General features: G+C 69.1%; 33 protein-coding genes and 3 pseudogenes (2 of these 36 cut by a window edge). 26 read left to right on the top strand and 10 right to left on the bottom strand.

Going from position 1 to position 57,671, the window contains the following annotated elements; all coding sequences use genetic code 11:
- Together ABIC28_RS17920 and ABIC28_RS17915 are read left to right on the top strand one after the other, a co-directional pair.
- Positions 1-328: the 3' portion of a DUF6292 family protein gene (locus ABIC28_RS17920; protein ID WP_143548360.1), read on the top strand. 38 nt of this gene lie to the left of the window's left edge; 328 of the gene's 366 nt are visible here — the last part of the coding sequence; the start codon falls outside the window, past its left edge; its stop codon occupies positions 326-328.
- A gap of 36 nt (positions 329-364) precedes the next feature.
- Positions 365-592, top strand: a complete 228-nt coding sequence (locus ABIC28_RS17915; protein WP_097209699.1) for a hypothetical protein — start codon at positions 365-367, stop codon at positions 590-592.
- 21 nt (positions 593-613) lie between these two features.
- Here ABIC28_RS17915 and ABIC28_RS17910 read toward each other — a convergent pair.
- The 3 genes and pseudogenes from ABIC28_RS17910 to ABIC28_RS17900 form a co-directional block, all read right to left on the bottom strand.
- Positions 614-1,257: pseudogene (locus ABIC28_RS17910) on the bottom strand (endonuclease).
- A gap of 59 nt (positions 1,258-1,316) precedes the next feature.
- On the bottom strand, positions 1,317-1,733 hold the full coding sequence (locus ABIC28_RS17905; protein WP_097209698.1) for a Rieske (2Fe-2S) protein: 417 nt from the start codon (positions 1,731-1,733) through the stop codon (positions 1,317-1,319).
- Positions 1,730-2,116 carry a hypothetical protein gene (locus ABIC28_RS17900; protein WP_179800401.1) on the bottom strand — a complete coding sequence of 129 codons (387 nt, stop codon included), beginning with the start codon at positions 2,114-2,116 and terminating at the stop codon, positions 1,730-1,732. The genes ABIC28_RS17905 and ABIC28_RS17900 overlap by 4 nt, the downstream gene beginning before the upstream one ends.
- Positions 2,117-2,219: 103 nt before the next feature.
- Between ABIC28_RS17900 and ABIC28_RS17895 the strand changes: the two genes are divergently transcribed.
- The 10 genes from ABIC28_RS17895 to ABIC28_RS17850 all read left to right on the top strand — a co-directional run bounded on the left by ABIC28_RS17895 (position 2,220) and on the right by ABIC28_RS17850 (position 9,232).
- Complete coding sequence (locus ABIC28_RS17895; protein ID WP_097209697.1) at positions 2,220-2,549, top strand: ArsR/SmtB family transcription factor; 330 nt, start codon at positions 2,220-2,222, stop codon at positions 2,547-2,549.
- Positions 2,549-3,265 (top strand): cation diffusion facilitator family transporter, encoded by a 717-nt coding sequence (locus ABIC28_RS17890; RefSeq protein ID WP_097209950.1) that lies wholly within the window; start codon positions 2,549-2,551, stop codon positions 3,263-3,265. Before ABIC28_RS17895 ends, ABIC28_RS17890 begins: the two co-directional genes overlap by 1 nt.
- Positions 3,266-3,289: 24 nt before the next feature.
- A complete protein-coding gene (locus ABIC28_RS17885; RefSeq protein WP_097209696.1) occupies positions 3,290-3,640 on the top strand; it encodes a DUF3703 domain-containing protein in 351 nt (116 codons plus the stop codon).
- A gap of 35 nt (positions 3,641-3,675) precedes the next feature.
- Positions 3,676-4,299 carry an OB-fold domain-containing protein gene (locus ABIC28_RS17880; protein ID WP_108168795.1) on the top strand — a complete coding sequence of 208 codons (624 nt, stop codon included), beginning with the start codon at positions 3,676-3,678 and terminating at the stop codon, positions 4,297-4,299.
- Positions 4,296-4,568 (top strand): hypothetical protein, encoded by a 273-nt coding sequence (locus ABIC28_RS17875; RefSeq protein ID WP_143548359.1) that lies wholly within the window; start codon positions 4,296-4,298, stop codon positions 4,566-4,568. The genes ABIC28_RS17880 and ABIC28_RS17875 overlap by 4 nt, the downstream gene beginning before the upstream one ends.
- A 98-nt stretch (positions 4,569-4,666) precedes the next feature.
- On the top strand, positions 4,667-5,113 hold the full coding sequence (locus tag ABIC28_RS17870) for a helix-turn-helix transcriptional regulator (RefSeq protein WP_097209693.1): 447 nt from the start codon (positions 4,667-4,669) through the stop codon (positions 5,111-5,113).
- A gap of 5 nt (positions 5,114-5,118) precedes the next feature.
- Entirely contained in the window at positions 5,119-5,529 is a 411-nt protein-coding gene (locus ABIC28_RS17865) for a VOC family protein (RefSeq protein WP_179800399.1), read from the top strand.
- A 19-nt stretch (positions 5,530-5,548) separates the two neighbouring features.
- Entirely contained in the window at positions 5,549-6,166 is a 618-nt protein-coding gene (locus tag ABIC28_RS17860; RefSeq protein WP_097209949.1) for a VOC family protein, read from the top strand.
- Between the two features lie 54 nt (positions 6,167-6,220).
- Positions 6,221-8,611 (top strand): ATP-binding cassette domain-containing protein, encoded by a 2,391-nt coding sequence (locus ABIC28_RS17855; RefSeq protein WP_097209691.1) that lies wholly within the window; start codon positions 6,221-6,223, stop codon positions 8,609-8,611.
- Positions 8,612-8,896: 285 nt separating this feature from the next.
- Complete coding sequence (locus tag ABIC28_RS17850) at positions 8,897-9,232, top strand: nitroreductase/quinone reductase family protein (RefSeq protein WP_354580130.1); 336 nt, start codon at positions 8,897-8,899, stop codon at positions 9,230-9,232.
- A 73-nt stretch (positions 9,233-9,305) separates the two neighbouring features.
- Here the strand turns inward: ABIC28_RS17850 and ABIC28_RS17845 are convergent, their stop codons facing one another.
- A complete protein-coding gene (locus ABIC28_RS17845) occupies positions 9,306-10,133 on the bottom strand; it encodes an alpha/beta fold hydrolase (RefSeq protein ID WP_097209690.1) in 828 nt (275 codons plus the stop codon).
- Between the two features lie 125 nt (positions 10,134-10,258).
- Here ABIC28_RS17845 and ABIC28_RS17840 point away from each other — a divergent pair, with 125 nt between their 5' ends.
- Positions 10,259-10,780, top strand: coding sequence for a hypothetical protein (locus ABIC28_RS17840; RefSeq protein WP_097209689.1), 522 nt, complete (start codon positions 10,259-10,261; stop codon positions 10,778-10,780).
- On the opposite strand, the gene ABIC28_RS17835 is transcribed toward ABIC28_RS17840, so the two are convergent.
- The gene (locus tag ABIC28_RS17835; protein ID WP_097209688.1) at positions 10,777-12,897 is read right to left on the bottom strand and encodes a catalase; all 2,121 of its coding nucleotides are present in this window, start codon (positions 12,895-12,897) and stop codon (positions 10,777-10,779) included. The genes ABIC28_RS17840 and ABIC28_RS17835 overlap by 4 nt on opposite strands.
- A gap of 259 nt (positions 12,898-13,156) precedes the next feature.
- Between ABIC28_RS17835 and ABIC28_RS17830 the strand changes: the two genes are divergently transcribed.
- From ABIC28_RS17830 to ABIC28_RS17790, 9 genes and pseudogenes are all read left to right on the top strand, one after another.
- Positions 13,157-40,045, top strand: coding sequence for a non-ribosomal peptide synthase/polyketide synthase (locus ABIC28_RS17830; protein WP_354580127.1), 26,889 nt, complete (start codon positions 13,157-13,159; stop codon positions 40,043-40,045).
- Positions 40,046-40,195: 150 nt separating this feature from the next.
- The gene (locus ABIC28_RS17825; protein WP_097209687.1) at positions 40,196-41,086 is read left to right on the top strand and encodes a universal stress protein; all 891 of its coding nucleotides are present in this window, start codon (positions 40,196-40,198) and stop codon (positions 41,084-41,086) included.
- Between the two features lie 131 nt (positions 41,087-41,217).
- Positions 41,218-41,772: a flavodoxin domain-containing protein gene (locus tag ABIC28_RS17820; RefSeq protein WP_097209686.1), complete on the top strand. Its 555-nt coding sequence runs from the start codon at positions 41,218-41,220 to the stop codon at positions 41,770-41,772.
- Positions 41,773-41,881: 109 nt separating this feature from the next.
- On the top strand, positions 41,882-43,060 hold the full coding sequence (locus ABIC28_RS17815) for a 4Fe-4S dicluster domain-containing protein (protein WP_502945038.1): 1,179 nt from the start codon (positions 41,882-41,884) through the stop codon (positions 43,058-43,060).
- Entirely contained in the window at positions 43,057-43,545 is a 489-nt protein-coding gene (locus ABIC28_RS17810; RefSeq protein WP_097209685.1) for a Crp/Fnr family transcriptional regulator, read from the top strand. Before ABIC28_RS17815 ends, ABIC28_RS17810 begins: the two co-directional genes overlap by 4 nt.
- 4 nt (positions 43,546-43,549) lie before the next feature.
- The gene (locus ABIC28_RS17805; RefSeq protein ID WP_354580124.1) at positions 43,550-44,380 is read left to right on the top strand and encodes an FAD/NAD(P)-binding protein; all 831 of its coding nucleotides are present in this window, start codon (positions 43,550-43,552) and stop codon (positions 44,378-44,380) included.
- Positions 44,380-45,171, top strand: a complete 792-nt coding sequence (locus ABIC28_RS17800; protein WP_097209683.1) for an NADH-quinone oxidoreductase subunit B family protein — start codon at positions 44,380-44,382, stop codon at positions 45,169-45,171. Before ABIC28_RS17805 ends, ABIC28_RS17800 begins: the two co-directional genes overlap by 1 nt.
- Entirely contained in the window at positions 45,164-46,456 is a 1,293-nt protein-coding gene (locus ABIC28_RS17795) for a Ni/Fe hydrogenase subunit alpha (protein ID WP_354580122.1), read from the top strand. The genes ABIC28_RS17800 and ABIC28_RS17795 overlap by 8 nt, the downstream gene beginning before the upstream one ends.
- A pseudogene (locus ABIC28_RS17790) lies at positions 46,453-46,821 on the top strand (hydrogenase maturation protease); the annotation flags it as partial. The gene ABIC28_RS17795 and the pseudogene ABIC28_RS17790, both read left to right, overlap by 4 nt.
- A gap of 106 nt (positions 46,822-46,927) precedes the next feature.
- On the opposite strand, the pseudogene ABIC28_RS17785 reads toward ABIC28_RS17790, so the two are convergent.
- Together ABIC28_RS17785 and ABIC28_RS17780 are read right to left on the bottom strand one after the other, a co-directional pair.
- Positions 46,928-48,663 (bottom strand): annotated as a pseudogene (locus tag ABIC28_RS17785) (GAF domain-containing sensor histidine kinase).
- A gap of 49 nt (positions 48,664-48,712) precedes the next feature.
- Positions 48,713-49,351 carry a response regulator gene (locus ABIC28_RS17780; RefSeq protein ID WP_097209679.1) on the bottom strand — a complete coding sequence of 213 codons (639 nt, stop codon included), beginning with the start codon at positions 49,349-49,351 and terminating at the stop codon, positions 48,713-48,715.
- A gap of 214 nt (positions 49,352-49,565) precedes the next feature.
- Here ABIC28_RS17780 and ABIC28_RS17775 point away from each other — a divergent pair, with 214 nt between their 5' ends.
- Positions 49,566-50,024 (top strand): GNAT family N-acetyltransferase, encoded by a 459-nt coding sequence (locus tag ABIC28_RS17775; protein ID WP_181320849.1) that lies wholly within the window; start codon positions 49,566-49,568, stop codon positions 50,022-50,024.
- A gap of 18 nt (positions 50,025-50,042) precedes the next feature.
- On the opposite strand, the gene ABIC28_RS17770 is transcribed toward ABIC28_RS17775, so the two are convergent.
- Positions 50,043-51,023 (bottom strand): Acg family FMN-binding oxidoreductase, encoded by a 981-nt coding sequence (locus ABIC28_RS17770; protein ID WP_354580119.1) that lies wholly within the window; start codon positions 51,021-51,023, stop codon positions 50,043-50,045.
- 238 nt (positions 51,024-51,261) lie between these two features.
- Here ABIC28_RS17770 and ABIC28_RS17765 point away from each other — a divergent pair, with 238 nt between their 5' ends.
- From ABIC28_RS17765 to ABIC28_RS17755, 3 genes are read left to right on the top strand one after another with little or no spacing between them, the layout of a single operon-like run.
- Complete coding sequence (locus ABIC28_RS17765) at positions 51,262-52,137, top strand: universal stress protein (RefSeq protein WP_097209676.1); 876 nt, start codon at positions 51,262-51,264, stop codon at positions 52,135-52,137.
- Positions 52,138-52,179: 42 nt separating this feature from the next.
- On the top strand, positions 52,180-53,085 hold the full coding sequence (locus ABIC28_RS17760) for a universal stress protein (protein WP_097209675.1): 906 nt from the start codon (positions 52,180-52,182) through the stop codon (positions 53,083-53,085).
- A gap of 23 nt (positions 53,086-53,108) precedes the next feature.
- On the top strand, positions 53,109-56,327 hold the full coding sequence (locus tag ABIC28_RS17755; RefSeq protein WP_097209674.1) for a beta-phosphoglucomutase family hydrolase: 3,219 nt from the start codon (positions 53,109-53,111) through the stop codon (positions 56,325-56,327).
- 36 nt (positions 56,328-56,363) lie between these two features.
- Here ABIC28_RS17755 and ABIC28_RS17750 read toward each other — a convergent pair whose 3' ends face one another.
- Both ABIC28_RS17750 and ABIC28_RS17745 read right to left on the bottom strand, forming a co-directional pair.
- Entirely contained in the window at positions 56,364-57,005 is a 642-nt protein-coding gene (locus ABIC28_RS17750) for a hypothetical protein (RefSeq protein ID WP_354580116.1), read from the bottom strand.
- On the bottom strand, positions 57,005-57,671 hold the 3' portion of the coding sequence (locus tag ABIC28_RS17745; RefSeq protein WP_097209672.1) for an inorganic phosphate transporter. 338 nt of this gene lie beyond the right edge of the window; only the last 667 of its 1,005 coding nucleotides appear in the window; its start codon lies beyond the right edge, outside the window — the gene reads right to left on this strand; it ends in the stop codon at positions 57,005-57,007. The genes ABIC28_RS17750 and ABIC28_RS17745 overlap by 1 nt, the downstream gene beginning before the upstream one ends.

The following is a 57,671-nucleotide window of genomic DNA, read 5'->3' as shown; positions in this document are numbered from 1 at the left end:
TTTCGACGTCAGCAACGAACCCGGGTTCCGGCGCTACGTCGAGGCGGTTTCCGCCGCGGTCGGGGCAGATCCCGAGCACGTGCACTGCACGTTCTGCACAGCGGGGCCGGCCTCGGAGGCCTACATCGCGGTGCCGGGCCGGCGGGACGCGTTCCCTGGGCGGGAGGTCGCGTTGCTCTGGGTGCCGTCCGGCGGATGGCAGCTCGCCGTCGAAACCTCCTCGACCGAGGACATGATCATCCTCGGGAGTACGACCGGAAGCCCGGTACCTCAGCCGAGTGCCGTGATGGCGTTGTGCGAGGACTACCTGCACCCGAGTCCGAGATGACCGTCGACGAACCGCCCACGGGCGAGGGGAGTGACCATGAGTAGCAAACCGGAGTTCGTCGCGAACCGGCTCGACGAGATCATTCACGAGTACGAGTCGGACGCCCCGGCAGGTCCCGGCGCCGGGGCACCCGATGGGACGACGGAAGGCCCCCTGGTGATCGCGCAGCGCCGCAGGGCGGAGCTCGATACCGCCACCGACGAGCGCGTCGACGAGATCGCCGCGGAGTATCCCTCCATCGCGGAAGCCTGGTCCGCAACCTGATCCGCCCTGCGTGCGTGGACGTCACGTCCGGCCTGTCTGCGCGCGAAGGTCCTCGTCGAGCGACGCCCGGACGAGCGCTGCGGCCAGTTCGCCGAGCCGGTCGGGCGGGGCGAGTTCGGCGAGCCTGTGCGGATCGGTCGGCAACCGGAGGCCTTCGGCCGATTGCGCGGCTCGCTCGTCGAAGTACGGCCGAACCCAGCTCCACACGTCCTGGACCGCAGGAAGATCGCGGCTCCGACCGGCCCGATCCCGTCGAAGTCGGTGAGAAGCCGGGTCGCCTTCGCGACATCGTGATCGCTCTCGCGGGCGAGCCTCCGTAGGTCGTCGCGGTACAGATCCTCGACGCGGGCGGCTGCGTTCTTGAGACGGGTCGCCGTGCGCTCGTCGTATCGGACATAGTGGCCGCGCCCCAGCGCGGCGATGATGGTGCGGCGCTCTGCCGCGCGCACGGCGCGTGGGCTGCGGAGACGCGCGCGGAACAGCTCTGCCGCGGCAGCGACCGCGATGTCGGCGGAGATCCTGGTGCTGAGCAGCAACGCGAGAATCAACAACTGGAACAGCGGCGCGGGGGTGTCCTTCAACCGGATTCCGGCTTGCGCCGCGTAGGTGTTCCCCGCCTCGTCCAATAGCGCCGAGACGATCGTGCGGTCGGTGTCGCTTCGCATGAACCGAGGGTTGCCCGGAAGTCGGGATCGAAACCGCGCAGGCCGCCCCGACCCGCTCGTCACTCGACGGTGAGCATGTCCCCGGCGCGGGTGACCGCGTAACCGGCGAGCGCCTCCCGCGCCGGTGTGCGGACCACCGAACCGTCGGCGATCGAGAAGCGACTGCCGTGGCAGGCGCAGTTGATGGTGCCGTCGCTCACCTCGGACACGAGGCAGCCCTGGTGGGTGCACACCGCCGCGAACGCCCGGTAGACGCCCGGTTCGGGCTGGGTCAGGACCAGTTGGTGCTCGGCCAGGACGATCCCGCCTCCGACCGGGACCTCGGAAACCGGAACCCGCGCGGGTTCGGTGCTCCGGTCCTTGCCGACGGCCGCCACCCCGGTGCTGCAGCCCGCGACGGCCAGGCAGCCGGTCGCGCAGGAGGCGGCCAGGAAGGCTCGGCGGGGCATCGAGCCCGCCTGATCGACGTCGGTCATGCGGGAACCACCAATCCGGTCAGGTACATCAGCATGATTCCAACGCCGATCCCGCCCAGGACCACCGGGTCCACGGACGTGCGATCGCGGCCGTGCAGGGACGGCGTGATCTGGACGATCACCTGGATGATCGCGCCGACACCGACACCGACACCGACACCGAGCAGCAACGCGGAGACCTCGGCGTTGCTGACGCCCGCCCCGAGGGCGAGCTCACCGACGGCATAGGCGGATCCGTTGGCCAGGCGCCCAGCAGCAGGCCCGCCGAACCCGCCAGCGCCCCTCCGATCAGCAGCTGACGCCGCGACGGCGCGCTCGCCGAGCCGCCCTCGATCGGGGCGACGGGCATGGCGCGCGCAAAATTTCGATTGATCACATCGCAAAGTTTGAAACACCTAACTTAAGTGTTCATGCCATCTTCATCGCCGGAGCCGGCAAGTTCGATGCAGGGTGTTGTTAATACAGATAAATCTGTATTATTGACATATGGACACCCTGGTGAGCAGCGACGCACTATCGCGGTTCGGATACGCGCTGTCGGACTCGACGCGGTCGCAGATCCTCTTGAGCCTGCGCAACGGGCCCGGATACCCGTCCGATCTCGCCGACAAGATCGGCGTCTCACGACAGATCCTGTCCAACCATCTCGCGTGCCTGCGCGGCTGCGGCCTCGTGATCGCGGTTCCGGAAGGCCGCCGTAGCCGGTACGAACTCGCCGATCCGCGGATCGGCAGAGCGCTCGAGGACCTGATCGGCCTCGTCCTCGCGGTCGATCCGTCGTACTGCCCCGACGCCGCGACCGAGGAATGCTGCTGATGGCGTCGAACCTCGGACTGCCCGCAGCGCGTCCACGGCCAGGGGCACCCGCACCCGACGAGGCACGTAAGCGGGTCCTCTCGCGCCGGATCCGGCTGTTCGTCGGCGCCACGATCAGTTACAACATCATCGAGGCAGCGATCGCGCTGACCGAGGGCACCCGGGTCTCGTCGGCGGCGTTGATCGGGTTCGGCCTCGACTCGGTGATCGAGGTGTCCTCCGCGGCGGCGGTTGCCTGGCAGTTCGCGGGCCGCGATCCCGAGGCCCGCGAGAAGGTCGCCCTGCGGATCATTGCCTTCTCCTTCTTCGCCCTGGCCCTCTACGTCAGCATCGACGCGCTCCGGTCCCTGTTCGGTCTCGGCGAGGCCCGCCACTCGACCGTGGGCATCGCGCTCGCCGCCGTCAGCCTGGCCGTCATGCCCGTCCTGTCCTGGGCGCAGCGGCGAGCCGGCCGCGAACTGGGGTCGCTCTCCGCGGTGGCGGACTCCAAGCAGACCCTGCTCTGCACCTACCTGTCGGCGGTGCTGCTGGTCGGGCTCGCCCTCAACAGCCTGTTCGGGTGGTCCTGGGCCGACCCGATCGCGGCCCTCGTCATCGCCGTGATCGCGGTGAGGGAGGGAATCAACGCCTGGCGGGGCGATCCCTGCTGCCCCACTCCGGCGGCCGGACGGCCGAGCGACGACACGGCCGATCCCGACTGCGACTGCTGCGACTGAGCACCGAGACACCGGGAGACCCCGATGCGGGCCATCACCCCACCCGCCCGAGCGCTGTACGACCACGAGATGACCGCTGGCCGGACCGCGCCCACCGCGCAAGAAAGGTGGCGGCACCTCGAGCGCGCCCACATCATTTCGCAGCCACACCCCTGGTTGCACACCCGCAACCATGTCGCGATGCTCGCACTCGCGCTGGCCCAGCGGGATCGGGGAGAGGCGCTCGGCCAGGTCGTCCGGATCATCGTGGCCGCCCCAGGCTCACTGTCCGGGCGCTACCCGGAGGGGAACACCGGGCGCGCATCCGCGGGACTCACGACCCCCATGCGGATCCCTGACGACCTGGCCGAGACCGTCACCTCGTTCGTCGCCTGACACCTGGTCCACACACCCCCGGACCGGCACGTGTGATGCACCTCACACGCAATACAGGCATGTACCCAGGTAGTCCGACCGTTGTCGGGTACCCGCGCCTGCGGGCAATGTGTCGTACACGGGGCGAAGGTTACGAAGGTGAGGTTTCCGCGATGTACCAACACCAACTGCTACACCCGCGCGTGACGTGTCGGGTCGACGAGATCGGCCGGCGAGACGCCCGCGCCGGGAGTGGTGAGGTAACCGAGGAAGCCACGTTCACCGGAGCTCCGTCGTCGGGATCCGGTTCGATCGTGTCGTGGATGGTGGTCGAACCCGCCATGAACGAGATGCACGCGGAACCGCTGCCGACCACGATCGCGATCGTCGATCTCGACAGCGGCGGACGGATCTACGCGTCGATCGAGGGCGAGGTCCTGGTTCGAACGGGCCAGCGAGTGCGCGTGCTGCTGCACCCGGCGATCCGGGGCGCGAGATTCCCCCTCCGCGGCGTGGTCGGCTCGATCGCCTGCGATTGCCGTCGGGAGAAGGCGCCAACACACGAACCGCCACCCCGACAGCACCACACGCACAACGCGGGCGACATCCTGGAGTGGTTCCTGCGCCGGCGAAGCTGGACCACCTGGACGCGTACGACCGAGGTAGAGAGGTCGCGATGATGTGGAGCCCATGCACATACGCGCGGCGTTGGCCCGAGTTGTGGGAGCCGCTGAGCGAAGCGGACCGGTGGGTGCTGTCGCAGACGCTGGCAGACGATCATTCCGAGGACGTGAGCCGCGAGGAGGTCGCGGATCTGGCTCGGTATCTGGCCGGCGACATCACGGCCGACGAATACGAGCTGCGAGCAGCCTGGCGACAGGTCGGCGCGGACACCGTGCAGCTCGATCGCGGTGCGGTCGGCCCGCTCCGCCTCGACACCGTCGCCTGAGCCGTCGCCGACCCGGTGACACCGGGGGAGCCGGACGCAACCGGGGTGGGACGCCTGCGGTGCTAGGCAACCGCGGTGGGACGTGCCACCATCGTGAGGTGACCAGCACACCCGCCGAGCCACAACGCCTTCGTGACCTCGCCCGGCTGCGCGGTGTCCGCGACCGGATGGACCGGGAGTATGCGCAGCCACTGAATGTCGAGGCGCTCGCCCGCGACGCGCACATGTCGGCCGGGCATCTCAGCCGCCAGTTCCGTCTCGCCTACGGCGAGTCGCCGTATTCCTATCTGATGACGCGGCGCATCGAGCGCGCGATGGCATTGCTGCGTCTCGGCGATCTCAGCGTCACCGAGGTCTGCTTCGCGGTGGGCTGCTCGTCGCTGGGCACCTTCAGCACCCGATTCACAGAGTTGGTCGGTATGCCGCCGAGCGCATACCGGGACCAGACGCGCCCCGGGGGGGAGATGCCGTCCTGCGTCGCGAAGCAGGTGACCAGACCGATCAGGAATCGAGAAGCGCAGGCGGTGTCACCCCAATTAGCGTGACTGCCATGGACATCAGAATTCACTCGGCCTTCCTCCCACACAACGACCGCGACGCCGCCCTGACCTTTTACCGCGACACCCTCGGCTTCGAGGTCCGCAAGGAGGTCGGCTACAACGGGATGTACTGGATCACCGTCGGCCACCCGGACCAGCCCGACACCTCGCTCGTCCTGCACCCGCCCGCCGCCGACCCCGGCGTCACCGACGACGAGCGGCGCATGATCACCGAGATGATGGCCAAGGGGACCTACGCGATCCTCACGTTGGCCACCCCCGACCTGGACGACACCTTCGGCAAGCTGGTGGCCAACGGCGCGGACATCGTCCAGGAACCGATCGAGCAGCCGTACGGCATCCGCGACTGCGCTGTGCGGGACCCCGCAGGGAACCTTCTCCGAATCAACGAGGTGCGCTGACATGACTTCCACCAAGCCCATGACCGCCATCAAGTCCGTCGTCCTCGAGGTGCCGGACCCCTCGTCCGCCGAGGCCTTCTACGCCGCATTCGGGGTCGGCGATCATGTCGGCGTACGCGCCGCGGAGGCACCGACCACCGGATTCCGCGGCTACACCCTGTCGCTCGTGGTGTCCCGGCCGAACATCGTCGATGCCTTCGTCGGGGCCGCCCTCGACGGCGGCGCCACCGCCATGAAGCCGGCCAAGAAGGGGTTCTGGGGCTACGGCGGCGTCGTGCAGGCCCCGGACGGCGCGATCTGGAAGATCGCGACGTCCACGAAGAAGAACGACGGACCGGCCACCCGGCAGATCGATGACATCGTGCTGTTGCTCGGCGTCGAGGACGTCAAGGCGACCAAGCAGTTCTACGTCGACCGCGGACTGGAGGTGGGGAAGAGCTACGGCCGCAAGTACGTCGAATTCGCCACCCCGCCGTCGAACGTCAAGCTGGCGCTCTACGGCCGTCGCGCCCTCGCGAAGGACGCGGGCGTGTCCCCGGACGGAACCGGATCGCACCGGATCGTCATCGGCAGCGATGCCGGACCCTTCGTCGACCCGGATGGCTTCGCGTGGGAGACCGTGCCCGGGAGGGCGTGATCGGTGGAATATAGGGACAACGGGTCGCGACGGCGGCCTGACAGAAGGGGAACGATGAGCTCTGCCACGAGGACCGCTACGCAGTCGCCTGAGCTGCACGCCGCCGACAGCCACGATCTGATCCGCGTGACCGGGGCGCGGGAGAACAACCTCAAGGACATCAGCGTCGAGCTCCCGAAGCGGCGGCTGTCGGTGTTCACCGGCGTCTCCGGCTCGGGCAAGAGTTCGCTGGTGTTCAGCACGATCGCCGCGGAGTCGCAGCGGATGATCAACGAGACCTACAGCTCCTTCGTGCAGGGCTTCATGCCGACCCTGGCGCGGCCGGAGGTCGACGTCCTGGAGGGGCTGACGACCGCGATCATCGTCGACCAGGAACGGATGGGGTCGAACCCCCGGTCCACGGTCGGCACCGCCACCGACGCCAACGCGATGCTGCGCATCCTCTTCAGCCGGCTCGGGCAGCCGCACGTCGGCTCGCCCCAGGCGTTCTCCTTCAACGTCGCCTCCGTCAGCGGTGCGGGCGCGATCACCACGGAGAAGGGCGGACGGGAGATCAAGGAGCGTCGCGCCTTCAGCATCACCGGCGGCATGTGTCTGCGCTGTGAGGGTCGCGGCAACGTCTCCGACTTCGACCTGACCGCGCTGTACGACGACAGCAAGTCGCTGAACGAGGGCGCGCTGACGATCCCCGGCTACAGCATGGACGGCTGGTACGGCCGCATCTACCGTGGCTGCGGCTTCTTCGACCCGGACAAGCCGATCTCGAAGTTCACGAAGAAGCAGGTGAACGACCTGCTGTACAAGGAGCCGACGAGGATCAAGGTCGACGGCGTCAACGTGACCTTCGAGGGCCTTATCCCGAAGATCCAGAAGTCGTTCCTGTCCAAGGACCGCGAGGCGATGCAGCCGCACATCCGGGCGTTCGTCGACCGCGCGATCACCTTCCAGACCTGCCCCGAGTGCGACGGCACCCGGCTCAGCGAGGGGGCTCGATCCTCCAAGATCGAGGGCAAGAGCATCGCCGACGCCTGCGCGATGCAGATCAGCGATCTGGCCGACTGGGTCCGGGGTCTCGACGAACCCTCGGTGGCGCCGCTGCTGACCGCGCTGCGGCACCTGCTCGACTCGTTCGCGGACATCGGGCTGGGGTACCTCTCGCTTGACCGACCGGCGGGCACGCTGTCGGGCGGCGAGGCGCAGCGCACCAAGATGATCCGGCACCTCGGCTCGTCGCTCACCGACGTCACCTATGTATTCGACGAGCCGACCATCGGCCTGCACCCGCACGACATCGAGCGGATGAACGCCCTGCTCCTGCAGCTGCGCGACAAGGGCAACACGGTGCTGGTCGTGGAGCACAAGCCGGAGACCATCGTGATCGCCGACCACGTCGTCGACCTCGGCCCCGGCGCAGGCACGGCGGGCGGCACCGTCTGCTTCGAGGGCTCCGTGGAGGGGCTACGGGGGAGTGACACCATGACCGGCCGCCATCTCGACGACCGCGCGGCGGTCAAGGAATCGGTGCGGTCCTCGTCCGGTGCGCTGGAGATCCGCGGCGCGACGTCGCACAACCTGCAGGGTGTGGACGTCGACATCCCGCTCGGGGTGCTCTGCGTGGTCACCGGCGTCGCGGGCTCCGGCAAGAGCTCACTGATCGACGGCTCGGTGTCCCGCAGGGACGGTGTGGTCTCGATCGACCAGGGCGCGATCAAGGGCTCCCGGCGCAGCAACCCGGCGACCTACACCGGGCTGCTCGAGCCGATCCGCAAGGCGTTCGCGAAGGCCAACGGCGTGAAGCCGGCGCTGTTCAGCTCCAATTCCGAGGGCGCGTGCCCCACCTGCAACGGCGCGGGCGTCATCTACACCGACCTGGGGGTCATGGCCACCGTCGAATCCCCCTGCGAGGAGTGCGAGGGGAAGCGGTTCCAGGCGTCGGTGCTCGAGTACACGCTTGGCGGCCGGAACATCGCCGAGGTGCTCGCGATGCCGGTGGCCGAGGCGGAGGAGTTCTTCGGCGCCGGCGAGGCCAAGATTGCCGCCGCACACAAGATCCTGCAACGGCTCGCCGATGTCGGGCTCGGCTACCTCAGCCTCGGCCAGCCGCTCACCACGCTGTCCGGCGGCGAGCGGCAGCGACTCAAGCTCGCCACCGCCATGGCCGAGAAGGGCGACGTCTACATCCTCGACGAGCCGACGACCGGGCTGCACCTCGCCGACGTCGAGAACCTGCTCGGCCTGCTGGACCGCATCGTCGACTCCGGCAAGTCGGTGATCGTGATCGAGCACCACCAGGCGGTGATGGCGCACGGCGACTGGATCATCGACCTCGGCCCCGGCGCGGGCCACGACGGCGGCCGGATCGTCTTCGAGGGCACCCCCGCCGACCTGGTCGCCGCCCGCTCCACCCTCACCGGCGAGCACCTCGCGGCCTACGTCGGCGCCTGACCAAGGTCGAGATCGCCCCCCAGATCAACCCTGTGACGCGTTGATCTGGGGGGACCTGGCACTGGATGAGCGAACGATGGAGTCGAGCGTCGTACTCGCGCCCGGCAGGTGTCAACAATGCCGAGACGCATCAACTGTTGACACCATCGGAACCGTGCGAGTCAACTTGTTCATGGCCGATTCACCGTTTCCCGATATCCGGTGGGCACCGAGAACAGACTTTTGCGGAAACCGGGCCTCGCCTTTCTCTCGACTCGGGCGGGCGCATGGGCGAACCGCAAGCTCGTGCCCATCGATCGGTGGCTGCTGAAGCGGAGCGCCGGTCGGTACACGGTCTTCGGTCCGTTCGCCACGCCGTTGATGCTGCTGACCACCACCGGGCGCAGGAAGGGGGAGCCGAAAACGATCCCTCTGGTGTACTACCGCGAGGGCAGCCAGATCTTCGTGGTCGGCAGCAACTACGGCCAAGCGAACCATCCCGCCTGGTCCGGCAATCTGCTCGCCGACCCGAGCGCGACAGTGGCCACAGGCGGCAAGGCCATCCCTGTCACGGCGACTCTCCTCGCCGAGCCCGAACGGACGCGAATCTTCCAGGCGTTCAAGGACATGTTCTCGACTTAGCATGGGTACGAACACCGCACGACCCGCTCCCTGCGGGTGTTCGCGCTCACCGCCGCATGAAAGCGATCCGCGCTCAGGCTGCCCCGCCCCAGAATTCGACGAGCACCTTCGTGAGCTCCTCGGGCTTCTCCTCGTTCGGCGTGTGAGCGGCCCCCGCGATGATCTCGAGTTTCACGCCGAGGCGCGCCGCGGCGTCGGCCTGGATGTCCACCGGAATGACGTCGTGCTCGCCTGCGACGACGAGGATCGGCACGCCGGTCGCGGACAGCTCCCCGACACGGTCCGGCTCGGTGCCCATGGTAAGGGCGATCCCGGCGATGTTCGCGGTCTTGGTCACCATGATCCGGTTGTGCAGGAACTCCTTGACCGGTGCAGGGAAGATGTCCTCGAAGGTGCCGAACATGGCTTGCCACAAGGCCTCGTTGCCGCCCGCCCACAGCAGCTCCGGGATCGGGCCCATGTCCATGGCGCCGCCCAGGTTCTGACCACTCGGCGGCGAGTCGAGGATCACGTAGTCCAGGAATCGCTTCGGGTCGTTCAGCACAGCCGCCCTGGTGACGAGGCCACCGAAGCTGTGGCCGAGGAGGTGAACCTTCTCGCCTGGCGCAACCTGGTCGAGCACCTCGGCGAGGTCAAGCGCGAACTTGGCGATCGTGTACTCGCCGACCGCCTCGGGGCCGTCCGGTCCGTCCGAGTCGTACTGGCCGAGCTGGGAGTACGAGATCAGCCGGTAGCCCTCGGCGGTGACGAACGGCGCCATCGGGAGGAAGTCCTCCCGGGAGCCGGTGAAGCCGGGAACCATGACGACGGTGCCCTTGACCTCCGAGCCCGCTTCGGGCGTCGCCTCGAAAAGGGACAGCTCGCCGCGCGAGATCGTGATGCGGGACAGACTGACGGTCATGCCTTCTCCTTGATTACCGAGTGATCATTAGGTTACTGGCACCGCGCGGACGAGACGGCCGCCACGCCCCAACGCCGTGTTGACGAATGTCAACACGGCGTTGGACCAGCAGTTACGCTCGCCGGGTGGACCACGAGGAGAACAGCTATCGGTACTCGTTCATCACCCCCCTGTTGCCGGCCTCCGTGGAGAATCGGATCCGCGACGACCTCGGCGCCACGGTGACCGTTCACGGGCACCTCAATGTCGTCACCGTGGTCGGCGCCGCGTACCGACGCGCCGTCGCGGGCATGAATCTCGCCGAGGCCCTTGCCGAGCGCGGTGTCGCCGCGGAACGAACGCAGCCCGACCTCGTGAATCGCCGGATGATCGCCGAGCGGGCCCGCTGCACCAGGCAGGCCGTCGCGCTCTGGGTGACAGGGCAGCGGCACCAACACGATCCGTTCCCGCTGCCGGTCACGCTGGTCCCGGGGGAGACCTGGGCGTGGGCCGAGGTCAATTCCTGGCTGGCGCGCAACGGGTACCCCCACGAGACCGACTGCACCATCCCGGGACTCGAGGACCATGCGCGGCTCGACGCGCACCTGCTGACCCATCGCGATGAATACCGCGAGGCCGCCGCGGCCGCGCGCCGGAATCTCGGCTAGGAAGGACCCCCCGTCTCCGCCGCCACCAGGTCCGACGTGCGGTCCCACGCCCGATGGCAGGCAAGCGCGTCCCCGAAGTCGGTGAACAGCCGGGTGGGCAGCGCATCCGAGGCCGCGGCCGATGTCACCACGCCGGATGCCGTGACCACATCCGATTCCTCGGCGATCGGCTCGCGCACCCCAGCGGCGAGCAGCAGGCGGAGCCCGGACCCGAACCCCGCGAGCGGCTTGGCGTGATCGTAGGCCTCGGCGACGAACCGGACGGCTGCGCGGCTCTCGAGGAGGGCCGCGACGGCCGCGGGGCCACAAGGGACCACGACTCCATCGAAGAGCACGGAGGCCGTGGTCGGGAGGGCGCGGTCGATGATCAGCTCACCGCCGGAGCCGCCCGGCACGACCCCCTCGGCGGGACCGATGATCTCGACGACCGCACCGCGCTCGCTCAGCCACTCGGTCAGGCGCTCGACGCCGGTCACATCCACACCCTCCGCGACCAGGACCGCCACCCTCCTGCTCACGATGCCCGATGGTTCCTGACCGATCTGGGACAGTGCCGGCGATCTGGCCCCGTTGCCAAGAAGGAGATCGTGGGAGGGGCAGGGAAGCCCGAGCTGGGGCGCGACCCGGGCGGCCAGCGGGTGGCAGATGAGATTCAATTGCGACAGCACCCGGTTGCGGACCTCGCCGTTGCGGACCTTGCCGAGCTCGAAGCCGAATGCGGCGACGATGTGCTCCTGCTCGATCGGGGACATGGAATTCCAGAACAGCCGCGGCTGACTGTAGAAGTCGCGGAAGCTGTCGCTGCGGGCACGGATCTTGTGGCCCTCCACCTTCTCGGCCCGATGCCGGAAGGCCCCCTCGTCGGCCAACGCAGGACACCCCGCACCCAGACTGTTCTTCGTGTAGGCGCTGCGACCCTGCGGGATCTGGTGCTGCCCGTAGCCGTCTCGCTGGTTGGTGCGGACCTCGGCGAGCGGCCGGTTCACCGGGAGCTGAGCGAAGTTCGGACCTCCCAACCGGATCAGTTGGGTGTCCAGGTAGCTGAAGTTGCGGGCCTGCAGCAGCGGATCATTGGTGAAGTCGATGCCCGGCACCACGTTGGCGGTGTGGAACGCCACCTGCTCGGTTTCCGCGAAGAAGTTGTCCGGATTGCGGTTGAGCACCATTCGACCGACCGGCCGGACCGGTACCTGCTCCTCGGGGATGATCTTGGTCGCGTCGAGCAGGTCGAAATCGAAGGCGTGCTCGTCCGATTCGGCGACGAGCTGAACTCCGAGTTCCCACTCCGGATACTGACCCGCCTCGATGGCCTCCCACAGATCGCGCCGGTTGAAGTCGGGGTCACGGCCCGCGATGAGCTGGCATTCGTCCCAGACCAGCGAGTGGGTCCCGAGCGCAGGCTTCCAGTGAAACTTGACGAAAGTGCCTCGACCATCGTCGTCGATCAACCGGAAGGTATGCACCCCGAACCCCTGCATCATCCGGTAGCTGCGTGGGAGGGCGCGATCCGACATCAGCCACATCACCGCGTGCAGGGTCTCCGGCTGCAACGAAACGAAATCCCAAAACGTGTCGTGCGCGGACTGAGCCTGCGGGATCTCGTTGTCCGGTTCGGGCTTCACCGCGTGGATCAGATCCGGGAACTTGATGCCGTCCTGGATGAAAAAGACGGGAAAGTTGTTCCCCACGAGGTCATAGTTGCCCTGCCCGGTATAGAACTTGGTGGCGAAACCGCGCACGTCCCGCACCGTGTCCGCGGAGCCGCGCGAGCCGACCACGGTGGAGAACCGCACGAAGACGGGAGTCGCGATCGACGGATCGCGGAGAAACTGCGCTGTCGTGTACTCACCGAGCCAGCCGTCGTATGGTCGGAACTCACCGTAGGCACCCGCCCCGCGCGCGTGCACGACACGTTCGGGAATGCGCTCGTGGTCAAAGTGGGTGACCTTCTCCCGCAGATGGAAGTCCTCCAGGAGCGTTGGGCCCCTCTCACCCACCGTGATCGCATCGTCGGTGTGACCGATGCGCACCCCCTGCTGGGTAGTCAGACGGCCGGACTCCGCGGGCACTCGGGAGGGGTTCAGGTCGTCATACTTCGGATCATCGGGCGGGCACATGGGACTTCCTTTCTGTTCACGGCGGGTACCCGAGGGCCACCATGCGAAAACCCGTTTCGTTTCGAGCGGCAGGGGGAACTTTCGAACGGGTGAACTCCCACCGGGCCGCGGGTCTCGCGGCGAAGGAGCTACGCGCCCTGGCCGCGACACCGGCCGGCCCGAGCACTGCAGACGACAACCGTCACATGCCGTTAGTCTGAACAGAAAGATGGCGACACGCCGACCGCGAAGCGATGCTGCCCTCTACACGAGGTTGATGATGAAAGATCGATCATCGGATCAAGATCAGGGCGTCGAGTGGCCGCAGACCGCCGATCGCAGACCGGACGGTTCGTCTGATGCGTTTCCGCTGTCGGCGGTCCAGCGGAGTGTGTGGTTCGGTCAGCAACTCAACCCGACGGCGCCGATCTTCATTGCGCAGTACGTGGAGCTGCACGGCGACGTCGACCTCGACCTGTTGCGTTCGGCGGCGGTGACTGCGGCCCGTGAATTCCAGTCGCCGTTCCTGCGTCTGGTGGACACCGGCGGGGAACCGCGCCAGATGGTCGACCACTCGATCGACACCTCGATCGCGTCGTTCGACCTCCGGCAGGAGAAGGACCCGCTCGGTGCGGCGCATGCGTGGATCGACCATGACTACGTCACCCCGATCCAACTGACGCGGGACCGGCTGGTGGAGATGACCATTCTCCAGGTCGCCGACAGGGACTACCTGTGGTACTCGCGAATCCACCACGTCGCGCTCGACGGCTACAGCGGTATGACCATGGTGAACCGCATCGCGGCCCTCTACACCGCCGCGTCAAAAGGCGTCGATCCGGAACCGAGCCGGGCTCTCGACCTGCGCACGCTCTACGAGCTGGATCAGAAGTACCGCTCGTCGAGCCGGTTCGAGGTCGACCGCGAATACTGGGCCGAGCACGTGCGGGGGATCGAGGCCGGCTCCACGCTCGCGCACCGGGACGGGCCTGCGGCGGCCCGTTGCCGGCTGGAGAGCGCGCAGTTGACCGACGCGGCGCTCGATCGGCTGAACTCCTCCGACACCCGGGTCGGCGCGACGCCCGCGGCGCAGCTGATCGCGGCGTTCGCCTGCTATCTGTCGAGGATGACGGGGAGCCGCGACGTCCTGGTGAACGTGCCGGTGTCCGCACGCACAACCGCGCCGCTGCAGCATTCCGGTGGCATGCTCGTCAACGTCGCGCCGCTCCGGATCACGGTCGACACCGACGACACCGTCGCCGACCTCGTCCGGCGGGTACAGCTGGAACTGATGGGCGCCCTGCGCCACCAGCGGTGCAGTCTCGAGGACATCCGGCGCGACGCCGGGCTGACCGGTGTGCAGCACGGGCTGGCGGGGCCGATGGTCAACGTGATGCTCTTCCGCCAGGAGATCACCCTCGGGCCGATCGTCGGCGAGTATCACATCGTGACCTCCGGACCCGTGCAGGACCTGCTGGTCAACATCTACCAGAGCGGCACGCCGGCCAGGGCGCTCGTCGACTTCCGCGGCAATCCCAACCGATATGGCGAGGAGGAGTTGCGCACCCACCACCGGCGCTTCGTCGAACTCGTGGAGGCCCTGCTCGCCGCCGAGCCGACCACCGTGCTGGCGGACCTCCATGCCGAGTCGGCACTGATCGGGGAGCGCATGCGGCGCGAGACCGACGAGCTGGCGTTCTGGACGCAGGAGCTGGCCGGGCAGCCGGAATCGGCGGTGTTGCCCCGCGCAGGCCCGGCGACCGGCCGGACCGGTCGGGGCTCGATCTCGTGCTCGCTCGACCGCGACCTGCACGCTGCGGCGACGGTGCTCGCCCGCGACCTCGACGTCGAGACGTTCACCATGCTGCACACCGCGCTGGCCGCCGTGCTGAGCAGGCTCACCGACACCGACGACATCGTCGTCGCCGCTCCGGTGCCGAACCGGTCCGGCGCGAACCGGGACCGGCCCGCCACCGCCCCCACCTGCAACACCGTGGCCCTGCGCACCCCGATCGACCCGTCCGCCGCGTTCACCGACCTGGTGCGTGAGACGGACCAAAGCGAGCACCGCGCCTTCGCGCACCAGGAGACTCCGTTCGAGCGGGTCGTCGCGACGCTGGGCGCGCCCCGTCCGCGGGTGACGTTCAGCGCCCACGCCGCCCCGCCCGCCGTGATCGCTCCGGAGAACACCGAACTCACGGTCGACCTCACCGAGCGTTTCACCACGCGGGGCACGCCCGCCGGTATCGACGCGCGACTGACCTACGACAACGCCGCGCTCGACGAGCAGACCGTGACCTCCCTGATCGATCGGTTCGAGCGGCTGCTCGCCGGGGTCACCGCGGATCCTGGCCGGCCGGTGGGGGACGTGCCCATCTTGACCGCCGCGGAAACCGCGGGGCTGACCCCGGTAGCGGGTCCGGCCGACGTAGCCCCGCGGACACTCGCCCGGATCCTCGCCGACGCGGTGGCCGCCGATCCGGACCACGAGGCAATCGTCGCCGACGGACGCAGGCTTTCCTACCGTGAACTCGACGAACTCGCCGACAGGCTGTCGAGGCGTCTGCTCGATCACGGTCTAGGTCCGGATTCCGTTGTGGCCCTGGCGATCGCGCGTTCAGTCGAGGCGGTGACCGCGGTCTGGGCGGTGGCTCGCATCGGGGCCGCGTTCCTGCCCGTCGACCCGAACTACCCAGTGGACCGGATCGAGCACATGCTCTCCGACTCCGGCGCCGCGCTCGGTCTGACCGTCCGGGCGCACAGCGGGCGGCTGCCCGAGACCATGACGTGGTTGGTCCTCGACGACCCGATCGAGGCGCCTGGCCCCACGGCTTCCGTTGCCGCGGCAACCCGTCCGGTCCGCCTCGACGACGCGGCCTACCTGATCTACACCTCCGGATCGACGGGCCTGCCCAAGGGAGTGGTGGTGACACATCGCGGGCTGGCGAACCTCGCTGCGGAGGAACGCGAACGGTTCGCGATCACCGCGGACTCCCGCACCCTGTCCTTCTCCTCGCCCAGCTTCGACGCGTCCGTGCTCGAACTGCTGATGGCGGTGGGGTCCGGCGCGACGATGGTCGTGGCCCCGCCGGGCGTGTACGGAGGCGTGGAACTGGCGGACGTCCTACGCCGTGAGCGGGTCACGCACGCGTTCGTCACCCCCGCGGCACTGGCGTCCGTCGACCCCGCCGGGCTAGATCATCTCGAGTGCGTGGTCACCGGTGGTGACGTGTGCCCGCCCGCGCTGGTCCGGCAGTGGGCTGCACCGACATCCCAGAGCTCCCGCGGAGCAGCCCGACGGATGTTCAACGCGTACGGCCCCACGGAGGTCACCGTGGTCGCCGGGATCAGCGCCGCATTACGGCCCGGAGCCCCGGTCACGGTCGGCGGACCGTCTCGCGGGTGCGGTGAGATGGTTCTGGACCGGCGGCTGCAGCCGGTGCCGGTGGGCGCGGTCGGTGAGCTGTACGTGACGGGCGACGGGCTGGCCCGTGGCTACCGGCACCGGCCGGGGCAGACCGCGGAACGCTTCGTAGCGGACCCGTACAGCGCGGGCGGCGGACGGATGTACCGGACCGGCGACCTGGTGCGGTGGATTGCTCGAACGCGCGACGGGAGGCCGAGCGCAGCAGCGCTCGAACTCGAGTACCTCGGCCGCAGCGACTTCCAGATCAAGATCCGCGGCTTCCGGATCGAGCTCGGCGAAATCGACAGTGTGCTCGTGGCTCATCCGAGTGTCGCGTTCGCGGCGACCACCGGGCACACCCGTCCCTCCGGCGACGTCGTGCTGGTCGGCTACGTGTTGCCCCAGGCCGACGCCCAGATCGACGAGGCCGAACTCCTCGCTCATGCCGCCGCGTCGCTGCCCGCGCACATGGTGCCCGCGACGATCGTCGTCCTCGACCGCGTGCCGCTGACCCCGGCGGGCAAGCTGGACCGGAAGGCGTTGCCTGAACCTCGCCGGCGCGGGACCACCGCCGAGTACCGGGCGCCGCACACCCCGACGGAGAAGACGGTCGCCGCGGTGTTCGCGGAACTGCTCGGGCAGGCCCGGGTCGGTGCCGACGACAGCTTCTTCGATCTCGGCGGCGACTCCCTGATCGCCACAAGAGTGATCGGACGGGTGAATGCGGCGCTGCCGGTGCGGCTGAGCGTGCGGGACCTGTTCGCGGAACCGACCGTTTCGGGACTGACGCACCACATCGACCGGATTCTCGAGAACGCCGATCCCGGTCGGCCGACGCGAGACCGGCCCGCGCTCGTTGCGCGGAATCGCCCGGACCGGCTCCCACTGTCCCCGGCGCAGCAGCGGATGTGGCTGGTGAACCAGTTCGACATCGCTTCGCCGGCGTACAACATTCCGTTCGCCGTGACGTTCACGGGCGAGCTCGACCGTGCGGCGCTGCAGACCGCGTTGGGTGACGTGATCGACAGGCACGAGGCACTGCGGACGGTGTTCCCGGCCGATGTGCGGGGCCCCTACCAGGTGATCCTGCCGGCGCCGGACGCGGCGGTGGACCTGACACCCGTCGTCGTGGACCCGGAGCGGGTGGAGGAGTCGGTCGCGGCGGCGGCCGCCTCCGGTTTCGATGTCCGCGAGCAGATTCCGCTGAGAATCGCCCTGTTCCAGACCGGGTCGCGTCGACACGTCCTGGCCGTGGTGCTGCACCACATATCGGCGGACGGGCAGTCCGTCGAGCTGCTGGCCCGAGACGTGGCGGCGGCGTACGCCGCGCGGGCGGCCGGGCGCGCGCCCGAGTGGGATCCACTGCCGCTGCACTACGCCGACTATGCCCTGTGGCAGCGCGAACTGCTCGGGGCGGAGGACGATCCGCAGTCGCTCGCCGCCCGGCAACTCGCCTACTGGGGTGACCGGCTGGCCGATCTCCCGGCGGCGATCTCGCTGCCGCACGACCGTCCCCGGTCGCCGCGGACGACCGCCTCCGGCGGCCGGATCGAGTTCGATGTCGAGGACGGGATCCACCGTGGCCTGGTCCGGATCGCTCGCGAGCACGGCTGCACGCTGTTCATGGTCTTACACGCCGCGCTCGCAGTTCTGCTCGCCCGGCTCGGCGCCGGGCCCGACGTCGCCGTGGGCACACCGGTCGCCGGCCGCGGCGAACCCGAACTGGACGACCTCGTCGGCATGTTCGTCAACACCCTCGTCCTGCGCAGCACGGTCCGACCCGAGACCACCTTCTCCGACCTGCTCACGCACGTGCGCGAGACCGACCTCGGAGCGTTCGCCCACGCCGATCTGCCGTTCGAGCGGCTGGTCGACGAGTTCGCCTCGGACCGGTCTCCCATCCACGCGCCGCTGGTGCAGGTGCTGCTCGAGTTCCAGCACGGCGAGCCCACGACGGTGGCCATGCCGGGACTGTCCGCGGAGGCGGCCGAGGTGGACACGGGTGTCGCCAAGTTCGACCTGCAGCTGGGGGTACGGGAACGGTTCGACATCTGGGGTCGCGCCGCCGGCCTGTCCGCGACACTGCGGTTCGCGACCGACCTGTTCGACCGAACCACGGTGGCCGAGATCGGCGACCGCCTGGTGCGGATCCTCGCCGCGGCGGCCGCCGATCCGGCCGCCGTGGTGGGCGACATCGAGATCACCGACGAGCAGGAGAGGTCACTCGTCGCGCGGGAGCGGCCCGGCCGCGCGGTGCCGCCGACCACACTGCCGGAGCTGTTCACGAGCGCCGCGGCGCGCAGCCCGGGCGCGTGCGCGGTCGTCGCGGGCACCGCCCGCATCCGGTATTCGGACCTGGCGGCGCGTGCGAACCGGTTGGCCCGCTTGCTGATCGGCCACGGAGTGGGGCCGGCGTCACTGGTGGCGGTCGCGCTGACGCGTTCGGACGACCTACCGGTCGCTCTTCTCGCGGTCCTCACCGCCGGTGCCGCGTATGTCCCCGTGGACGTCGACTATCCGGAGGACCGCATCGCCTACATGCTCGCCGACGCCGCACCGGTGTGTGTCCTGGTCGACGGCGGCGCGAGCGGTTCGGCTCTGCGTCGCACCGACATTCCGGTCGTCGACATCGGCGATCCAGGGGTGACGACCACGATCGGCAAGCTGTCGCCTGCGCCGGTGACCGATGCCGACCGGACCGCGCCGTTGTACCCGGACTCGCTCGCGTACGTGATCTACACGTCCGGGTCGACCGGTCGGCCCAAGGGAGTGGCGGTCTCGCACCGCAGTGTGACCACGCTGTTCGCCAACGCGGCGGAGTTGTTCCGATTCGGCGGCGACGACGTGTGGACGATGTTCCATTCGCACGCCTTCGATTTCGCCGTGTGGGAGTTGTGGGGTGCGCTCATCCACGGCGGCACGGCGGTGCTGGTCGACCACGCCACGGCCCGCACGCCACACGATCTGCTGCAGCTGTTGCAGGACGAGGCTGTCACGGTCCTGTGCCAGACCCCGAGTGCCTTCCACCAGTTGGCCGACGCCGAGCGGACCCGCGCCGACGCCGGGGACGCCGCGTTGCTGCGCCTGCGGTATGTGATCTTCGGTGGGGAGGCGCTGGATCCCGGGCGGCTCACCGAATGGTTCTCTCGCCGAGGGGACTCGGCACCGCAGTTGGTGAACATGTACGGGATCACCGAGACGTGCGTGCACGTGACCCACGGCCCGTTGTCCGGGGCGCCGGGGGCTCGTCGTCGAGGGTTTATCGGCTACGCGCTGCCCGGGCTGCGGGTGCGCGTGCTCGACGAACGGCTCCACGTGGTCCCGCCGGGTGTGGTGGGCGAGCTGTACGTGTCCGGCGCTCAGCTGGCGCGGGGCTATCCGCGTCTCGCGGGGGAGACCGCGGCGCGATTCGTCGCCGACCCGTCCGGGGCAGGCACCCGGATGTACCGCACCGGCGATCTGGGCCGGTGGCGGGTGGACGGCACGCTCGAGTACGCCGGCCGCAGGGACCATCAGGTGCAGGTGCGCGGCTACCGGGTGGAGCTGGGCGAGGTGGAGGCGGCACTCGCGGCCGTGTCGGGTGTGGCGTCCGCGGTGGTGGTCGCGGACGAGGGACCCGTCGGGATCCGGCTGGTGGGGTACGCGGTGCCGGACGCCGGTGTGGTTCTCGATCCGGACGAGGTGAGAGCGTCCGTCGCCCAGTTCCTTCCGGGCTACATGGTGCCGTCGACCGTGATGATCCTGGACCGAATCCCTGTGACCGCGCACGGCAAACTCGACCGCGCGAGCCTGCCGGTCCCCGGTGCTCCCGAGGGTTCCCACGTCGCGCCTCGGGACCCGGTCGAGGAGATCGTGGCGGGCGTGATCACCGATCTGCTCGGTGTCGACCGGGTGGGTGCGGACGACGGGTTCTTCGTCCTCGGCGGCAATTCGCTGGTGTCGGCGCAGCTGGTGGCCCGGATCAACGACGCGACCGGCGCCTCGCTCGGCATCCGGGACGTCTTCGACGGCCCCACCGTCGCCGAGCTCGCCAGGAGGGTCGGCGGGGAGGGCAGCGGGGTGCGCCGATCGCCGCTGATCCCGCAGCCCCGGCCTGCCCGGATCCCGTTGTCCCCTGCGCAACTGCGGATGTGGTTCGTCAACCAGTACGACCCGCAGTCCCCGGCCTACAACATCTCGTTCTCGCTGCGATTGTCGGGCGACCTCGACGCCCCGGCGCTGCGGGCCGCGCTCGGCGACGTCATCGCCCGACACGAATCCTTGCGCACGGTCTACCCGCTCACCGACGACGGGCCGTGCCAGGAGATCCTGCCCGCCGAGTCGGCCGAGCCCGGACTCGAGGTCATCCAGGTACGTGATGCGGACGACCTGCACGCCCGGATGTGGGCGGCGACGGCACGCGGCTTCGACGTCGCGGAGCAGATTCCGCTGCGGGCGATCCTGTTCCGGGCCGACGAGACCAACCACGTGCTCACCGTGGTGCTGCACCACATTCTCGCGGACGGCTTCTCACTGAACCCGCTGGCACGGGACGTGGCCGCCGCGTATGCCGCGCGGATGTGCCACGGCGCGCCGCAGTGGCCGCCGTTGACCGCGCAGTACGCGGACTACACACTGTGGCAGCTCGAATGGCTGGGCAATGAGGACGACGCATCGTCCCCGCTCGCACGTCAGCTCGACTACTGGACCACCACGCTTTCGGGTCTGGACGAGGTACTGGATCTGCCGAGCGACAGGCCCCGGCCTGCGGTCCGCTCGCAGTCCGGCGGGCGCGTCGCGTTCACAGTCGACGAGGGCCTGCACCGGGGCCTGATCGCGCTCGCCCACAGCCACGATGCGAGCGTGTTCATGGTGGTGCATGCGGCGCTGGCCACCCTGCTGTCCCGGCTTGCCGGCACCGACGACATCGCGATCGGCACCCCGATCGCCGGGCGCGGGGCCGCGGCTCTCGACGACATGGTCGGGATGTTCGTCGGCACCCTCGTGCTGCGGTGCGATGTCGGCGGGGCGTGCTCGTTCGGTGAACTGCTTCGCCGGGTCCGGGAGACCGACCTCGGCGCGTTCACGCACGCGGACATCCCGTTCGAACGGGTTGTGGAGGCGCTGGATCCGCCCCGCTCGCACGCACATACGCCGTTGTTCCAGGTGATGCTCGAGTTCCGGACCATCGCGCGGCCGGATCTCGCGCTGCCGGGCCTGCGGGTGGAGGCGCTCGACTCCGGCGACGTGGCCGCCAACTTCGACCTGCAGCTCACCGTGGCCGAGGAGTTCGACGCCACGGGCGCCGCAGCCGGGATGGCCGCCGGTCTGGTGTTCGCCACCGACATGTTCGACGAGGCCACCGCGCGGACCTTCGCCGACAGATTCGTGCGGATCCTGGAGGCGGTGGCCCAGTCCCCGGGCATGCCGGTCGCGGACATCGACATCCTCGACGGTGCGGAGCGCGCCGCACTCACGGAGGTGCGGGGTGAACCCGGCGCACCACCGCGCACGCTGGCCGCCGTGCTCGCGGCCGGGGCAGCGATCGATCCGCACGCGCCTGCGATCCGGTACGACGGCAACGAGATCTCGTACCTCGACCTCGACCGCGCATCGACCATGCTCGCCCGCAGCCTGATCGACGTGGGTGTCGGACCCGGTTCTGTGGTGGCGCTCGGCATGCCCCGCAGCGTCGAGTACATCATCAGTCTGTGGGCCGTCGCGAAGACCGGGGCCGCCTTCGTCCCGATCGACCCGGCGCACCCGGAGGATCGGATCGCCTTCATGCTCGACGATTCGGGTGCGGTCCTCGGGCTGACCGTCGCCCAGTCCCGGGACGTACTCCCCGATGGGCTGCGGTGGTGGACGCTCGACGCCGCCCGTCTCATGCACGACCACACCGCCGTCTCGCCGGTCCGTGACACCGACCGGACCACCCGACTGCGGCTCGACCAGGCCGCTTACCTGATCTACACCTCCGGCTCGACGGGAATCCCGAAGGGTGTCAAGGTGACTCACCGTGGTCTCGCGGCGTTCGCCGACCACGTGCACAAGCGCTGTCGGACGACGCCCCACTCCCGCGCACTGCACTTCACGTCGCCCAGCTTCGACGCCTCGATCCTCGATTTCATCCTCGCGTTCGGTGCGGGGGGGACCCTCGTGATCGCGCCCCCCACCGTGTACGGCGGTGACGAGCTGAGGGAGCTGCTCCTGGCCGAACGCGTGACCCACTGCTTCCTCACCCCGACGGCGCTCGCCACGATGGACCCCGCCGGACTCGACGACCTGGTGTGCTTGGTGTCGGGCGGCGAGGCCTGCCCGCCCGACGTGGTGGCCCGCTGGGCCCCCGGACGGCGGATGCACAACGGGTACGGCCCGACGGAGGCGACCATCGCGGCGAGCATCAGCTATCCGTTGACCCCGGGCGAGCCCATCACGATTGGAGACCCGGCACCGGGATTCCGCGTGCGAGTGCTCGATCGCAGGCTGCAGCCGGTGCCGGTCGGGGTGCTCGGAGAGCTGTACCTTGCGGGCCCGGCGTTGGCCCGCGGCTATCACCGGCGTCCGGGGCTGACGGCCGGCCGGTTCGTCGCCGAATCCGGCGGGGCTCCCGGCGAGCGGATGTACCGCACGGGGGATCTCGTGCGGTGGACCACAGACGGTCAGTTGGTCTGCCTGGGTCGCGACGATCGGCAGGTCAAGGTGCGCGGCAATCGGATCGAGCTCGGCGAGGTCGAATCGTGCCTGACGGCAGCCGGATCCGTCGGTCAGGCGGTGGCGGACGTGCGCGCCGTCGGGCACCGGGGAGACCTGGTGATCGCGTACGTGGTGGCCGCGGCCGGGGCGGTGGTGGACACGGCGCGTCTGCACGAGGCCCTCGCGGCACGGCTGCCCGGGTACATGGTTCCCGCGCACATCGTGGTGATGTCCGAGATGCCGATGACCGTGCACGGCAAGCTCGACCGGGCGGCACTGCCGACGCCCGATCTCGGGGCGGAGGTGTCGGTGGGCCGGGCGCCGTCCGGCACTGCCGAGGAGAACCTGGGCCTGCTGTTCGCGGAGGTTCTCGGCCTGGACATGGTCGGGATGGACGACTCGTTCTTCGCCCTTGGCGGCGACAGCATCATGTCGATCCAGCTGGTGGCGCGGGCGAAGGCGGCGGGGCTTTCCCTCACGCCGCGTGACGTGTTCGATCACCCGACCGTCGCCGGGCTCGCCGCGGTGGCGGACTCGCGCACCGCAACCCGGCCGGCGACACTCGAAGAGTTGCCCGGCGGCGGTATCGGGCAGATGCCGCTCACCCCGATCCTCGAGTGGGTGCTCCGCCGCAGCGCCGGCCGGATCGACAGGTTCTCCCAGTCGGTGATGCTGACGCTGCCCTATGGAGTCGACCGGATCGCGCTCGAGGTCGCGGTGCAGGCCGTATTGGACGAGCACGACATGCTCAGGGCCCGGCTCGCACCCGACGGCGACAGTGACTGGAGGATGACGGTTTCCGGCATCGGCAGTGTCACCGCCAGGGACGTGCTGACGCGTGTCGAGGTGGATTCGGTGGACGACGCGGCGTTCGACGTCCGCGCCGCCGCCGAGGCGGATGCCGCGGCCGACCGGCTGGATCCGGCCGCAGGCACGATGGTGCAGATCGTGTGGTTCGACGGACCGTCCGGCACCGGACGGCTGCTGCTGGTCGTCCACCACGCCGTCGTCGACGGCGTGTCGTGGCGCGTGCTGGTGCCGGACCTGGCGTCGGCCTGGGCGCAGGCGTCGGAGGGGCGGCTTCCCGAGTTGGCGCCGGTGGGCACGTCGATGCGCCGGTGGGCGCACGCTCTGGAAGATGCTGCCCCGCAGCGGGTCGGCGAACTGCCGATGTGGGAGCGGATCCTGGACGGCGACGACCCGGCCATTGGATCGCGACCGCTGGATTCCGCGCGCGATGTCATTGCCACGAGCGAGGTGCTGACCAGCGAGGCGTCCCCCGAGGTCACCGAGGCCGTGCTCGCCGCGCTGCCTGCGTCGCTCCGTGCCGACGTGCTCGACGGGCTGCTGACGGCCCTCGCGATGGCGGTGGTCCGCTGGCGCGCCGAGCGAGGCGTCGAACGGTCCGACGTCCTGCTCGGCGTCGAGGGGCACGGGCGGGAGGAGGCGGCGGCGTCCGGTGCGGACCTGACCCGCACGGTCGGATGGTTCACGACGCTCTCGCCGGTGCGCCCGGATCTGTCGTCGATCGACCTCGGCGAGGCGTTCGCCGGGGGAGCGGCGGCGGGAGCGGCGGTCAAGCTCGTGAAGGAAGAGCTACGGGCGATCCCGGATCGGGGGATCGGCTACGGGCTGCTCCGTGGGCTTGGCGGGGAGTCGGGGGCGCGGGTCCGCGGGTGGCGCGAGCCCCAGATCGTCTTCAACTACTTGGGCCGGATAGCCGGCACCGCCGGCGTTGGCAGGATCACCGCGGGGGCCGGCGACGATCCGCAGGCGTGGCTGCCCACCCCGCGTCACGGGCTCGGCAACGCCCACGATCCGCAGATGCCCGTGACGGCCGTCGTCGACATCGCGGCGGGGTTCGTGCCGCGGCCGGGAGGCGCTGTCCTGCAGTCGTCCTGGACGTTCCCGACCGGAGTTCTGGATGCCGCAGATGTGCACCGGCTCGCGGACCTGTGGCACCGGGCACTTGGGGCGCTCGCCGCCTACGCCCACACCGAAGGCGCGGGCGGGCTCACCCCATCGGACCTCGATCTCGTCCCGCTCGACCAGGCGGCGATCGACGCCCTCGAGGCACGGCGACCCGGGCTGACGGACGTGTGGCCGCTGACCCCGCTGCAGTCGGGACTGCTGTTCCACGCCCGTCTCGCGGAGCGATCGGTCGACGCGTACATGGTCCAGCTCGTCGTCGAGCTGCACGGCCGGCCGTCGCCGGAGCGGATGCGCCGGGCCGCGCGGACTCTGCTCGATCGCCACCCGAACCTGCGGGTGTGCTTCGTCGAAGACGATGCGGGCGAGGTGAACCAGGTCGTCGAGGGTCGTGTGTCGTTGCCGTGGAGTGAGATCGACCTGTCCGGCCTCGAGGGGTCGGCTGGCCGGGAACGCTGGCGGCAGCTGCTCGCGGAGGAACGTTCGACGCCGTTCGTGATGGACCGCGCACCGCTGCTGCGCTTCACACTGGTCCGGACGGGAGCGGAAGAGCGCCGGCTGCTGCTCACCCACCACCACATCCTGCTGGACGGCTGGTCGACGCCGCTGCTGCTCGAGGAGTTGCTCGCCCTGTACGCCGCCGACCGGGAGCCGACGTCGGCACCGGCGGGCGACTACCACGACTACCTGACGTGGCTGGCCGCGCAGGATCACGTATCCGGTGTCGCGGAGTGGCGTCGGGCCCTCGCCGGCGCCGACGGGCCGACGCTGCTGGTACCCGGGGACGGGTCTGTGCTCGCTCCGCAGGCTCCGCTCGACGGAGTCGTGATTCCGGCCGAACCAGGAGAGGCGACCCTGACCGTACCCGCCGAGGAGACCACGGCGCTGGTGGCGGTGGCCCGGGAGCACGGGGTCACGGTCAACACCGTCGTACAGGTCGCCTGGGCGCTGGTGCTCGGTGCACTGACCGGCCGCACCGATGTGGTGTTCGGTGCGACGGTGTCGGGCCGTCCCCCGCAGGTGCCCGGGATCGAGGCGATGATCGGACTGTTCATCAACACCGTGCCGGTCCGGATCGCGTTCGATCCCCGCGAAAGCGTCGGCGAGCTGCTCAGTCGTGTGCAGTCGGAGCAGGCGGCGATGCTCGACCACCACCACATCGGGCTCGCCGAGATCCAACGGGAGGCGGGTCCGGCGGCGACGTTCGACACACTGACGGTCTTCGAGTCGTACCCCGTCGACCGCTCGGCGCTCGCGCGCGGCACCGACATCGCCGGCCTACGGGTGGTCGGTGTCGAGGGTTTCGACGCCACCCACTACCCACTGACCGTGCTGGCGCGCGTGGACGACCGCCTGCGGCTGCACCTGAAGTACCGGCCGGACCGGCTCGACCCGGCCGAGGTGGACTCGATCGCCGACCGGCTGCGGCGCGCGCTCGCGACCGTCACGCACGACAGGGCGCGCCCCGTCGCCCGGGTCGACCTGCTGTCCGAGCGCGAGGCGGCCGCGCCGATTCGGGGCGGCCCGGCGAACCCGCCACGGCTGCTGCCGGAGATCCTCGTCGCCGGGGCCGCGATCGAGCCCGACGGTGTCGCGGTGGACTCGGAGGACGCTCGGCTGTCGTACCGGGACCTCGACGAGGAGTCGAATCGATTGGCGCGGTACCTGATCGGTGCGGGGGCACGGCCGGGCACGGCGGTGGTGATCGCCCTGCCGCGTTCGGTGCGGTCGGTGACGGCCGTGTGGGCGGTGGCGAAGACCGGTGCGGCGTTCGTACCGGTGGATCCGACCTACCCGCGTGCCCGCGTCCAGCACATGCTCACCGACTCGGACGCCGCCGTGGGACTGGCACTCGCCTCCGATCGCGGCAATCTGCCGGACTCCGTGCATTGGCTCGTACTCGACGATCCGGGATGCGCGGCGGACCTCGCCGCTCTTCCGGCGGACGCCATCGCCGAGGTAGAACGGCCGGGCACCCTGCGCGTCGACGACGCGGCGTACCTGCTCTACACGTCGGGATCGACGGGCCTGCCAAAAGGCGTGAGTGTCACCCACCGCGGCCTGTCGAGCCTGCTCGCCGCGCAGCGGGACCGCTATGTTGTTCCGTCGACGGCGCGCTGCCTGCACGTGTGCTCACCGAGTTTCGACGTCTCGGTCCTCGAACTGCTGCAGGCCGCCACTGCGGGCGCGTGCCTGGTGATCGCGCCGCCGCACGTGTACGGCGGTGCCGATCTGGGCCGACTCCTGCGCCGCGAGCGGATAACCCACGTCTGCATCACACCTGCCGCAATCGCCACAGTCGATACCGAGCGCCTCGACGACCTCGAGGTGCTGGTCGTCGCGGGCGACGCCGTCGGTCCGGAACTGGTGGCCGACTGGGCGCCCGGACGGACGATGCTCAACGGCTACGGGCCGACCGAGTCGACCGTCCTGACGACGATCAGTGCACCCCTGGTGCCCGGGGCGAGGGTGCCGATCGGGGGCCCGGTGCGCGGCACCGACGTGTTCGTCCTCGACGGCTTCCTGCGCCCGGTCCCGGCAGGCGTGCCAGGAGAGCTGTACATCGCGGGAGCGGGGCTGGCCCGCGGATACCATCGCCGGGCCGCGTTGACCGCGGCGCGATTCGTGCCCGCCCCCGGCGGCGCGCCCGGCGACCGGATGTACCGCACCGGTGACGTCGTCCGGTGGTGGCCGGACGGCACGCTCGACTACCTGGGCCGCAGCGACTTCCAGGTGAAGGTGCGGGGACTGCGCATCGAACTCGGGGAGATCGACGCGGTCTACGCCGCACACCCGGCGGTCGGGTTCGCCGTCACGGTCGCGTGGCCACGGGAAGCCGGCGACCCGATGCTGGTGACGTATGTCATGCCGAACTCCGCGGACGGCGTCGATGTCGCCGACCTGACCGACCACGCGCTCCGGCTCCTGCCGGTGCACATGGTGCCGACCACGGTGATGATGCTCGACGCGATACCGCTGACCCCGGTGGGAAAGCTGGACCGCGCCGCGCTGCCCGAACCGGACTTCGACTCGCTGACACCGCGATTCCGGGAACCGCGCAACTCCACCGAGGCCGGTCTGGTCACCGTGTTCGCCGAGGTGACCGGCGTCGACCGGGTGGGAGTCGACGACGACTTCTTCACGCTGGGTGGCAACTCCCTCAGTGCGACGCGGGCCGTGGCCCGCATCAACCGCGCGCGCGGCAGCAGGATCGGGGTGCGTGACCTCTTCGAGTGCCGGACGGCGGCGGCGCTCGCGCCCCGGTGTGTGCGCGTCACCGCGCCGCACGGGGACGAGTTGCGCACGGGCACCCGGCCCACCCGCATCCCGCTGTCATCGGCCCAGGAACGCATGTGGTTCGTCAACCAGTTCGATCCGGCATCGGCGGCGTACAACGTGCCGATGGTGTTGCGGCTCTCGGGCGGCCTCGACGCTCCGGCCCTGCGGCGCGCGCTGGTCGACGTGGTGGAGCGACAGGAATCGCTGCGGACGGTGTTCCCATCGCCGGCCGCCGGCCCGTCCCAGCCTGCTGCCGGCCCCTCCCAGGTGACGGTGCCCGCGCCCGGTGTGGTCGGCGACCTGACGCCGGAACAGGTTGCCGCGGACCGGGTACCCGCCCGCATCGCCGAGATCGTGCACGAGGGATTCGATGTGGCACAGGAGGTTCCGGTGCGGGTGCGGCTGCTGCGGATCGCGGCGGACGACCACCTCCTCGTGCTGGTGGTCCATCACATCGTGGCCGACGGATTCTCGATCGGACCCCTGGCCCGGGACGTAGCGACGGCGTATGCGGCGCGGGTCAGCGGTGGTGCACCGAACTGGGCGCCGCTGCCGGTCCAGTTCGCGGACTTCGCCGTGTGGCAGCACTCGATGCTGGGCTCGCGGGATGACCGGGACTCACGGATCGCCCGCGAACTCGCCTGGTGGGAGGACCGACTGGCGGCGGCGCCGCCGGTGACCGGGTTGCCGCTGGACCGCCCGCGCGAGGTCCGGCGCTCGACGCGCGGTGGGCGGGCGGCACTCTCGGTGGATCCCGGCGTCCACCGCGGGCTCGTCGAACTCGCCCGCAGACACGATTCGACGGTGTTCATGGTGGTGCACGCCGCGCTCGCGGTGCTGCTGTCCCGCGTGGGAGCCGGCCGTGACGTCGTGGTCGGAACCCCGGTCGCCGGGCGCGGCGAGGCCGAGCTGGACGATGTGGTCGGCATGTTCGTGAACACCCTTGTGCTGCGCACCGCGGTCGAACCGGCGGACTCCTTCGCCGCGGTGCTCTCCGGGACGCGGGACGCGGACCTGGACGCCTTCGCACACGCCGACGTGCCGTTCGAGCAGCTCGTGGAGCGGTCGGCGTCGGCGCGATCCACCTCGCACACCCCGCTGTTCCAGGTGATGCTCGAGTTCCGCAACGTCGAGCATCCCCACGTCCGGCTGCCTGGACTGACGGCCGAGGTTCTCGACGTCGAGATGGGCGAGGCGAAGTTCGACCTCCAGTTCGGGATCGGCGAGCGGTTCGAAGCCGGGGCCCCGGCGGGACTGTCGGGCGAGCTGCTGTTCGCATCCGACGTGTTCGACGAGTCCACCGCGACGGCGCTCGCGGACATGTTCGGCCGCGTGCTCGCCGCCGTCGCGGCCGATCCGTCCGTCCTGGTCGGGGACATCGACGTCGCGGGGGCGCTGGCGCGCGAGGAGGCCGCAGAGCGCGCGTCCGGCCCGGTGTCGGCGGACGGGACGCTGTCGGCGGACGGGACGCTGTCGGCGGTGCCGACGTACGAGACCCTGCCGGACCTGTTCGCCGCGACCGTCGCGGCCGATCCCGACACGATCGCCGTGGTCGCCGCGGACTCGCGGATGGCCTACCGCGAACTCGACGCGCGGTCGAACCGGCTGGCGCGCTGGCTGATCGACCGCGGCATCGGTCCGGAGTCGCTGGTCGCCGTGATGATGGAACGATCGGCCGACCTGGTGGCCGCGCTCGTCGGGGTCGCGCGGTCGGGTGCGGCCTACCTGCCGGTGGACCCGTCGTACCCGGCGGCGCGCATCGAGTTCCTGCTGGGCGATGCGGCACCGGCCTGCGTGCTGGTCGACGCGAGCGTGCCGGGGGACCTGGTCGCCGGCGCACCCGTGGTGCGTCTCGACGACCCGGACATGCGCACACAGCTCGACTCCCTGAGGGCCACACCGGTCACCGACGTCGATCGCACGGGCCCGCTGCACGCGGATTCCGTTGCCTACGTGATCTACACGTCGGGTTCGACCGGGAGACCCAAGGGTGTCGCGGTGACGCATCGGAACGCGGTGACGCTGCTGACCGGCGCCCGCGCCGTGCTCGGCTTCGGTGCGGGCGACGTGTGGACTATGTTCCATTCGTTCGCGTTCGACTTCGCGGTGTGGGAACTGTGGGGCGCCTTGGGGTTCGGCGGCCGGTTGGTTGTCGTCGGGCACGACACCGCGCGTTCCCCGGACGAGCTGCGCCGCCTGCTGGTCTCCGAGTCGGTGACGATGCTGAGCCAGACGCCGTCGTCGTTCTACCAGTTCGCACAGGCCGATGCCGCGGCCGACGACGCCACCCTCGCGCTCCGCTGGGTGGTGTTCGGGGGCGAGGCGCTGGACATGGCCCGCCTGGCGGGATGGGTCGAACGGCACGGCGTCACCGCGCCTGCTCTGGTGAACATGTTCGGTATCACCGAGACCTGCGTGCACGTGACGTGGCGGATGATCGACCTCGCGGCGGTCACCGGGCCGCGTTCCACCGGATCGGTGATCGGTCTCGGACTACCGGGTGTGCGGGTGTGGGTGCTCGACGAGCGGCTGCGCCCCGCGCCGCTCGGGGTGGCGGGCGAGCTGTACGTGTCGGGCGCGCAGGTGGCACGGGGATACCGGGGACGGCCCGGGCTGACCGCGGGACGCTTCGTCGCCGACCCGTTCGGTCCCGCGGGGCGGATGTACCGCACAGGGGATCGGGCCCGGTGGACCTCGGACGGCGAGCTCGCGTTCCTGGGACGCAGCGACTCCCAGGTCCAGATCCGGGGCTTCCGGGTGGAGCCGGGGGAGGTCGAGTCGGCGCTGACCGCGGTTCCGGGCGTCGGATCCGCCGTGGTGCTGGCGCGACCCGGGCCGACCGACGGCGCCGCACGCCTGGTGGCCTACGTGGTCCCCGAGTCCGGCGCCGCCCTCGATCCGGCCTCGGTGACCGAGGCCGTCGGCCGTCGGTTGCCCGGATACCTCGTGCCGTCCGTGACGACGGTCCTCGCGGAGTTCCCGATCACCGCACACGGCAAGCTCGATCGCGCCGCACTCCCCGAACCGCGACCGGGGACCGTGAGTGGGAGAGCACCCGGCACCGGGACCGAACGCCTGCTGGCGAGGCTGTTCGCGGAGCTTCTCGGTGTCGAGACGGTCGGTACCGACGAATCGTTCTTCGGGCTCGGCGGCGACTCGATCATGTCCATCCAGCTGGTGTCGCGGGCGAAGGCCGCGGGGCTGACGTTCACGCCGCGCGACGTGTTCGAGCGCCGCACCGTCGCAGGCCTCGCCGAGGTCGCCGACCTCACCGGCACAGACGACGTCGTCGTGCTGCCGGAACTTCCTGGCGGCGGCGTCGGCGACGTGCCACTCACCCCGATCATGCGGTGGCTGGTCGAGCGCTCGGGCACGCGGCGCGGTGGCGACTTCCGCCGCTACTCGCAGTCGGTCCTGCTCGCGGTGCCCGCCGAAATCGACCGCGAATCCCTCACCCGGGCGGTCGGCGCGGTCCTGGACCGGCACGACATGCTGCGGGCCCGGCTGCGCCCGGACGCCCGCTCCGAGTCCGGGTGGCGGCTCGAGGTACGCCCACCGGGGGCGGTGCCCGCCGACACGATCGTGCGAGAGGTCCCGATCGACGGCGTCGCCGGAGCGGACCATGCGACCCAGGGTGCGGTGGAGGCGGCCGCCGACCTGCTGGATCCGGAGTCCGGCATCATGATCCAGTTCGTGCACCTCGTCGGGGGAGACGCGGCCCGGTTGCTCGTCGTCGCCCACCACCTCGTGATCGACGGGGTCTCGTGGCGGATCCTGATCCCCGACCTCGCGCTCGCCTGCGCGCAGGCCGCGGACGGCGCGCAGCCGGACCTACCGCCGATCGGCACCTCGATGCGGACATGGGCGGACGGGCTCGTGCGGGCGGCGCGGGACCGCGCAGGCGAGCTGGACCTGTGGCAGTCGACGGTCTCCCGAGCATCCGTGGGACGCGCTGCGGGAGAACTCGATCCGTCGGTCGACATCGCGGGCACCCTCGAGCGCGTCGAGGTGGAGTTGCCTGCCGACGTGACCCTGGGCCTGACGACCACGGTGCCGCGGGTGTTCCACGGCGTCGTCGAGGACGGACTGCTCGCCGCGCTGGCCCTCGCGCTCGTGCACTGGCGGCGCGGCCGCGGCGTCGACACCGACGACGTCGTGGTGGCGCTCGAGGGACACGGCCGCGAGCCCCAGGTGGTACCGGGCGCCGACCTGTCCCGCACGGTGGGGTGGTTCACCTCGATCTACCCGGTGCGGCTCGATCTGTCCGGCATCGACATCGACCAGGCCCGCGGCGGGGGAGCCGCCGCGGGTGCGGCGGTGAAGTCGGTCAAGGAGCAGTTGCGCGCCGTGCCCGACCACGGGATCGGGTACGGCCTGCTCCGGTACCTCGGCGACGAAACCGGTGCCGAGCTGCGCGGGTTGCCCGAGCCGGAGATCAGCTTCAACTACCTCGGTCGGCTGGACGGCGGCACCGAACCTCGCGGTGACGGAATCTGGCTTCCGGTCACGGAATCCGGGCTGCACGATGCGGTCGCGGCGGACATGCCGGTGGCGTTCGCGATCGACGTCAACGCGGTGACGGTGCCCGGTCCGGACGGCCCGCGGATCAGGGCGACGTGGGCCTTCCCGCGCCGCGTGCTCGATGCCGCGGACGTGGAACGGCTCGCGCAGGGCTGGATCGCTGCCGCGCGCGGGGTGGTCGAGCGGGCGAGCACGCCTGGTGCGGGCGGGCGGACCCCGTCGGATCTGGGTCTGGTGCACCTGGACCAGGCGGCCGTCGAGCGGTTCGAGGCCCGGTTCCCTTCGCTGTCCGATGTGTGGCCGCTGACACCGATCGAGCGCGGCATGTTCTTCCATGCCGAGCTCGCCGGCGCCTCGGTGGACGCGTACCTGGTGCAGCTGATCCTCACGCTGGGCGGCGAGGTGGACTCACTGCGTCTGCATCGGGCGGTCCGGAGCCTGCTCGACCGGCACGCGAATCTGCGCACGGCGTTCGTGCGCACACCGGAAGGGGAGGCCGTACGGATCGTCACCGGCGATGTGGCCGCGCCGTGGACCGAGACCGACCTGCGCGCGCTCACCGAACCGGCGGCATCGGAGCGGTTCGGTGAGATCCTGGCCGAGGACCGCACCCACCCGTTCGACATGGCATCGCCGCCACTGCTGCGGATCGGCCTGGTGCGCATGCCCGATGGCACGAACCGGCTGATCCTGACCAACCACCACATCCTGCTCGACGGGTGGTCGACGCCGCTGCTGCTCGAGGAACTCGTCGTCCTCTATGCGACCGACGGTGACACCTCCGCGCTGCCACGGGTCCGCCCCCACCGCGACTATCTCGAATGGCTCGCGGCGCAGGACCGGCAGGCGGCGCTGCGTGCGTGGGCCGATGCCTTCGTCGGGGCGGACGAGCCCACCCTGCTGGTCCGCGACGGGTCCGCCACGACAGCGCAGTCCGCGCCGTCGCGGGACATGCGGTACGAGTTGGACGGCCCGGCGACCGAGCGACTGCGTGCCCTCGCGCACGAACGCGGACTGACGCTCAACACCGTCGTCTCGGTCGGGTGGGCGATCGTCCTCGGCCTCCTCACCCGTCGCGACGACGTGGTGTTCGGCGCCACCGTGTCCGGGCGACCGCCGCACGTGCCCGGCATCGAATCGATGATCGGACTGTTCATCAACACCGTGCCGGTCCGGGTCCGACTCGATGCCGCGGAAACCCTTGGTGCGTTGCTGGATCGGGTACAGGCGGAGCAGGTGGCGCTGCTCGATCATCACCACGTCGGGCTCACCGATGTCCGGCGCGCCGCGGGACCGGCCGCAGCCTTCGACACGCTCACCGTGTTCGAGTCCTATCCCGTGCGCAGCACGCTATCCGCGGACGCCGACATCGCGGGGCTGCGACTGCAGGGCGTCGAGGTTCGCGACGCCGCTCACTACCCGCTGAGCGTGGTCGCGTCCGCGACCGACCGTCTGCGCCTGACGATGAAGTTCCACCCCGACCTCCTCGACGGGACGGCGGTCGACGCTGCCGCCCGCAGGCTGCTGCACGTCCTGCGCGCGATCGGTGACGATCCCCGGCGACGCCTGGCCGGACTCGGACTGCTGACCGCCGACGAACGCCGGATGCTGGTTCCGGTGCGGGGCGGACCTCGCAGCGCCGCCCGGACGCTCCCGGAGATCCTGGTGGAGGCGGCCGCCCACGATCCGGAGGCGGTCGCGCTGGTCGCCGGCGGACACGAGGTCACCTACGCCGACCTCGACGCCCGGTCCAATCGCCTGGCGCGCGCACTGATCGACCGTGGAGCGGGGCCGGAAACCTCTGTGGCGCTCGGTATACCGCGTTCCGTCGAGTCGGTGCTCGCAATGTGGGCGGTGGCCAAGACCGGGGCCGCGTTCGTCCCGGTGGACCCGGACTATCCCGCGGAGCGGGTCGAGCACATGCTCGCCGACTCCGGTGCAGGCGTCGGGCTGACCGTCGCGGCGCACCGGCACCGGCTGCCCGACACGGTGCCGTGGTTGACGCTCGACGACCCCGGATTCGCCGCGGACTGTGCGTCCCGACCGGCGGAGCCGGTGACCGACGCCGAGCGCACGGCGCCCGTGCGGATCGACCATCCGGCGTACCTGATCTACACATCCGGCTCCACCGGCCTGCCCAAGGCGGTCACCCTGACCCATCGGGGCCTGGGGAACTACGCCGACGAGCAACGGGATCGGTGCGCGGTGACCGCGGACTCCCGAACGCTGCACTTCTCGTCACCCAGTTTCGACGTCTCTGTGCTCGAGTACCTGCTGTGCTTCGCCGCAGGCGCGACCATGGTGATCGTGCCCCGTGGCGTCTACGGCGGCGCGGATCTGGCCGCGTTGCTGAAGAACCAGCGCGTCACGCACGCCTTCATCACGCCTGCCGCCCTCGCCTCGATCGACCCGGCGGGGCTCGACGACCTGCAGTCCGTGATGGTCGGCGGCGAGGCGTGGCCACCGGAACTGATCGCGAACTGGATGCCGCAGCGGCGCATGCTCAACGGGTACGGGCCGACGGAGACCACGATCGTGGTGAACATCGAGGACTGCGTGCCGGAGGTCGTGCCCTTCACCCTGGGCCGGCCGATCCGCGGCGTCGCCGAGATCGTGCTCGACGCGCGACTGCAGCCGGTGCCGGTGGGTGTCGAGGGGGAGATCTACATCGCCGGTCCCGGTCTGGCCCGCGGCTACCACCGGCGGGCAGGCACGACCGCTGGACGATTCGTTGCCGACCCCTTCGGCGCGCCCGGCGAGCGGATGTACCGCTCCGGCGACGTCGGGGCGTGGACCCTGGACGGGAAGCTCGAGTACCGCGGGCGCAGCGACTTCCAGGTGAAGGTTCGGGGCTTCCGCATCGAACTCGGCGAAATCGACGCCGCACTCTCCGCGCATCCAGACGTCCGGTTCGCGGCCACCCTCGGCCGCCCCGGGCCGGGCGGCGACACCGTGTTGGTCTCCTATGTGGCTCCGGTCGCCGGCCGGGACATCGCCGTCGACGACCTCCGAACCCGGTTGTCCGCCCAGGTCCCCGACTTCATGGTGCCGGCATCGATCGTCGTGCTCGACGAGATCCCGCTCGGTCCCACCGGGAAGCTCGATCGCCGCGCACTGCCCGATCCCCAATTCGGCCACACCCCGATGGCGTTCCTGGCGCCGACCAACCCGGTGGAGGAGGCGGTGACCGAGGTGTTCGCGACCACGCTCGGGGTGGACCGCGTGGGGATCGGCGACGACTTCTTCGAACTCGGCGGCAATTCACTGTCCGCAACGCGCGTGGTCGCCCGGCTCCGGGAGACCCTCGGCGTCGAGCTGGGCGTCCGCGCGCTCTTCGCCGCGCCGACCGCGGCGGCACTGGCAGAGCGCATCGAGCATGCGGAAACGGGAGCGTCCGGTCGTCCCGCGCTCGAGGCGCTCGAACGACCGGACGTTATCCCGCTGTCCGCGGCGCAGCAGCGGATGTGGTTCATCAACCAGTTCGACCCGGCGTCGCCCGCCTACAACGTCCCGCTGGTGGTGCGCCTGTCGGGTGCCCTCGACGCCCCGGCCCTCGACGCCGCACTGGCCGACGTGGTCGACCGGCACGAGTCGTTGCGGACCGTCTTCCCGACCGGACGAGACGGCCCGGTGCAGGAGGTTCGCCCGGCGGCCGAGGCGGCGCCCGTCCTGCGGCCGGTGCCGGTCGTCAGGGAGGAGGAGCTCGCCCGGCGGATCCACGCCGAGGTGTCCGCGGGGTTCGACGTCACCGCGCGCGTACCGATCCGCGGCGCGCTGTTCGAGCTCGGTGCCGACGAGCACGTCCTAGTGCTGGTGGCGCACCACATCTCGGTCGACGGGCTGTCGATGGGACCGCTGTCCCGGGACCTGGTCCGCGCATACGCGGCGCGGGCGTCGGGGCGCGCACCCGAGTGGTCACCGCTAGCGGTCCAGTATGTCGACTACACGCTGTGGCAGCACCGGCTGCTCGGCGACGCCGACGACCCGGGGTCGCTGGCCGCGCGGCAGCTCGACCACTGGACGTCGACCCTGGCGGGGGCACCGGATCTGCTTGGCCTGCCGACGGATCGACCGCGCCCGTCGCAGCAGTCGTTCCGCGGCGCGCGCACGGGCTTCGCGATCGATCCGCAGCTGCACCGCAGGCTCGAGGAGTTCGCCCGGCGGCACGGGACGAGCGTGTTCATGACCGTGCACGCCGCGCTCGCGGTGCTGCTGAGCCGCCTCGGCTCCACCGATGACATCGTGATCGGCACGCCGGTCGCGGGCAGGGGAGAACCGGCGCTCGATGACCTGGTCGGCATGTTCGTCGGAACGCTGGCGCTGCGCACCCGGATCGATCCCGCGCAGTCGTTCGCGGATCTGCTGGCCGCCGTGCGGGAGGTGGACCTCGGCGCCTTTGCACATGCCGACCTCCCGTTCGAGCGGGTGGTCGAGGCGCTCGACCCGCCGCGCTCGACGGCGTACTCGCCGATATTCCAGGTGGCATTGGAGTTCCAGAACGACACGCGGGCCCGCCTCGATCTGCCGGGCCTGACCGTCGAGGGCCTCGCCCCGAACTCCGGTGTGGTGAAGGAGGATCTCGAGTTCGTGCTCGCCGAGCAGTTCGACGACTCGGGCGCACCGGCCGGTATCGCCGGGAGCATCGAGTACGCGACGGACCTGTTCGACGCCGTGACGGTGCGCGATGTCGCCGAACGATTCCTCCTGCTCCTCGAATCCGCGCTCGCCGATCCGCACGGCGCTGTCGGCGACATCGGGATCCTGCGCGACGACGAACTCCGCGACCTCACCGCGGCGCACGGCGACCCCGACGCCCAGGAGCTGTTGTTCCCCGAGCTGCTGGCCGAGGCCGGGCACGATCCCGATGCGATCGCGGTCGCCTGCGACGGCGTCGAGGTCTCCTATGGGGAGCTGGATCGGCGGTCGAACCGGCTGGCGCGGATGCTGATCGGCCGCGGTGCCGGTTCGGAGCGCTACGTCGCGCTCGCCTTGTCGCGCTCGCTCGAGTCGGTGCTCGCGGTGTGGGCGGTCGCGAAGACGGGGGCGGCGTTCCTGCCGGTCGACCCGGGCCACCCGGCCGGGCGGATCGCGCACATGCTCGGTGATTCCGGTGCGGCGCTGGGGGTGACCGTCGACGAGACGCGGAATCGCCTGCCTGACGAGGTCGACTGGGTGGTGCTCGACGATCCCGACACCACGGAGGTGGTCGCGGTCATGCCGGACGCGGCGATCGTCGATGCCGAGCGGATCGGCACCGTACGCGTCGACCACCCCGCGTACCTGATCTACACCTCCGGGTCGACCGGCGTCCCGAAGGGCGTCGTGCTCACCCACCGGGGTCTGGCGAACCTCGCCGCCGAGGAGCGCACCCGCCTCGATGTCACTCCGGATGCCCGCACCCTGCACTTCGCGTCCCCGAGCTTCGACGCATCGGTGTTCGAGATCGTGATGGCGCTGAGCGCGGGCGCGACCATGGTGATCGTCCCACCGCACGTGCGCGGGGGCGCGGAGCTGGCCGCGGCCCTCGAGATAGGTCGCGTCACACACGGATTCGTCACCCCGACCGCGCTGGAGTCGGTGGATTCCGGCGGGCTCGACGCGCTCCGGGTCCTCGTCGTCGCCGGTGAACCATGCGCCCAGGAACTGGTGGCGCGGTGGGCTCCGGACCGCACGATGCTCAACGCATACGGCCCCACCGAGACCACGATCATGTCGAACATCAGCGACCCGATGGCCGCAGGTGCCCCGATCACATTCGGTGGACCGATCCGCGGCGTGTCCGAGCTGGTGCTCGACAAGCGCCTGCACCCGGTGGCACCCGGTGTGGTGGGGGAGCTGTACGTCGCGGGGTCGGCCCTCGCCCGCGGCTACCACCGTCGGCCCGCGTTGACCGCCGACCGCTTCGTCGCCGACCCGTTCGGCCGGCCCGGTGAGAGGATCTACCGCACCGGCGACCTGGTCCGTCGACGGACCGACGGCACGCTCGAGTACATCGGCCGCAGCGACTTCCAGATCAAGGTCCGCGGCTTCCGCATCGAACCCGCCGAGATCGACGCCGTGCTCACCGCGCAGCCGGGCGTCGGGTTCGCGGTGACGATCGCGCGCACCGGACCGGCGGGCGACACGCTGCTGTGCTCGTATGTACGCGCGACCGGGGACTCGCATCTCGTGCCCGACGAGCTCCGCCGCGCCGCGGCGCAGCGACTTCCGAGCCACATGGTGCCGGCCTCGGTCATGGTGCTCGACCGGATCCCGTCCACCCCGACGGGCAAACTCGACCGGGACGCGCTGCCGATGCCGACGTTCACCTCGGCCGCGTTCCGAGAACCTGCCGGTCCGGTGGAGTCGGCGGCCGCAGACGCATTCGCGTCGGTACTGGGGGTGGAACGGATCGGCGCCGACGACAGCTTCTTCGACCACGGTGGCAACTCGCTGTTGGCGACCCGCGTGGTCGCCGAGCTCCGTGAGCGGCTCGGACGGGAGGTCTCGTTGCAGATGCTCTTCCTGGATCCGACACCGGCCGGGATGGCAGGCCGGATCGGTGCCGAGGACGCTCTCCAGGGCGTGAGCGTCGAGGACGCCCTCCGGGTCGTGATCCCGCTGCGCGGCAGCGGAACCGGCCGCCCGCTGTTCTGCGTCCATCCCGGAATCGGGTTGTCGTGGGGATACGCCGGGCTGGTCCGATACCTGCCCGCCGATCGACCCGTGTTCGGACTGCAACTGCCCGCGATCACCGGCGGTCCGGGGTACGGATCGATCGAGGAGCTCGCACGGCGGTACGTCGACGAGATGCGCGCGATCGCCCCCGAGGGGCCGTACGACCTGCTCGGTTGGTCCCTCGGCGGCGTCCTCGCGCACGCGATGGCTGTCGAACTGCAGAGTCGGGGTGAGTCCGTCTCGACCCTGGCGGTCATGGACAGTTACCCCGACGACGGCTCGGACCCCCTGCTCGGACGGCTCGAGGTCGCGGACCTGCTGCGTGGTCTCGGGCTGGACGTCGGTGCGCCCGAGCGGCATCGGGATCTGACCTACGACTCCGCTGCGCGCATGCTGGGCGAGTTCCTCGGCAGTTCGGGGATCACGGCGGCGCACCTCGAGCGGATCAACGACGGATACGCGAACTCGCGGCTGCTGGTGCACCGCTTCGTGCCCGGTGTGTTCGACGGTGACCTCCTGGTGTTCCCGGCGCAGCGCGGGCAGGGTGGGGGCACCGATCGCTCGGCGCAGGAGTGGCAGCCGCTCGTCACCGGTGGCATCGACGAGTGCCCCGTGGACTGCGGGCACAACGAGATGATCGAACCATCGTCGTTGTCCGTGATCGGTCCCGCGCTCGCCGCCCGCCTCGGAGGTCACACCTGACCACCAGAGAGCTCATTTGAGGCGCAAAGGCCACGTACTTGGGTCCGTTGCCGTCGTGCCCGCCAGAACAAGGGGCGAGGACCTCCGGCCCTACTCGGCTTCGTCTGTCGGGGCGATGATGGGGGAACTCGCGGTTGTGGAGGTCCTACTGTGGACGCTGTCGAACTGAACGCCCCGGTCGTCGTCGGAATCGACGGATCCACTGGCGCATACGCGGCCGTCAGCTGGGCCGCCAGGGAAGCCCAACTCCACGGGTGCGCGCTGCACATCGTCTCCGCTCTCGGCGACTCCAGCCCATACGGGGATGGGATCCGTCCACCACCGAGCTATTTCGCCGACCGGGATCGCGCGGTCCACGCCCACCTCGACGAGGCCGCCGCGATCGCCCGCACCACACGCACCGCGACGTCCACGACCGAGATCACCACCAGCGTGCTCGATGGGCCGGCGCGACCGGCCCTGCTCGAAGCGTCGAAGTCCGCCCGGATGGTCGTCGTCGGAAGCCGCGGATTGGGCCAGATCACCGCGGCGCTCGCGGGGTCGGTCGCCGTCGCGCTCGCCGCACACGCCCACAGCCCCGTTGTCATCATCCGTGGCCATTCAGGGCAGACCTCCGGGACCGGCGATGTCGTCGTCGGGGTGGACGGAACCGAGAACAGCCTGCCGGCTCTCGAGACGGCGTTCGAGGAGGCCTCACTGCGCGCGACCGGCCTGGACGCGGTCCACACCTGGTCGCCGTTCACCTTGTCCAGGGCGTTCGACGACCAGCTCGACCTGCCGTGGGACGAGGTCGAGGCGGCCGAACAGGCGGCTCTCGCCGAGAGCCTCGCCGGTTGGTCAGAGCGCTACCCGGCGACCTCGGTGACGCGGACCGTCGTGCGCGGGAGATCGGCCGCGGAACTGCGGGACCGGGCGGCAGGCGCGGAACTGCTGGTGGTCGGCAGCCACGGCCGGGGCGGCTTCGCGGGCATGCTGATCGGCTCGACCAGCACAGTGCTGCTGCACACCGCGGACTGCCCGCTCATGATCGTCCGGTCGTGAGCGAAGAAGGTCGTCGACTTCCCATGACCAGCCCCCGACATAGTGGACCTTGGTCACTATCGCGGGCTGGACCCAACGAGGTGTGATGGTGACGTGGTCAACGCATTCGCACACTACGACGGGGAATCGTCATGACAGTTCTGGTCGTCTATGCCAGCAAGCACGGCGCAACGGCCGAGATCGCCGAACGTGTCGCGTCGACTCTGTCGGCCTCCGGTCGGGCCGCCGAAACCCACCCGGTCGACGCCGTCGGTGATCTCACCGGCTACGAGGCGTTCGTCCTCGGTTCCGCCCTGTATTACGGACACTGGCTCAAGCCGCTGACCAGCTTCGTCCGGAACCACTCCGAGGAACTCGCCACCCGCCCCGTGTGGCTGTTCAGCAGCGGCCCGCTCGGCACCGAGACCACTGAACCGGATGGCCACGAGAAGGTCGATGAGGCCGAGTTCGCCGAGGTGGAGGACCTTCGCAAGACGGCGCACGCACGCGACCATCGCGCCTTCAAAGGTGTCCTGGACCCTGGACGACTGACCGTCGTCGAACGGACCATCCGGCGGCTCCCCGCCGGGCGCCGACTGCTCCCCGCAGGCGACTTTCGGGACTGGGCTGAGATCGACGGCTGGGCAGGGGAGATCGCTCGGGACCTGTCGCGGGACTCGCCCGGCTCGGGCCAACCAGGCGATTGACCGTCGTCCACCGACCATCGATACTGGGAAAACACACCGGCGAGCCCGACCAACGGCGGAGATCGAGTGATGTACCACGCGTCCCCGCTCAGAGCGCGAGGAGGGGCCTGTGGAAGGCATCGCACATCCCGAGACACCAGGGTCCGACCCCGCGGAGGGCGAAGCAGTACTCGAGCGCCGCGGTCTCGACCGCCTGATCGCGGTGCTGCGCCACGACGGCTACCGGGTAATAGGGCCGACCCTTGACGACAACGCCATCGTCCTGCGCGAACTCGAGTCCGGCGATCGTCTACCGGACGGGTGGGGAGTGACTACCGCGCCCGGGCTGTACCGCGTGCACCGGCGGGATGACGCAGCCGTCTTCGGGCATTCGTCAGGACCGCAGTCCTGGAAGCAGTACCTGCATCCTCCGCGTCGCCAACTGTGGTCGACCGATGGCGACGGTGATTTCGAAACCCCTCCGGACGAGGAGGTGGCATACGCGTTCCTCGGCGTTCGGGGCTGCGACCTCGCCGCGATCCGCGTCCTCCGGAAAGTGCTGTGCGAGGGAACCCCCGCCGACGGCCGCACCGCCGCATTGTTCTCGCGGTTGTTCATTGTTGCTGTCGACTGCACCGAGCCGGGCGGGGTGTGCTTCTGCGCATCCATGGGTACCGGGCCCGGCGCCAACGGCGAGTATGACCTGCGGTTGACCGAACGCCTCGGCGACGGCGGGCCACGCTATCTGGTCGATGTTGGGACCAGTCGTGGAGCCGACGTGCTGGCCCGGGTACCGCACGGTACCGCCGCATCTGAGGAAGTCGAGCGCGCCGCGCAGGCCGTCTGCGCAGCAGCAGAGCACATGGGCCGGCACATGCCGGACGTCGACCTGCGGGAGCTGTTGCGCACCGCCCGTGATGCCGAGGTGTGGGACGACGTGGCTTCCCGATGCCTGACATGTGGCAATTGCACGATGGTGTGCCCCACGTGCTTCTGCACCACTGTCGAGGACGTCACGGACCTGTCCGGAACGCATGCCGAACGCTGGCAGCGCTGGGCCTCGTGCTTCGAACCGGAGTACTCGCACCTGCACGGCGGCGACGTCCGGGAGTCCGGACAAAGCCGCTACCGGCAGTGGATCTCCCATAAACTCGGCACCTGGTACGACCAGTTCGGCTCGTCCGGGTGTGTGGGATGCGGACGGTGCATCGACTGGTGTCCGGTCGGCATCGACATCACCGAAGAGGCCGCACGTCTCACCGGCGCCCTCCCGACAATCGGCCCGGACCCTACCGAAGGATCGGGATGAATCATCCCGCATCTGAACCGAACCCGCGACTTGCCGGGCTGGATCCGGAACACCTGCAGACCCTGCTGGGGTTGTCACGGCTTGTCCAGTTCGCCGCAGGCGAGCACGTGTTCCGTGAGGGTGACCTCGCTCGTCGCCTCTGGCTGGTGCAGGACGGCAGGGTCATGCTCCACACTTACGTCCCCGGACGCGGTGACGTTCCGATACAAACGCTCGGCGCCGGCGACGTGCTGGGCTGGTCATGGCTGACCGCACCGCACCGGTGGCATTTCACCGCTACCGCGCTGTCGGAGGCGCGGGCACGTGAGATCGATGCCGCGATTCTCCACGAGTCGAGTTCCGCCGATCCGGCGTTCGGCTACGCCGTTGTACGCGCGTTGTCCGGCGCCCTCGTCGATCGCCTGCAGGCCACCCGGGCGCGACTGCTGGACCTGTACGGCGAGCCGGATTCTATACCGCGACAAACGAACCCAGCGGCGCGGTGACGACATGGCCCCCGCGTCGGATCCGATGGTGCCCACCCGGTATCGGGTGGGCGACAGAACGACCGAGACCCACGACTCCGTGACTCTCACTCTCGTTCCGGTCAGAGCGGCACTGCCCACCTTCGATCCGGGGCAGTTCATGATGCTGGCCGTCCCGGGAGTCGGTGAGGTCGCGATCTCCATCAGCGGAGACCCGGCGGCCCCCGAACTGCAGCACACCGTCCGTGCCGTCGGCGCCGTCAGTCGCGCAATTCACGACGCACCCGTGGGGTCGGCGCTCGGCGTTCGCGGGCCATTCGGCACCGGATGGGATCTCGGTTCATGCGCGGGCCGCGACGTGGTGATCGTGGCCGGGGGCGTCGGGTTGGCGGCGGTGCGATCCGCTCTGCTGGCAATCCTTGCTGGACGTGAGGCATATCGCCGGGTGGTCCTGGTGGTCGGTGCGCGTAGTCCCGATGAGTTCCTCTTTCGCAGAGAACTGGACGCGTGGGGCGCTTCGGGGGCCATCGATCTGGAGATCACCGTCGACCAGCCGACCGGCGACTGGGACGGTCCGGTCGGGTTCGTGACCGAACCGGTCGGACGGCTCTCTCTCGACCCGGGACGGACAACCGCCCTTTTGTGTGGGCCGGAACCGATGATGCGATTCGCAGCACGGGTACTGATCGGCAAGGGGGTCGCCGCTGAGGATGTCCGCGTATCGCTCGAGCGGAACATGCAGTGCGGCATCGCGTTGTGCGGTCACTGCCAACTCGGGGAACTCCTCCTCTGCCGCGACGGCCCCGTCGTCGACTACGCGACCGCAGGGCCATTACTCCATGTTCGGGAGCTGTGATGACGAAACCGATTCTGGCGGTATGGAAGTTCGCCTCGTGTGACGGATGTCAGCTCTCACTGCTCGATTGCGAGGACGAACTCCTCGCACTGTCCGAAAAGATGACCATCGGTTACTTCCTCGAGTTCTCGAGCGCGACCGTGGACGGACCCTATGACCTCTCACTCGTCGAGGGTTCGATCACGACCGCTGAGGACATCGAACGCATCCATCGAATCCGGGAACAGTCGAGGTTTCTGGTGACGATCGGGGCGTGCGCGACGGCCGGTGGGATCCAGGCGCTGCGCAATTTCGCCGACATCAAGGAGTTCACGGAAAGTGTCTACGCCTCACCCGAGTACATCGACACCCTCGCGACGTCCACTCCGATCGCCGCTCATGTGCAGGTCGACCACGAGCTACGCGGCTGCCCCATAGACCGGCGCCAGCTACTCGAGGTGCTCACCGCATTTCTCGCAGGTCGACGACCCGACACTCCCAACACCAGCGTCTGCAACGAATGTAAACGGCGCGGCTTGACCTGCGTCATGGTGGCGGACGGGACACCGTGCCTTGGCCCCGTCACCCACGCCGGCTGTGGCGCGCTGTGCCCGGCGCACAACCGCGGCTGCTACGGGTGCTTCGGACCGATGAAAGGGCCGAATCTCGCCTCGATGGCCACCTGGCTGCGCATCTGCGGCATGGACGACGCGGCCATCCACAGGGTGCTGGCCACGTTCAACGTCGCCGCACCCGAGTTCATATCCTTCACCCACCGCGACACCGACGAGCAGGGGACGGTTCATGGGTGACGAGGACAGACGCCTGATCGTACGTGCCCTGGCTCGCGTCGAAGGCGAGGGCAGGCTACGCATCTCGGTCCGAGACGGCCGCGTCGAACGCGCCGAGCTGAGCATCTACGAACCACCCCGATTCTTCGAGTCCTTCCTGCGCGGCCGCGACTTTCGAGAGCCGCCGGACATCACCTCACGGGTATGCGGAATCTGTCCGGTCGCATATCAAGTCAGTGCGTGCAACGCCATCGAAGACGCTTGCAACGCCCCACCCGACGACGCAGTTGTCCGGCTGCGCCGACTGCTCTACTGCGGGGAGTGGATCGCCAGCCACGTGCTGCACATCTTCTTCCTGCATGCCCCGGACTTCCTCGGCGTCGCCGACTCGATCGCGCTCGCACGCACCGAGCGCGCACATCTGGAGCGGGGATTGGCCCTGAAGAAGGCCGGTAACGCGATCCTCGAGCTGCTCGGCGGTCGTCCGATCCACCCGGTCAACGTGCGGGTCGGCGGCTTCTACCGAACGCCCACCCGCGATGAGCTCACACCCCTGCGAGAACAACTGCGATACGCACTCGACGACGCATTGGACACCGTCGCGTGGGTCGGCCGATTCGGTTTCCCCGACCACGAACTCCCGTACGAGATGATCGCCTTGAATCAGCCCGACCGCTACGCCATCGAGTCCGGCACTGTGCACACCTCGACCGGCACCGAGTTCCCTGCCACCGATTTCCCCGACCACGTCATCGAACATCAGGTACCCCACTCCACTGCGCTGCACGCGCGGCTGGACGGACAGCGCTTTCTGGCCGGACCACTCGCACGGTATTCACTCAACAACGCGCATTTGTCGGTAACCGCACGCCAGGCCGCCGCCGCGGCGGGACTGGGTGATCAGTGCCGAAATCCATTCCGCAGCATCGTCGTCCGAGCCGTCGAGGTCGTCTATGCCGTCGACGAGGCACTCCGGCTGATCGATTCCTACGAGCGGCCGACACAGCCGGCCCGTGAGATGCGTCCGCGGGCAGCGGCAGGCCACGGGGTCAGTGAGGCCCCACGCGGCCTGCTGTACCACCGGTACGATCTCGACGACAGCGGCGTGATTCAACGTGCGGTGATCGTCCCGCCCACCTCGCAGAATCAATCCGCGATCGAACACGAGCTCGCCGGCGTCATCGAGCGGCACCTCGATCTCGACGATGCTGAACTGACATCCCTGTGCGAGCGGATTATCCGCAACCACGACCCGTGCATCTCCTGCGCAACACATTTCCTCGATCTCACAATCGACCGACGATGACGGCGGTACTCATTGCTCTGGGCGACGAGTTCCGCCGCGACGACGGCGTGGGCCCGGCAATAGCACGTGCACTCCGCCGTGGCGGCCTCCCCGCGCAGGTCCTGATCTCACAGGGCGATCCGGTTGAGTTGATCGAGTCGTGGAGCGGCGCCGCTGTCGCCGTGGTGCTCGACGCGCTGAGGATGGAGTTTCCGCAGCCCGGTCGGGTCCACGTCCTGGATCCGGCTGATCTTGACACCACCGCCGCCACTGGCACCCACGGATTCGATCTGGGCGCAGCGATCGCACTGGGACATGCGATCGGTCGTATGCCGGACAGGTTGGTGATCATCGGCGTGGAGGTCGCTGACATGGCACACGGCCCGGGTTTGTCACCCGACGTCGCGCGTGCCGCACCGATCGTCGCTCGCGCAGTGGTCGACACACTGTTCCCGGGGAAAGACGTTCCGCTGTTGTCCCCAGGGGCGTTGGTCAGAGATTCGGGAGCGGCGCCGACCACAGCAGAGTCGTCCCTCCGGACCCCCCCTCTCGACGGTGATCGATCCGTTGCTGTCGATCGCCCGAGATGCAAGATTGTTGAGGCCGCTGCGGCGAGCGTCGGCCGAGATACCGATCCCGTCGTCCGTCACCTCGATGGTGAGATCGTCGAGGACGCTCACCGAGATGGTGACCGCGGTCGCGGAGGCGTGCCTGACCACATTGCTCAGGGCTTCCCGTAGGACGGCCTCCGCATGATCGGCAAGGTTCGGGTCGACCACCGACAAAGGCCCGGACATATGAATCGTGATGCGCAGTCCGGCATCTGCGGTCGTCTCGGCGATCACCTCGTGCAGTCGTCGTCGGAGCCTGCCCGCCCCCTCGTCTCCAGAATGCAGATCGAAGATGGCCGTCCGGATGTCCTGCACGATCTCCTGGAGGTCGTCGATGGAGTTCGACAGTCGCCGCTGTACCTCGGTCGACTTGGCCCGTTGGTGAGTGCTCTGCAGGGACAGTCCGACCGCGAAGAGGCGTTGTATGACATGGTCGTGCAAGTCGCGGGCGATTCGATCCCGGTCGGCAACGACATCGAGCTCGCGCATCCGCCGCTGCGTGTTCGCCAGCTGGAGTGCGACCGCCGCCTGGTCTGCGTACGCGGCCATCAACGAGAGTTGCTCGGGATCAAACTGCTCCCGCCCCTCGGCGCGCAGGACGACGAGCACCCCGGCGACCGAATCCTGCGCGCGCAGGGGAAGCACCATTGCCGGTCCGACCTGCTCGGAGTCCTCGAACCCCGGGTCGAAGGCGAGTCTGTCGACCAGGAACGGCTGACGAGTCCTGAATGCCTCACCAGAACTCGATCCCTTGAGTGGGATCTTCGTACCGACGACTGCATCGGAGAGCGCGCCGTTGGAGACACTGACCACGAGCCTATCGACCTCGTCGGCGGGCAGGTCCGGATCGTCGGGAACCGCCAGGAGGACGCTGTCGGAGGCGGTGAGCGTTCGTGCTCGATCCGCAACCGTCTGGAGAACGTCTACGGGCGCGCCGCCGGCGAGCAGCTGGGTTGCGATCTCCCTGGTGGCCTCGAGCCAGGACTGTTTGATTCGCGATTCCTGGTACAGACGCGCATTGTCGATCGCGATTCCCGCTGCCGCGGCGAGTGCTTCGACGATGACCTCGTCGTCCGCGGTGAAGACCTGCCCGCCCGACTTTTCGGTGAGGTACAGATTGCCGAATACTTCCCCCCTGATCTGAATCGGCACGCCAAGGAAGGTCCTCATGGGCGGGTGGTGCTCCGGGAAGCCAACGGAGCTGGGGTGAGCCGTGAGGTCGTCGAGCCGAATGGGTTTGGGCTCCTGGACCAGCAACCCCAGCACTCCGCGCCCGCGGGGTAGGTCACCGATGAGTGTGTGGGTCGCCTCGTCGATGCCTTCGTAGATGAAGGCGACGAGGTCATCGTCCGATCCGCGGACACCGAGGGCGCCGTAGCCGGCATCCACGAGGCCGATCGCCGCATGCACGATGGAACGGAGGGTTTCCTCGAGGTCCAGCCCCGACGCGACAGCGAGCATGGCATTCATCAGTGCATCGATGTGATCCCGCGCATCGACGATCTGCTCGATGCGGTCCTGAACTTCGGTCAGAAGTTCTCGCAGCCGCAGTTGGGAGAGGGCGGACAGCCTCGGAGGGCCCTGTCCGTCGCCGGTGCCGGGTTCGCCAGGCGTCACCTGGCCGATTCTTCCACTTGACCGGGGCGAATAGGCGTACTCAGCCCGATCACCCGTGCCGAGGCGTCATCTTCGCGGCCAGTACGGCGGCTTGGGTACGCCGTTCGATGCCCAGTTTGGTCAGCAATCGGGAGACGTAGTTCTTCACGGTCTTCTCGGCGAGGAACATGCGCGCGGCGATCTGCCGATTGGTCAAACCCTCGCCGATCAAGGACAACAACACCTGTTCCTGATCGGTCAGGCTCGGCAGGGGATTGGGGTCCTCGTGCATCGACCGCAGCCTCGACATCAACGCCTCGGCTGCGCGCGTGTCGAGCAGCGACCGGCCCGTTCCGACGTCGTGAACGGCCTTCGCCAGTTCCATTCCCCTGATGTCCTTGATGACATACCCATGCGCGCCCGCCAGCACCGCGTCCAGCATCGCCTCCTCATCCGTGTACGAGGTGAGGATCAGGCAGCGCAACTCGGGCATCAAGCACATGAGCTCCCGGCACAGCTCGATTCCATTGCCATCGGGCAGGCGCACGTCGAGCACAGCGACGTCGGGGCGGACCGTGGGAATCAAGCTGTGTGCCTGCGCGTAGGTGGCGGCCTCACCCACCACCTTCAGGTCGGGGTCCACCTCCAAGAGGTCGCACAACCCCTTGCGCACGACCTCATGGTCGTCCACCAGAAACACGGTGATCATGCGGTACCTCCCGCCAGCGGCGACGTTCCTCCACCGTACGACAACGGATGGTGCGCGGACCGGTCGAAAGGTCACCGAATCCGACGACAAAGGTCTCTTTCCCCGAACGGACAGCGAACTAGTCTGATCTTCGAACCGTGAGGGAGTCACCATGCCGGACCCGCGCCCCAGTCCATCGCCTGCGCGGTGTGCGTCCTCGGTCACGATCAGGGAGTTGGGGCCGCACGATGCGTCCGAGGTCCAGGCACTGTACGAATCGCTGGACGACCACGACTCGTATCTACGGTTCTTCACCACTCGGCCCGGACGACTGAACTCGGTGGCCGAGCAGGCAACGCGGCACGATCCGGCCCACTGCGGTCTCGGTGCGTTCGAGTCCGGCGTGCTGATCGGCGCGGCGAACTATGTGATCCTGGATGATCCCTCGACAGCCGAACTCGCCATGGCGGTCGAACACGGCCATCAGCAGCACGGTGTGGGATCCGAACTGCTGGCACGGCTGACGTGCCTCGCGGAGCGAAACGGCGTCCGAACATTCATCGCCGAGGTACTCGCGGTGAACCAGACGATGCTCCGTGTGATCGCGGAGTCCGGGTTGCCGACAACTCGACGGCGGGAAGGGTCGGCAGTACACATCGAGATCAGGCCCCCCGAGTACGGTGCATCGACCTGATTGCATCGGATACGTCGATCAATCGATGCTGAGAACTTCGATCAGGGGGCGACGTGGGGTTTCTGGGACGGAAGCGGGTGCGCCCCCCGTGCCGACGCGGATCAGGATCTGAGGCGTACCCACTCCCGACACCAGGCCCCGGATGAGTTCGCGGCTCTGCCTCACCTCGGTGAGGTGGGTCAGGGGGCAGGTCGCCAGCTGACGCACGGTGGCATCGAGAACAATGGCGGAGAATGCCCTTCCGCTGGCAAGCCATTCGGCTTTCGTGTCGGAGTGTGTGCTGAGCAGAAGCACGCTCGACTCATCGGGCCCTCGTGACTGCGTCGATTCGCTCCTCATCGGCGTCGGGAAGGGGCGTCCGGCCGCGACATCGGCGCTCTCGGAGGCGGTGGCCAGGGCGCCCGACGGAATTCCCTCGTCCGGCCGATCGTGCCCCGCCCACCAGTGGAGTTCGGCTTGGTATCCGGCTTCGTACCGCCTGGCCGCGGCACTTGCCTGGGTCGCCGCTGCCAGGGCGCTCCTTTCCTGTGGTCCGAGCGCGTCGAGGTCTACGCCGTACTGCGCCGCGAGATCCTGGTAGCGATCCAACTGGCCGAGGAATGCAGGCGGGGGAGGAGCGAAGGGCCGTCGGTCGCTGCGCCGGCGCCGGATGGCCGTGAGCAGGTCGAAATCGTGGGATTGCGGGTGCGCGTCACGGTGAAACAGAAGCGACGCGAGGGGCCCGGGCGGCTCCCGCCGGGGGAGTATCGTCACCTCACTTCGCCACCGTAGCGAGGTCATCGCGATCTCGAGGTGATGTAGGGCGGCGCCACAACTGATCGCGAGCTGACGGCCCGAGGGGTCGGCTTCACCGAGCAGGCGCGAGCGGTCGCCGAAGAGGTCCAATCGACCGCTCGAATAGTGCCAGCGCCAAGGCTGGCTGTTGTGCAGAGATGGCGCGCGACAGGCCAGGTCGACGGCAATCTGGATCACGTTCGCGTCAGGAACGGTCGTGTTCACTGTTGCCTCCGTGCCGGTCGAGGTGGGCGAGATGTGTCGGCGATGCCTTCTGAGTACGAGTCTCGTCAGGGTCCCGTGGTGTCCGTAGGGCCGATGGTCATCAATCCCGGCGCCGGTCACGGACAACGAGCGCGCCGTGACCGGCAATGACCAAAGACCCTTGTCGAGCGCCGCGCCAGGCGAGAACGATGAGGGAGAGCGCCACGCAGTGCGTCGCATGCGAACCCGAGGAGGGGACATGAAAGCCCATTCACCTGTCGTGGTCGGAGTCGACGGCTCGCAGTCAGCCACCGACGCGGCGTGGTGGGCGGCCGAGTGCGCCGTCGCACGTGGTGCACCACTGAAGATCGTCACGACGATGTACGTCCCGGGCTCCTACGCGGTGCCGATCGGAATGCCGCCCGAGTTCTACAACGAACAGGAAACGGCGGCGAAGGAGAGACTGAGCGCCGCGGCCGCGCACGCCAGGCTCGCCGCCGGGGAGGGCCTGAGCATCGACACCGAACTGTTTACCGGGCCCGCCACCGCCACGCTCCTCTCGCAGTCCGAGACCGCGAGCATGCTGGTCGTAGGATCTCGAGGTCTCGGCGAGTTCACCGGTGGACTCCTCGGCTCGGTCAGCTCCGCCGTCGTCGGGCACGCCCGGTGTCCGGTAGCGGTGGTCAAGGCGCTGGCGGAGCCGGAAGGGGTCACGCGCCGACCGGTCGTCGTCGGTGTGGACGGCACCCGCAACAGCGAACCCGCAATCGCAGAGGCCTACCTCGAGGCGTCTCTGCGCAAGGCCGACCTCATTGCTGTCCACGCCTGGTCGGACCTCACCCTGCCGCCACGGTTCTCTGACGATGGACTGGACTGGGAGCCGATCCAGTCCCGTGAGGCCGCGGCCCTGTCGGAAAGCCTTGCCGGATATGCCGATGACTATCCAGACGTGCATGTGCACTCGATCGTCGTCAGGCAGGAGCCGGTCAAGTCGTTGCTCGAATACTCCCGGCGCGCTCAGCTCGTCGTCGTGGGCAGCCGGGGACGCGGCGGCTTCGCAAGCATGCTCCTGGGCTCGACCAGTCGGGCGCTACTGCACTCGGTCTCGTGTCCCCTGTTGATCGTGCGGGCCTGAGATCCGAGGTAGACCGGCGCGCACAATGGAGGAGGTCGCTCGATGACCACGGCAACACCCATCCTGGTCGGGGTCGATGGTTCGGCCGGGTCTTACAACGCGGTGCGGTGGGCCGCAGTGGACGCGGCGCTACGGCACAGCCCACTGTGGCTCGTTGCCATCTATGCGAAGCCGTTCGACGTCTTCAGATCGGCGTCCTCGGCGGAAATCTACATCGGGGAGCAGGAGGTCGCGGGGGGACGACTTCTTCGCGATGCCACGGACATCGCGCACTCCGAGAGCGAGCGCCTCGGTGAGGTGACGGTACAGACCGCACTGCTCGGCGGCCGCCCGGCACCCCTGCTGCTCGACCTTGCGCAGGACGCACGGATGCTCGTCGTCGGCTCGCGTGGGCTCGGGGAACTCACCGGCGGAATCGTGGGATCAGTCAGTTCGGCGGTTGCGGCCCACGCCCCGTGTCCAGTTGTCGTCGTCAAAGGTCTTCCGGAGCCAGGAAAGCCGGTGCTGGATGGACCGGTGATCGTTGGTGTCGACGGAACACCAACGAGCGAGCCCGCGATCGCGGCCGCGATGGAGGAGGCGTCTTTGCGGCAGGCCGACGTCACCGCAGTCCACGCCTGGACCGACGTAGACCTGTCGTCGACCACCTTCGGCGACCGGGAGACTTGCCTCCCGGTCAACTGGTCCGCCGTCGAAGCCCAGGAACACGTGGCGCTCGCCGAACGGATGGCAGGCTGGAAGGAACAGTTTCCCGAGGTGGGCATTCGCCGAGTCGTCGTGCAGGACAAACCCGTCCGGGAACTGGCTGCCATCTCAAACGACGCGCAACTGTTGGTGGTCGGCAGTCGCGGGCGGGGCGGGTTCAAGGGGATGCTGCTGGGATCGACCAGCAGGGCCCTGCTGCACCTGGTCGACTGCCCGCTCATGATCGTCCGCGCGCCCGAGTAGCCTGCCGACCCCCAGGTGGAGGTATGACATCTGAGTGGCGAACCGAACCCGATTCGGGCGTGCTCATCGCCGGGCACACCTATCGGGCGGTGTTGTTCGACCTCGACGGGGTCCTCACCGACACCGCAACCCTCCACCAACGGGCGTGGAAATCGGCCTTCGACGAGTTCCTCGCACGGAATCACCCAGCACAACCGCCGTTCGAGGCCGCGGACTATCGGGCGTACGTCGACGGAAAGGGCCGCTCCGACGGTGTCCGTTCATTCCTCGCCGCCCGGTCGATCTCCCTCCCCGACGAACCGGATCCCGACGCGGCCAACCCGCTGTGCGTACGGTCCCTGGCCGAGCGCAAGGACCAGTTGTTCCACGACCTGCTCCGGACCGAGGGCGTGCGCACCTTCGCACCGGCAGTCGAACTCCTGCACAGCCTCCACAGCGTGGGTGTCGGCGTCGCCGTTGTCAGCGCCAGTCGAAACGCCGCGCAGGTCCTGTCCCGGGCAGGCCTGCTCGACGAGGTGGACGTCCGGGTCGACGGAATCGATGCCGCACGTCTGCAGTTGCCCGGGAAGCCCGATCCCGCACTGTTCCTGGAAGCCGCGAGGCGGTTGGAGACGGACCCCAACCGAACGGTCGTGATCGAGGACGCCGAGTCCGGTGTCACCGCCGCCCACAAAGGTGGCTTCGGATTGGTCATCGGAATCGCTCCACCGGAAAGGGCCTCGGCCTTGGCGGGCAGTGGTGCGCAGATTGTCGTGGAAGGACTCGACGAACTCGACTGGAGCATAGGAGGAACGGTGCGTGCGGGCTCGTCCCCCGACTCGTCGTGCGAACTGTGCGCGCACACCACCTCGCCGGCGTGGTTTCTCGAGCACGTCGGTTTCGAACCGGCCGTTCAGGGTGCACGAGAGTCACTTTTCGCACTGGGCAACGGATTTCTCGCGACCAGGGGAGCATTGCCCGAGGCGAGGGCCGATGCGGTGCACTACCCGGGCACATACGTTGCCGGATGCTACAACCGCGTGACGTCGAGGATCGGGCGCATCGAACGCGAGGACGAGAGCATCGTCAACGTTCCCAACTGGCTACCGGTGGCCTTCCGAATCGACGACGGCCCCTGGCTGACGCCGGAGCACACCGCAATGGACCATCACCACATCGGTCTCGATCTGCGGCGGGGACTGCTCATGCGCGAGACGGTGTATCGGGATCCGGACGGCAGACGAACCCGGATACGGCAGCGGCGCCTCGTATCCATGGCGACGCCCCACCTCGCGGCATTGGAAACGACCATCGTGGCCGAGAACTGGTCCGGAAGACTCACGGTGCGGTCGGGCCTCGACGGCGATATCGAGAACACCAATGTCGCGGAGTACCGCCCCCTCAACGGCCGCCACCTGGAGTCGGTCGAGTCGGGCGTCGAACCCCCGAACATCATGTGGCTCAGCGCTCACACCTCACAGTCGCGTGTGCGGGTGGTAGTAGCGTGCAGAACCACGTCGTCGATGAACGACGAGAACTCCGGCACGGAGAACCAACGAATCGATGCCTCGCACCACGGGATCCATCTCGAGCAGTCCTTCGCCGCGGGTCGCGCGGCGAAAGTCACCGTGTACAAGGCAGTAGCCGTCTACACGTCGAAGGACAGGGCGATCTCGGAACCGCTCGCGGCCGCGGTGCAGGCGGTTGCCTCGGCCGGTTCCTTCGACGAACTGCTCACCGCCAGCGCTGCCGCCTGGAGCAACCTCTGGGCACGATGTGAGATGACGCCGGACGCGGATCACGGGACCAAGCAGGCGGCAAATGTCGACGTGTTTCACGTTCTGCAGACCCTGTCGCCACACACGGCAGACCTGGATGTGGGCGTTCCGGCGAGAGGGTTGCACGGCGAGGCCTACCGTGGCCACATCTTCTGGGACGAACTGTTCGTTTTTCCATTCCTCACACTGCGACTTCCCGAACTCACGCGCGCACTGCTGCTCTACCGCTTCCGGCGACTACCGGTCGCTCGGCAACACGCCAGGGCACTCGGATATGCGGGTGCACTTTTCCCCTGGCAGAGTGGCAGCGACGGCCGCGAGGAGACGCCGTTGGCACTGCTGAACCCGATCTCCGGCCGATGGGTGCCCGACAACTCGCGACGGCAGTTCCACATCAACCTCGCGATCGTCTACAACGTGTGGCACTACTGGGAGACCACGGGCGATCTCGGCTTCCTCACCGCCTTCGGCGCGGAGCTCCTCGTGGAGAACGCGCGATTCTGGGCGAGCCTCGCGACATACGATGCCGAGGCCGACCGCTACGACGTACGCGGGGTGATGGGCCCGGACGAGTTCCACGACGGATATCCGGACAGTCCGGGTAGCGGCATCGACAACAGCGCCTACATCAATGTGATGCTGGCGTGGTCGCTCGCCCGCGCTCTCGACGCCCATCGGATCCTGGGTCCGGACGCCGACCGTCGCACTTGGGACAAGCTGGGTGTCGATGGCGACGAGCTCCGGCTCTGGGACCACATGGCGCGGCGGCTGCGTCTCGAGTTCCTCGACACTGGCGTGCTGAGTCAGTTCGAGGGATATGGCCGGCTCACGGAGCTGCCGCTGGACGACTACCGCAGGCGGTACCGGGATATCGGAAGGCTCGACCTGATCCTCGAAGCGGAGGGAGATTCGACGAGTCGATACCAGGTGTCCAAACAGGCCGACGTCCTCATGCTGCTCTATCTGTTCAGTGCCGAGGAGCTCACATCGCTGATCGAAACACTCGGCTACGCCTTCGATCCCGCGGTGATTCCCGCGACAGTCGACTACTACCTCCAACGCACGACGCACGGATCGACGCTGAGCAGAATCGTGCACTCCTGGGTGCTGTCGCGGAGGAACCGCCGACAGTCATGGCAGATGCTGGGCGAGGCGCTCGCCTGCGATCTCGGTGAGCGGCCGGTCGCGAGCACGCGAAAGGGGATACACCTTGGCGCGATGGCGGGCAGCATCGACATCCTGCAGCGCTGCTATTCCGGCATCGACGTACGGGAGGGCGTGCTGTGGCTACACCCCCAGCTGCCGACCGAGTTGCGTGCCCTCGCATTCGACATCCATTACCGCGACCACTGGATGCACATACGGTGCGACCACACCGCCGTGACGGTCTCCACGAATCAGAGTGCCGCAGCACCGGTCCGGGTCGCGATCCACGACACGGTCCACACCCTCCCGGCAGGCGCGACGATCTCCGGTCCCGCATGAGCGATGGCCTCGTCCTTGGGAGCGGAGCGGCTTTCCTCACTGAGCTTTGTACACCGCGTACCAGGTGCGCCGCGACACCCGAAGGATCGCGTCATGCAAGTGTTCGGCCCGGCGATACAGCTCCCGCCGGCGCGCCTCCGTCCGGAGGTCGGGCTCATGCTCGAGGTCGGCGATCGCGGCGCGGTACGCGTGCTCTGCGGGCGACAATGCCTCAATCGCGCGATCTGCGTAAATCGCTGCGGCGCCACCCGGCAGTGCTCGAAGTCCCTCCGCAAGGGGGACAGCCGCCGCGGCGAGTGTGTCGAGTAGCGCGACCAGGCACGGGTCCGGTTTGGTGCATGTCGGCCCTGAGCACGACAACTCCGACTCCCGGATCAGCGCATACCCGGCCTCGGTGACCTCGCCGAGACGTTCCCCTAGTTCGAACAGGTCTTCCGCCTCGAGCGGAGTACTGAAACTGTCGCGGACCGCGATGTTGAGATCGCGACGTGCGGCATGCTCGGCCGCGGCGATGACCCGGAGCTCCGTGACGGCATCGCGGGTCGCGGCCTCCCCGTGTCCCCACCGTTGGAGGACCTGCATGCCCTGCTCCACGATCGCGAGCTGCGCATGCAACTTGCTCAGCACGTCGAACGAACGTGGCAGGAACCAGGATGTCGGTAGGCGGGGCCAGCGCATCAGATCGCCTCCCACACCGGGAAGAGCGCCGCCCCGAGCAGTGCGGTCACCGGTAGCGTGACGATCCATGCCGAGCCCATCTCCTTGACCACCTTCCAGTGGACGTGCTGCTTGCGATGCTGTGCCCCCACACCTACCACGCCGGCCGCGACGACGTGCGTGGTGCTCACCGGTGCGCCGACCAGCGCCGCCCCGAGGATCACACTGCTGGCGCCGCCCTGACTGACCAGTCCATCGAGCGGAGTCATCCGGTACACGCCGCGGCCCACGGTCCGTACGATCCGCCAGCCTCCGAATGCGGTACCGGCGGTCAGGCTCGTCGCGGCGGCAAGCTTGACCCACAACGGCACCGTGAATTCTGTGAGCTGCCCGCCCGCGACCAGAAGGAGTGTGATCACGCCCATGGACTTCTGCGCGTCGTTGGCTCCGTGGCTGAACGCGAGGGTGGCGGCCGTGACCCATTCTCCCTTGCGAACCGGGTCGAGTGTGCGATGCCGGGCCCGTCGCATGAGCCTCCACGCGAGCGCCCCGAGAAGTGCACACGCGAGCGCACCCAAGGCGGGGGAGATTGCAAGGCCGACGAGAATCCCCACGATGCCCGTGGGGTGCCCGTCGGTGAACCCGCCCCAGTGGACACCGCTTGTGCCCGCGGCGACCAGAGACGCG

Source organism: Rhodococcus sp. PvR044 (genome assembly GCF_040548995.1).
Taxonomy (GTDB): domain Bacteria; phylum Actinomycetota; class Actinomycetes; order Mycobacteriales; family Mycobacteriaceae; genus Rhodococcus_G; species Rhodococcus_G oryzae.
Note: the sequence above shows the minus strand (reverse complement) of the source record. Positions and strands in the feature narration are given on the sequence as shown.

What these genes read in the sequence shown, in the direction of transcription:
- ABIC28_RS17915 (WP_097209699.1), top strand. Translation starts at nt 365, where the DNA reads ATGAGTAGCAAACCGGAGTTCGTCGCGAACCGGCTCGACGAGATCATT.
- ABIC28_RS17885 (WP_097209696.1), top strand. Translation starts at nt 3,290, where the DNA reads ATGCGGGCCATCACCCCACCCGCCCGAGCGCTGTACGACCACGAGATG.
- ABIC28_RS17810 (WP_097209685.1), top strand. Translation starts at nt 43,057, where the DNA reads ATGAATCATCCCGCATCTGAACCGAACCCGCGACTTGCCGGGCTGGAT.
- ABIC28_RS17860 (WP_097209949.1), top strand. Translation starts at nt 5,549, where the DNA reads ATGACCGCCATCAAGTCCGTCGTCCTCGAGGTGCCGGACCCCTCGTCC.
- ABIC28_RS17855 (WP_097209691.1), top strand. Translation starts at nt 6,221, where the DNA reads ATGAGCTCTGCCACGAGGACCGCTACGCAGTCGCCTGAGCTGCACGCC.
- ABIC28_RS17820 (WP_097209686.1), top strand. Translation starts at nt 41,218, where the DNA reads ATGACAGTTCTGGTCGTCTATGCCAGCAAGCACGGCGCAACGGCCGAG.
- ABIC28_RS17795 (WP_354580122.1), top strand. Translation starts at nt 45,164, where the DNA reads ATGGGTGACGAGGACAGACGCCTGATCGTACGTGCCCTGGCTCGCGTC.
- ABIC28_RS17905 (WP_097209698.1), bottom strand. Translation starts at nt 1,733, where the DNA reads ATGACCGACGTCGATCAGGCGGGCTCGATGCCCCGCCGAGCCTTCCTG.
- ABIC28_RS17865 (WP_179800399.1), top strand. Translation starts at nt 5,119, where the DNA reads ATGGACATCAGAATTCACTCGGCCTTCCTCCCACACAACGACCGCGAC.
- ABIC28_RS17895 (WP_097209697.1), top strand. Translation starts at nt 2,220, where the DNA reads ATGGACACCCTGGTGAGCAGCGACGCACTATCGCGGTTCGGATACGCG.
- ABIC28_RS17805 (WP_354580124.1), top strand. Translation starts at nt 43,550, where the DNA reads ATGGCCCCCGCGTCGGATCCGATGGTGCCCACCCGGTATCGGGTGGGC.
- ABIC28_RS17760 (WP_097209675.1), top strand. Translation starts at nt 52,180, where the DNA reads ATGACCACGGCAACACCCATCCTGGTCGGGGTCGATGGTTCGGCCGGG.
- ABIC28_RS17845 (WP_097209690.1), bottom strand. Translation starts at nt 10,133, where the DNA reads ATGACCGTCAGTCTGTCCCGCATCACGATCTCGCGCGGCGAGCTGTCC.
- ABIC28_RS17750 (WP_354580116.1), bottom strand. Translation starts at nt 57,005, where the DNA reads ATGCGCTGGCCCCGCCTACCGACATCCTGGTTCCTGCCACGTTCGTTC.
- ABIC28_RS17875 (WP_143548359.1), top strand. Translation starts at nt 4,296, where the DNA reads ATGATGTGGAGCCCATGCACATACGCGCGGCGTTGGCCCGAGTTGTGG.
- ABIC28_RS17765 (WP_097209676.1), top strand. Translation starts at nt 51,262, where the DNA reads ATGAAAGCCCATTCACCTGTCGTGGTCGGAGTCGACGGCTCGCAGTCA.
- ABIC28_RS17835 (WP_097209688.1), bottom strand. Translation starts at nt 12,897, where the DNA reads ATGTGCCCGCCCGATGATCCGAAGTATGACGACCTGAACCCCTCCCGA.
- ABIC28_RS17830 (WP_354580127.1), top strand. Translation starts at nt 13,157, where the DNA reads ATGAAAGATCGATCATCGGATCAAGATCAGGGCGTCGAGTGGCCGCAG.
- ABIC28_RS17780 (WP_097209679.1), bottom strand. Translation starts at nt 49,351, where the DNA reads ATGATCACCGTGTTTCTGGTGGACGACCATGAGGTCGTGCGCAAGGGG.
- ABIC28_RS17890 (WP_097209950.1), top strand. Translation starts at nt 2,549, where the DNA reads ATGGCGTCGAACCTCGGACTGCCCGCAGCGCGTCCACGGCCAGGGGCA.
- ABIC28_RS17880 (WP_108168795.1), top strand. Translation starts at nt 3,676, where the DNA reads ATGCACCTCACACGCAATACAGGCATGTACCCAGGTAGTCCGACCGTT.
- ABIC28_RS17800 (WP_097209683.1), top strand. Translation starts at nt 44,380, where the DNA reads ATGACGAAACCGATTCTGGCGGTATGGAAGTTCGCCTCGTGTGACGGA.
- ABIC28_RS17755 (WP_097209674.1), top strand. Translation starts at nt 53,109, where the DNA reads ATGACATCTGAGTGGCGAACCGAACCCGATTCGGGCGTGCTCATCGCC.